At 73.2% G+C, this 57,671-nt stretch carries 43 protein-coding genes and 4 pseudogenes (2 of these 47 cut by a window edge); 25 read left to right on the plus strand and 22 right to left on the minus strand.

Annotated elements, in window-relative coordinates; translation table 11 throughout:
* A protein-coding gene (locus FU792_RS16245) for an SRPBCC family protein (protein ID WP_238706013.1) crosses the window boundary here: on the plus strand, positions 1-819 show its 3' portion. 180 nt of this gene lie to the left of the window's left edge; the window shows 819 of its 999 coding nt (coding positions 181-999); the start codon falls outside the window, past its left edge; the stop codon is at positions 817-819.
* Entirely contained in the window at positions 816-1,931 is a 1,116-nt protein-coding gene (locus FU792_RS16250; protein ID WP_022923524.1) for an FAD-binding oxidoreductase, read from the plus strand. Before FU792_RS16245 ends, FU792_RS16250 begins: the two co-directional genes overlap by 4 nt.
* 357 nt (positions 1,932-2,288) lie before the next feature.
* Here the strand turns inward: FU792_RS16250 and FU792_RS16255 are convergent, their stop codons facing one another.
* The gene (locus FU792_RS16255) at positions 2,289-3,260 is read right to left on the minus strand and encodes a TIGR03557 family F420-dependent LLM class oxidoreductase (RefSeq protein WP_022923523.1); all 972 of its coding nucleotides are present in this window, start codon (positions 3,258-3,260) and stop codon (positions 2,289-2,291) included.
* A 150-nt stretch (positions 3,261-3,410) separates the two neighbouring features.
* Here FU792_RS16255 and FU792_RS16260 point away from each other — a divergent pair, with 150 nt between their 5' ends.
* From FU792_RS16260 to FU792_RS16275, 4 genes are all read left to right on the plus strand, one after another.
* Positions 3,411-3,656 (plus strand): antitoxin, encoded by a 246-nt coding sequence (locus FU792_RS16260; RefSeq protein ID WP_022923522.1) that lies wholly within the window; start codon positions 3,411-3,413, stop codon positions 3,654-3,656.
* 122 nt (positions 3,657-3,778) lie between these two features.
* Positions 3,779-5,974: a catalase gene (locus tag FU792_RS16265; protein ID WP_022923521.1), complete on the plus strand. Its 2,196-nt coding sequence runs from the start codon at positions 3,779-3,781 to the stop codon at positions 5,972-5,974.
* 43 nt (positions 5,975-6,017) lie between these two features.
* Complete coding sequence (locus FU792_RS16270) at positions 6,018-6,878, plus strand: SDR family oxidoreductase (RefSeq protein ID WP_022923520.1); 861 nt, start codon at positions 6,018-6,020, stop codon at positions 6,876-6,878.
* A 94-nt stretch (positions 6,879-6,972) separates the two neighbouring features.
* Positions 6,973-7,494, plus strand: coding sequence for a hypothetical protein (locus FU792_RS16275; protein WP_022923519.1), 522 nt, complete (start codon positions 6,973-6,975; stop codon positions 7,492-7,494).
* 54 nt (positions 7,495-7,548) lie between these two features.
* On the opposite strand, the pseudogene FU792_RS16280 reads toward FU792_RS16275, so the two are convergent.
* From FU792_RS16280 to FU792_RS16290, 3 genes and pseudogenes are all read right to left on the minus strand, one after another.
* A pseudogene (locus FU792_RS16280) lies at positions 7,549-8,586 on the minus strand (alcohol dehydrogenase catalytic domain-containing protein).
* 19 nt (positions 8,587-8,605) lie between these two features.
* A complete protein-coding gene (locus tag FU792_RS16285) occupies positions 8,606-9,601 on the minus strand; it encodes a GTP pyrophosphokinase (RefSeq protein WP_022923518.1) in 996 nt (331 codons plus the stop codon).
* 271 nt (positions 9,602-9,872) lie between these two features.
* The gene (locus FU792_RS16290) at positions 9,873-11,072 is read right to left on the minus strand and encodes an MFS transporter (protein ID WP_022923516.1); all 1,200 of its coding nucleotides are present in this window, start codon (positions 11,070-11,072) and stop codon (positions 9,873-9,875) included.
* A 156-nt stretch (positions 11,073-11,228) separates the two neighbouring features.
* Here FU792_RS16290 and FU792_RS16295 point away from each other — a divergent pair, with 156 nt between their 5' ends.
* Positions 11,229-12,245 (plus strand): zinc-dependent alcohol dehydrogenase family protein, encoded by a 1,017-nt coding sequence (locus FU792_RS16295; protein WP_022923515.1) that lies wholly within the window; start codon positions 11,229-11,231, stop codon positions 12,243-12,245.
* Here FU792_RS16295 and FU792_RS16300 read toward each other — a convergent pair.
* A complete protein-coding gene (locus FU792_RS16300; protein WP_149814903.1) occupies positions 12,223-13,845 on the minus strand; it encodes an FAD-dependent oxidoreductase in 1,623 nt (540 codons plus the stop codon). The genes FU792_RS16295 and FU792_RS16300 overlap by 23 nt on opposite strands.
* Before the next feature lie 75 nt (positions 13,846-13,920).
* Here FU792_RS16300 and FU792_RS16305 point away from each other — a divergent pair, with 75 nt between their 5' ends.
* Positions 13,921-14,478 carry a helix-turn-helix domain-containing protein gene (locus tag FU792_RS16305; RefSeq protein WP_022923513.1) on the plus strand — a complete coding sequence of 186 codons (558 nt, stop codon included), beginning with the start codon at positions 13,921-13,923 and terminating at the stop codon, positions 14,476-14,478.
* Positions 14,479-14,565: 87 nt separating this feature from the next.
* Here the strand turns inward: FU792_RS16305 and FU792_RS16310 are convergent, their stop codons facing one another.
* Together FU792_RS16310 and FU792_RS16315 are read right to left on the minus strand one after the other, a co-directional pair.
* Positions 14,566-15,204 carry a CPBP family intramembrane glutamic endopeptidase gene (locus FU792_RS16310; RefSeq protein WP_161600290.1) on the minus strand — a complete coding sequence of 213 codons (639 nt, stop codon included), beginning with the start codon at positions 15,202-15,204 and terminating at the stop codon, positions 14,566-14,568.
* Between the two features lie 11 nt (positions 15,205-15,215).
* On the minus strand, positions 15,216-15,539 hold the full coding sequence (locus FU792_RS16315) for a hypothetical protein (protein WP_149814905.1): 324 nt from the start codon (positions 15,537-15,539) through the stop codon (positions 15,216-15,218).
* 402 nt (positions 15,540-15,941) lie between these two features.
* Between FU792_RS16315 and FU792_RS16320 the strand changes: the two genes are divergently transcribed.
* On the plus strand, positions 15,942-17,003 hold the full coding sequence (locus FU792_RS16320) for a sensor histidine kinase (RefSeq protein ID WP_149814906.1): 1,062 nt from the start codon (positions 15,942-15,944) through the stop codon (positions 17,001-17,003).
* Positions 16,982-17,626 carry a response regulator gene (locus FU792_RS16325; protein WP_022923510.1) on the plus strand — a complete coding sequence of 215 codons (645 nt, stop codon included), beginning with the start codon at positions 16,982-16,984 and terminating at the stop codon, positions 17,624-17,626. Before FU792_RS16320 ends, FU792_RS16325 begins: the two co-directional genes overlap by 22 nt.
* 23 nt (positions 17,627-17,649) lie before the next feature.
* Here FU792_RS16325 and dnaB read toward each other — a convergent pair whose 3' ends face one another.
* Positions 17,650-19,995 carry a replicative DNA helicase gene (dnaB, locus tag FU792_RS16330; protein ID WP_022923509.1) on the minus strand — a complete coding sequence of 782 codons (2,346 nt, stop codon included), beginning with the start codon at positions 19,993-19,995 and terminating at the stop codon, positions 17,650-17,652.
* A gap of 380 nt (positions 19,996-20,375) precedes the next feature.
* On the opposite strand from dnaB, the pseudogene FU792_RS16335 reads away from it, so the two are divergent.
* The 3 genes and pseudogenes from FU792_RS16335 (at position 20,376) to FU792_RS16345 (ending at position 23,385) form a co-directional block, all read left to right on the plus strand.
* Positions 20,376-20,832: pseudogene (locus FU792_RS16335) on the plus strand (Hsp20/alpha crystallin family protein).
* Positions 20,833-20,863: 31 nt separating this feature from the next.
* Entirely contained in the window at positions 20,864-22,204 is a 1,341-nt protein-coding gene (locus FU792_RS16340) for an MATE family efflux transporter (protein WP_022923507.1), read from the plus strand.
* A gap of 212 nt (positions 22,205-22,416) precedes the next feature.
* A complete protein-coding gene (locus FU792_RS16345) occupies positions 22,417-23,385 on the plus strand; it encodes a hypothetical protein (protein WP_022923506.1) in 969 nt (322 codons plus the stop codon).
* Positions 23,386-23,877: 492 nt separating this feature from the next.
* Here FU792_RS16345 and rplI read toward each other — a convergent pair whose 3' ends face one another.
* The 4 genes from rplI to rpsF all read right to left on the minus strand — a co-directional run bounded on the left by rplI (position 23,878) and on the right by rpsF (position 25,645).
* Positions 23,878-24,327 (minus strand): 50S ribosomal protein L9, encoded by a 450-nt coding sequence (rplI, locus tag FU792_RS16350; protein WP_022923505.1) that lies wholly within the window; start codon positions 24,325-24,327, stop codon positions 23,878-23,880.
* Positions 24,328-24,351: 24 nt separating this feature from the next.
* The gene (gene rpsR / locus FU792_RS16355) at positions 24,352-24,588 is read right to left on the minus strand and encodes a 30S ribosomal protein S18 (protein ID WP_022923504.1); all 237 of its coding nucleotides are present in this window, start codon (positions 24,586-24,588) and stop codon (positions 24,352-24,354) included.
* A gap of 86 nt (positions 24,589-24,674) precedes the next feature.
* The gene (locus tag FU792_RS16360; RefSeq protein WP_022923503.1) at positions 24,675-25,295 is read right to left on the minus strand and encodes a single-stranded DNA-binding protein; all 621 of its coding nucleotides are present in this window, start codon (positions 25,293-25,295) and stop codon (positions 24,675-24,677) included.
* A gap of 62 nt (positions 25,296-25,357) precedes the next feature.
* Positions 25,358-25,645, minus strand: a complete 288-nt coding sequence (gene rpsF / locus FU792_RS16365; RefSeq protein ID WP_022923502.1) for a 30S ribosomal protein S6 — start codon at positions 25,643-25,645, stop codon at positions 25,358-25,360.
* Positions 25,646-25,964: 319 nt separating this feature from the next.
* Between rpsF and FU792_RS16370 the strand changes: the two genes are divergently transcribed.
* Complete coding sequence (locus FU792_RS16370; protein ID WP_022923501.1) at positions 25,965-27,131, plus strand: nucleotide sugar dehydrogenase; 1,167 nt, start codon at positions 25,965-25,967, stop codon at positions 27,129-27,131.
* Positions 27,132-27,176: 45 nt separating this feature from the next.
* Positions 27,177-29,240 (plus strand): acyltransferase family protein, encoded by a 2,064-nt coding sequence (locus FU792_RS16375; protein WP_161600292.1) that lies wholly within the window; start codon positions 27,177-27,179, stop codon positions 29,238-29,240.
* A 20-nt stretch (positions 29,241-29,260) separates the two neighbouring features.
* Here the strand turns inward: FU792_RS16375 and FU792_RS16380 are convergent, their stop codons facing one another.
* Genes FU792_RS16380 through FU792_RS16390 form a run of 3 tightly spaced genes read right to left on the minus strand, consistent with a single transcriptional unit; the run spans position 29,261 to position 33,836 of the window.
* Entirely contained in the window at positions 29,261-30,397 is a 1,137-nt protein-coding gene (locus FU792_RS16380; protein ID WP_022923499.1) for an ATP-grasp domain-containing protein, read from the minus strand.
* On the minus strand, positions 30,394-33,441 hold the full coding sequence (locus tag FU792_RS16385; protein ID WP_022923498.1) for a glycosyltransferase: 3,048 nt from the start codon (positions 33,439-33,441) through the stop codon (positions 30,394-30,396). The genes FU792_RS16380 and FU792_RS16385 overlap by 4 nt, the downstream gene beginning before the upstream one ends.
* Entirely contained in the window at positions 33,438-33,836 is a 399-nt protein-coding gene (locus tag FU792_RS16390; RefSeq protein ID WP_022923497.1) for a hypothetical protein, read from the minus strand. The genes FU792_RS16385 and FU792_RS16390 overlap by 4 nt, the downstream gene beginning before the upstream one ends.
* Positions 33,837-33,967: 131 nt before the next feature.
* On the opposite strand from FU792_RS16390, the gene FU792_RS16395 reads away from it, so the two are divergent.
* Positions 33,968-35,965, plus strand: a complete 1,998-nt coding sequence (locus tag FU792_RS16395) for a glycosyltransferase family 2 protein (protein ID WP_022923496.1) — start codon at positions 33,968-33,970, stop codon at positions 35,963-35,965.
* Between the two features lie 1,579 nt (positions 35,966-37,544).
* A pseudogene (locus FU792_RS19470) lies at positions 37,545-38,978 on the plus strand (glycosyltransferase family 4 protein); the annotation flags it as partial.
* 44 nt (positions 38,979-39,022) lie between these two features.
* Here FU792_RS19470 and FU792_RS19475 read toward each other — a convergent pair.
* Complete coding sequence (locus FU792_RS19475) at positions 39,023-39,736, minus strand: glycosyltransferase (RefSeq protein WP_420876882.1); 714 nt, start codon at positions 39,734-39,736, stop codon at positions 39,023-39,025.
* Here FU792_RS19475 and FU792_RS16405 point away from each other — a divergent pair.
* The gene (locus FU792_RS16405; RefSeq protein ID WP_149814909.1) at positions 39,702-40,124 is read left to right on the plus strand and encodes a hypothetical protein; all 423 of its coding nucleotides are present in this window, start codon (positions 39,702-39,704) and stop codon (positions 40,122-40,124) included. The genes FU792_RS19475 and FU792_RS16405 overlap by 35 nt on opposite strands.
* 34 nt (positions 40,125-40,158) lie before the next feature.
* Here FU792_RS16405 and FU792_RS16410 read toward each other — a convergent pair whose 3' ends face one another.
* Complete coding sequence (locus FU792_RS16410) at positions 40,159-41,994, minus strand: ATP-binding cassette domain-containing protein (protein ID WP_149814910.1); 1,836 nt, start codon at positions 41,992-41,994, stop codon at positions 40,159-40,161.
* Complete coding sequence (locus tag FU792_RS16415) at positions 41,991-43,256, minus strand: nucleotide sugar dehydrogenase (protein WP_022923491.1); 1,266 nt, start codon at positions 43,254-43,256, stop codon at positions 41,991-41,993. The genes FU792_RS16410 and FU792_RS16415 overlap by 4 nt, the downstream gene beginning before the upstream one ends.
* A gap of 81 nt (positions 43,257-43,337) precedes the next feature.
* Here FU792_RS16415 and FU792_RS16420 point away from each other — a divergent pair, with 81 nt between their 5' ends.
* Genes FU792_RS16420 through FU792_RS16440 form a run of 5 tightly spaced genes read left to right on the plus strand, consistent with a single transcriptional unit; the run spans position 43,338 to position 50,038 of the window.
* Positions 43,338-44,402 carry a UDP-N-acetylglucosamine--LPS N-acetylglucosamine transferase gene (locus tag FU792_RS16420; protein WP_022923490.1) on the plus strand — a complete coding sequence of 355 codons (1,065 nt, stop codon included), beginning with the start codon at positions 43,338-43,340 and terminating at the stop codon, positions 44,400-44,402.
* Positions 44,399-45,028, plus strand: coding sequence for a hypothetical protein (locus tag FU792_RS16425; RefSeq protein WP_022923489.1), 630 nt, complete (start codon positions 44,399-44,401; stop codon positions 45,026-45,028). The genes FU792_RS16420 and FU792_RS16425 overlap by 4 nt, the downstream gene beginning before the upstream one ends.
* Positions 45,025-46,134, plus strand: a complete 1,110-nt coding sequence (gene wecB, locus FU792_RS16430) for a non-hydrolyzing UDP-N-acetylglucosamine 2-epimerase (protein ID WP_022923488.1) — start codon at positions 45,025-45,027, stop codon at positions 46,132-46,134. Before FU792_RS16425 ends, wecB begins: the two co-directional genes overlap by 4 nt.
* Positions 46,135-48,822, plus strand: a complete 2,688-nt coding sequence (locus FU792_RS16435; RefSeq protein ID WP_022923487.1) for a hypothetical protein — start codon at positions 46,135-46,137, stop codon at positions 48,820-48,822.
* Entirely contained in the window at positions 48,815-50,038 is a 1,224-nt protein-coding gene (locus tag FU792_RS16440; protein ID WP_022923486.1) for a glycosyltransferase family protein, read from the plus strand. Before FU792_RS16435 ends, FU792_RS16440 begins: the two co-directional genes overlap by 8 nt.
* Before the next feature lie 104 nt (positions 50,039-50,142).
* Here FU792_RS16440 and FU792_RS16445 read toward each other — a convergent pair whose 3' ends face one another.
* The 3 genes and pseudogenes from FU792_RS16445 to FU792_RS16455 form a co-directional block, all read right to left on the minus strand.
* Complete coding sequence (locus FU792_RS16445) at positions 50,143-50,436, minus strand: glycosyltransferase family 4 protein (RefSeq protein ID WP_149814911.1); 294 nt, start codon at positions 50,434-50,436, stop codon at positions 50,143-50,145.
* The gene (locus FU792_RS16450) at positions 50,414-52,273 is read right to left on the minus strand and encodes a glycosyltransferase (RefSeq protein WP_149814912.1); all 1,860 of its coding nucleotides are present in this window, start codon (positions 52,271-52,273) and stop codon (positions 50,414-50,416) included. The genes FU792_RS16445 and FU792_RS16450 overlap by 23 nt, the downstream gene beginning before the upstream one ends.
* A 22-nt stretch (positions 52,274-52,295) precedes the next feature.
* Positions 52,296-53,362, minus strand: a pseudogene (locus FU792_RS16455) (inositol-3-phosphate synthase).
* Between the two features lie 122 nt (positions 53,363-53,484).
* On the opposite strand from FU792_RS16455, the gene FU792_RS16460 reads away from it, so the two are divergent.
* Positions 53,485-55,686 (plus strand): transglycosylase domain-containing protein, encoded by a 2,202-nt coding sequence (locus FU792_RS16460; RefSeq protein ID WP_022923483.1) that lies wholly within the window; start codon positions 53,485-53,487, stop codon positions 55,684-55,686.
* Positions 55,683-57,038, plus strand: a complete 1,356-nt coding sequence (locus FU792_RS16465) for a hypothetical protein (RefSeq protein ID WP_022923482.1) — start codon at positions 55,683-55,685, stop codon at positions 57,036-57,038. The genes FU792_RS16460 and FU792_RS16465 overlap by 4 nt, the downstream gene beginning before the upstream one ends.
* Here FU792_RS16465 and FU792_RS16470 read toward each other — a convergent pair.
* Positions 56,987-57,671 carry the end of an acyltransferase family protein gene (locus tag FU792_RS16470; RefSeq protein WP_022923481.1) on the minus strand. 1,628 nt of this gene lie beyond the right edge of the window, so 685 of the gene's 2,313 nt are visible here — the last part of the coding sequence; its start codon lies off the right edge, out of view; the stop codon is at positions 56,987-56,989. The genes FU792_RS16465 and FU792_RS16470 overlap by 52 nt on opposite strands.

Genomic DNA, 57,671 nt, shown 5'->3' on the forward strand with positions numbered 1-57,671 from the left:
GGGCTCGTCTTCGTCAGCCTCGCCGAGGACCCGCCCGAAGACTGGGAGGAGATGGCGGCGACCGTCGCTCCCTATCTCGACCCGCACCAGCCGCTGCGCACCAAGGTCGCGGCCCAGCACGACCTCATCGAGCACGCCAACTGGAAGCTGGTGATAGAGAACAACCGGGAGTGCTACCACTGCGAGGGTGGGCACCCCGAGCTGACCTGCACCTTCTTCCCGACCTGGGGCTACGACCGCGACAAGATCCCGGCCCGCCTCATGCCCGCCCACGAGCGCTACCTCGCGGCCGAGGCCGCGCTGGAGACCGCTTGCCGCGAGCGGGGCATGGCCTTCGCCGAGGTCGAGGCCCTGGAGGAGGAGCGGTCCACCGCCTTCCGGGTCCAGCGCGAGGCGCTGGACGGCGCCGGGGAGTCCTACACCGTCGACGGGGCCGTCGCCTCCCGCCGCCTCCTGGCCGACTTCGACACGGCGCGGCTGGGGCGGGCCTCGGTGCACACCCAGCCCAACGCGTGGTTCCACTTCCTCTCCGACCACGTCGTCACCTTCGCGGTGCTGCCGCTGGCCCCCGACCGGACCCTGGTGCGCACCACCTGGCTGGTGCACGAGGACGCCGTGGAGGGCGAGCACTACGACCTCGAGCGGCTCACCGAGGTGTGGGACCACACCAACGAGGAGGACGGCGAGTTCTGCGCCCGGGCGCAGCAGGGGGTGGGAGACCCGGCCTACGTGCCCGGGCCCTACTCACCCAGCGAGCGGCAGGTCGAGTCCTTCGTCGCGTGGTACGTCGCGCGGCTGCGCGAGGAGCTGGCGCGATGACCGAGGTCCTGACCCGTGGGACGCGGGCGCCGGCCTACCTGGACCAGGTCGACGCGGAGCTCGTCTGCGTCGGGGTCGAGCAGGTGACCCACGACGTGCGCAGCCTCACCCTGAGCGTCCCGGACGGCGCGGCGCTGCGCTTCCGGCCGGGGCAGTACGTCACCGTCACCGTGGACCTGGACGGACAGTGGCTCAGCCGCTGCTACACCATCGCCTCCTCCCCGCTGCAGATCGGTACGCTCACGCTGACGGTGAAGCGGCAGGGGCCGGTATCGGGGTGGCTGCACGACCGGTTCGAGCCCGGAGGTCGGCTGCGGGTGAGCGGGCCGATGGGGGTCTTCAGCACCGACGAGCACCCGGCGGCCGCGCACCTGCTGCTGTCTGCCGGCAGCGGCATCACGCCGGTGATGTCGATGCTGCGGACGCTCGCGCGGAGCGAGGGCACGCACGACGTCGTCTTCGTGCACAGCGCACGGACTCCGGCAGACATCATCTTCCGCCGCGAGCTCGAGCAGCTGGAGGCGGCGTTGCCCTGGCTGCGCGTCGCCGTGGTCTGCGAGGGCGACAGCGAGGACGAGGTATGGCGTGGTGCCCGTGGTCGACTGACCGCCGGTTTGCTCCGTGAGCTGGTGCCCGACGCCGCCGGCCGGGAGGTCTTCACCTGCGGGCCGGCGCCCTACATGGACGCCGTGCGCGGGCTGCTGGCCGAGCTCGGGTGCGACCCGCTGCGGTGCCACCAGGAGTCCTTCGTCCTCGACACCAGCGGGGGCGTGGTGGCAGGCGACGCACCCGCGCCGGACGTCCCGGCGTCCGACGAGGGCGTGGGCGACGGGGACGCCGCCGGGACGGCGATGCATACCGTCACTCTGACGCGCAGCGGCCGGGAGGTGCCCTGCGCCGCCGGCCAGACGATCCTGGCCGCAGCCGCCCGGGCCGGGTTGAGCCTGCCCTCGTCCTGCGCGGAGGGGGTGTGCGGCACCTGCAAGAGCCAGCTGCTCACCGGCAGCGTCGACATGCGGCACGGCGGTGGCATCCGGCCCCGCGAGATCGCCGCCGACAAGGTGCTGCTGTGCTGCTCCACGCCGTTGGAGGACTGCGTCATCGAGGCATGAGGTCCCGGTCGCGCATGCCGGGGCATGGTGTCTCCCACTCAGCGGCCGGGTCCGGTGAGCCTCGCCGAACGACCGCGCCCGGCGCCGGGCGACGCGGCCGGCGTGGGGCCACCGCGGACGGCGCCGGGCCGCTCGACTGCAGCCTCACGGACCTCAGAGCCACAGGCTGCGGCGATCTGTTCACACGCGCGCGTTATCTCCCGGGAGTGTGCACATATCCCTGCAGCGTGCTTCGCCTGGTGCCCACGTGACGCACGTGGCGGGGACGGTCCGGGAAGTAACGGGCTGCAGATCGGTGCGGTCGCGCCACCCGCCGTCCCGCCCTCGGGCGTCGCCTCGGTGTACCGACCTGTCCGGTCAGGACACCTCGGCCGAGTGGCCCTGCAACCGGGGGAGCAACTCCTCGCTGAAGAACCGCATGAAGCCGTCGACGTCCGGCCCCGCGTTGATGAGCGCCAGGTGGTCGAAGCCCGCGTCGGCAAACTGCCGCACGACCTCCAGGTGGCGCTCCACGTCGGGGCCGCAGGCGAAGACCTCGCGCATCGAGTCCGGGGTGATGAACTGCGTGGCGGCATCGAAGTGGGGCGGGTTGGGGAGCTCGCTGTTGACCCGCCAGCTGCCGAGCCCGAAGCGGAACATCCGGTGCGCCGACTCGGCCGCGGACTGCTCGTCCGGGGCCCAGGCGAGCGGCACCTCGTTGTAGCGCGGCCCGGAGCCACCGGCCTGCTCGAAGGCCTCGATGAGCGAGGCGTCCGGGTCGGTCGCGAAGATGCCGTCGCCCTGCTGGGCGGCCACCCGGGCCGCCTGCGGCCCGCCGATGGCCACGACGATGTCCGGCAGCGTCTCGGGCAGGTCGAAGACCCGGGCGTCCTCGAGGGTGAGGAACTCCCCGCGGTAGGAGTGGTAGCCGCCCTGCCAGAGCAGGCGGATGATCTCGAGGGCCTCGCGCAGCATCTGGTGCCGGTCGCGCACCTCGGGCCAGCCCTGGCCGACGACGTGCTCGTTGAGCCGCTCGCCCGACCCCACCCCGAGGGTGAAACGCCCCCCGGACAGGATCTGCGTGGTCGCCGCGGCCTGGGCGATGATCGCCGGGTGGTAACGGATGGTCGGGCACGTCACCCCGGTCGCCAGCCCGATGCGCTCCGTCGACGCGGCGATCGCGCCGAGCACCGACCAGACGAAGGGCGAGTGCTCGTGCTCGGGCAGCCAGGGGTGGAAGTGGTCGCTGATCTCGACGAAGTCGAAGCCCGCCCGCTCGGCCTCCACGGCCTGCCGCACGAGCTCGGTGGGGGAGAAGTTCTCGGCGAACAGCTTGAATCCGATCTGCATGGCTCCAGCCTAGGAGCCGCGCCCCCGGCCGCGCGGCGTGCCCACGGGCGGCTGGGCCGGGTGCGCGGCGTGGGCGTCGCGCGGAGACATCAGCGGCGCCGGGACATTGAGCCGGTGACAGGACCGCCATACCCGATCAGAGGACGAGACATGCCGTTGCGCAAGATCGCCGCCCTGGGCGCCGCCGCCGACGCGGCCCGCCGCTTCGCCCGCAAGGACCCGGAGAAGACGCGGTCCTACCTCGACAAGGCCGCCGACTTCGCCGACCGGCAGACGACGGGGAAGTACACCAGCCAGATCCGCTCCGTCTGCGACAAAGCCGGTCAGGCGGCCCTGGGCGACGAGGGCCGCCCGCGCCCGCGCGACGAGGACCGGCCGGAGGGCTCGCGCCCCTAGCCCCGTCCGCCCGTGGCGGATGAGCGCGCGGGACCCCACGAGGATGGTTAGCGTCGACGAGGGCCCGCACCCTCGACCGACCGGGCCGTCGGGCGTGCCTACCGACCACCGAGGAGACCGACATGGGCCACAGCGACCACGACGCCACCGTCCCCGCAGCGCACCGCCACGAGCCGGCAGTTCCGTCCTACCCCCCGGCGCCGGAGGTGCCCCGCCCGCCGAGCCCCAGCACCGCGGGCCAGGCCGCCGACAACCCGCTCTACACCGACCGGACCGAGCCGGGGCAGGGCGGTGAGCTGCACCAGCAGCCCGGACCCGACCAGGAGGTCCTGACCACGGCGCAGGGGGTGCCGCTCGCCGACGACCAGAACTCCCTGAAGGTCGGTGACCGCGGCCCGACCCTGCTCGAGGACTTCGCACTGCGCGAGAAGATCTTCCACTTCGACCACGAGCGCATCCCGGAGCGGGTGGTCCACGCCCGCGGGTACGGCGCGCACGGCACCTTCACCGCGGCCGAGGACCTGTCCGACCTGACCTGTGCCTCGCTCTTCGCCGAGGCGGGCAAGCAGACCCCGGTCTTCGTCCGCTTCTCGACCGTCGCCGGCAACCTGGGGTCCTTCGACCTCGCGCGCGACGTGCGAGGCTTCGCCACGAAGTTCTACACCGACGAGGGCAACTGGGACCTCGTCGGCAACAACATCCCCGTCTTCTTCGTCCAGGACGCGGTGAAGTTCCCCGACCTGGTCCACGCCGTCAAGGAGGAGCAGGACCGCGGCTGGCCGCAGGCCCAGTCCGCGCACGACACCTTCTGGGACTTCGCCAGCCTCATGCCCGAGTCCACGCACATGTTGCTGTGGCAGATGTCGGACCGCACCATCCCACGGTCCTTCCGCTTCATGCAGGGCTTCGGCGTGCACACCTTCCGGATGGTGGACGCGGACGGCCGCAGCACCTACGTGAAGTTCCACTGGGTGCCCCGCCAGGGCCTGCAGTCCGTGGTGTGGAACGAGGCCGTGAAGATCAACGGGGCCGACCCCGACTTCCACCGCCGTGACCTGTGGCAGGCCATCAACAACGGCGACCTGCCGGAGTGGGACCTCGCCGTGCAGACCTTCGACGACGAGTTCGCCGACCAGTTCGAGTTCGACGTACTCGACTCGACCAAGATCATCCCCGAGGAGCAGGTGCCGCTGCGCGTCATCGGGACCATGCGCCTGGAGCGGGTGGTCGACAACGTCTTCAGCGAGACCGAGCAGGTCGCCTTCTGCACCCAGAACATCGTGCGTGGCCTCGACTTCACCAACGACCCGCTGCTGCAGGGCCGCAACTTCTCCTACCTGGACACCCAGCTCAAGCGGCTGGGCAGCCCCAACTTCACCCAGCTGCCCATCAACGCGCCCCGGTGCCCGGTGGCGCACTTCCAGCGGGACGGGCACATGCAGACCGGCGCGCAGTCCGGCCGCGCCACCTACGAGCCCAACTCCTTCACCGGGGCGGCGGCCGGCCCGCGGGCCGACGCCGAGCGGGGCTACCGCAGCGTGCCCCGGCACGAGAGCGGCGACACCCGTCGCGTCCGCCCGGAGTCCTTCGCCGACCACTACTCCCAGGCGGGGCAGTTCTGGCGCAGCCAGAGCGCGACCGAGCAGCAGCACATCCGGATGGCCTTCGTCTTCGAGCTCTCCAAGTGCGAGATCCCGCAGATCCGGACCCGCGTGGTGGCCAACCTGCGCAACGTCGACGAGGGACTCGCCGCCGCGGTCGCCGACGGCCTGGGGATGGACCTGCCGGAGGCGACGCCGCCGCACGTGCAGCCGAACCACGACCTGCCCGACTCGCCGGCGCTGAGCATGATGTCGCGGGCACCGCAGAGCTTCGCCGGGCGCAAGCTCGGCATCCTCGTCACCGACGGCGTGGACGCTGAGGTCCTGGACGGCCTGCGCGAGACCTTCGAGCAGGGCGGTGCCCTCGTCGAGACGATCGGCCTCAAGGTCGGCGGGGTCACCCTCGCCGACGGCGAGCGCCGACCGGTGGACCACAAGATCGACGGAGCACCCTCGGTCCTCTTCGACGCCGTGGCGCTGCTCGGCGCGGACGGTGCCGCCGACGAGCTCGCCGGGCACCCCGCCACCCGTGACTTCGTCTCGGACGCCTTCAGCCACTACAAGGTCATCGGCCACCTGCCCGGCGCGCAGGCGCTGCTGCGGGCCGGGGGCATCGACGGCAGCCTCGACGAGGCCTGCCACGACCTGGGGACCGCCACCCCCCAGGACTTCCTCGAGGCCTGCGGCGCGCTGCGCCACTGGGCCCGCGACGTCTGAGCCGACCACCCGTCCGTCAGCACCTCACCGCAAGGAGAGCAGCATGACCAGAGCAGACCTGTCCTCGCTCCCCGGCCAGCACCAGGACTGGCCCGGCACAGTCGCCGACCTCGACCCGCAGCCCGACCACGGCGAGCAGTCCTGGACGGGTCGGGACCGCCTCCCGGGGCGACGTGCGCTCATCACCGGCGGAGACTCCGGGATCGGGCGTGCCGTCGCCCTCACCTTCGCCAAGGAGGGCGCCGCCGTCGCCGTGGCGCACCTGCCGCAGGAGCAGGCGGACGCCGAGCGCACCCGGCAGCTGGTCGAGGAGACCGGGGGCACCTGCCACCTGTTCGCCGTCGACCTGCGGGACCGGGAGACCAACGAGCAGGTCGCCCGGGACGCCGTCGACGCCCTCGGCGGGCTGGACGTGCTGGTCGCCAACGCGGCCTACCAGATGACCCACGACCTGCTCGAGGAGTTCCCTCCCGAGCAGGTCGAGCGGACCTTCGCGACCAACGTCTTCTCGCCGTTCTGGCTGGTGCGGGCGCTGGCCGACGAGCTGAGCCCGGGTGGGTCGGTCATCGTCACGACCTCGATCCAGGCCTACTCGCCCTCGGACCACCTGCTCGACTACGCGGCCACCAAGGCTGCGCTCAACAACCTCGTGGTCAACCTGGCCGCCGAGCTGGGGCAGCGCGGCGTACGGGTGAACGCCGTGGCACCAGGCCCGATCTGGACCCCGCTCATCCCCTCGACGATGGCCGCGGACAAGGTCGAGGGCTTCGGGTCGGACACCCCGCTCGGTCGGGCCGGCCATCCGGTCGAGGTCGCGGCGGCCTATGTCTTCCTGGCCTCCGACGAGGCGAGCTACGTCTCCGGCACCGTGCTCGGGGTGACGGGCGGCAAGCCGGTCTTCTGAGCCCGGCGGCCGCGGTCGCCGGCGCGAGGGGCGTCGATCCCGACCGCCCCTGGATGAGAAGGTGGGGCGACCGGGACACGAAGGAGGCGCAGCGATGGTGGCGGACGGGCTCGACCCAGGAGAGCGCGAGCAGCTGACCTACACCCTCGACTCGCGCCTCGGACCGCACCTGGAGGCAGCCACCGCCGCGGTGCGCGAGGCCGAGCGTGGTCTGACCGACGCCCGGGAGCGGCTGGCCGCCGCCGAGCGGGCGGTGCAGGAGGCGGCCTACACCTCGGACCCGTTGCCGTTCATGCGACAGGGGATGCAGGAGGAGGTCGACGGCCTCGCGCGCAAGACCACGGAGAAGAAGGTGCGGGCGTCCTACCGTTTCCTCGTCGACCGGGCCGTCGACCTGGCGGCGGCGGAGGTCCAGCGCTACCACGACGACCGGTCCGCCGACCGGCGCGAGCGGGAGCAGGGCGTCGAGGCCTGTCGGGAGGCCGAGCGGCGCGCCGTCCTGGCGCTCGAGGCGGCTCGCCAGATGCACGAGCGGGTCCGGCAGGCCGAGCTGGCGGCCCGGCAGGGACTCGACATCATGGTCACCCGGCTGAACGAGCCGCAGCAGGACGGCTGACCACGCACCGTCCTCCGGCAGCGGGCCGAGGGGTCGGCGGGTCAGCGGCGCGGGTCAGCGGCGCGGGTCGACGAGCGTCATCCCGGCGACGACGGCGCGGTCGAACACCGGGAGGAGGTCCGCCGCCTCCTGCAGCCCGACCGTGCGCTCGACGAGCCGCTCGGGCGCGAGCGAGCCCTGCTCGATGAGAGCCAGCATCGCCGGGTAGTCGACGGCCGGCATGCCGTGGCTGCCCAGCAGGTCAGCTCCCACCCGATGACCCGCTCCAGCGGGACCCGAGGGTGGCCGACCGCCCCCGGCAGCAGCCCGACCTGGACGTGGCGCCCGCCGCCGACGCAGCCCGAGCAGGGCGTCGCGGCAGGTCTGCTCGCCGCCGACGGCGTCCACGGCCACGTGGCTGCCGCCGCCGGTCAGGTCGTGGATGGCCGCGGGGACGTCGGTGCCGTCGGCGAGGACGGTGTGCTCGGCCCCCAGCCCGGCGGCGACGGCGAGCGCCTGGGGGTTGCGGTCGACGGCGACCACGCGGGCCCCCCGCGCCCGGGCCACCATCACGACGCTGAGGCCGACACCTCCGGCGCCGACGACGCTCACCCACTCCTCGGGCGCCACCCGGGCCCGGTCGACGACGGCCCGGTATGCCGTGGCGAACCGGCACCCCAGGCTCGCCGCCGTGGTGAGCTCGATCGTCGGTGGGACGGCCACGAGGTTGGTGTCGGCCGCGTGCAGGGCCACCTGCTCGGCGAACGACCCGTCGTGGGTGAACCCAGGCTGCTGCTGGTCCGGGCAGACCTGGGCCTGGCCCGTGCGGCACCAGTGGCACCGGCCGCACCCGCAGACGAAGGGCACCGTGACCCGGTCCCCCTCCCGCCACCGTCGCACCTGCGCACCCACGTCGGTGACGACCCCGGCGAGCTCGTGACCGGGCACATGCGGGAAGGCGATGTCGTCGTGGCCGGCCCAGGCGTGCCAGTCGCTGCGGCACAGCCCGGTCGCGTGCACCTGCACGACGACACCGTCCGGCGGGGGGACCGGCTCCGGGATCTCCCGCACCTCCGGCGTCGCACGGGCCGAGGACAGGACGATGGCGCGCATGCCGCCAGTCTGGCAGCGCTCAACCGGTGAGCCGCGCCAGCCTGGCAGTCAGCAGGTCGTGGCGGTGGGCGTTGCCGTGCAGCCCGACGTATCGCTCCCCGTAGACCGAGAGCAGCGAGTCGTCGAGCCGGCGCACCGCACCCGGGGGGTAGCGGTAGCCCATCCGGGCGTCGATCGCGTTGTCGTCGACGTCGCGGAGCACGTCGCGCAGCTCGGCCAGCGAGGTGACGCCGAGCTCGAGCAGCAGGCCGCTGATCCACGTGTAGTGGTCGGTGCGCGACCACCCGGCCTCGGTGAACTGGCCGGCGAGGAAGGCGGCGAGGTCGGTGGCGCCGATCCGCGGGTCGTCGTCCGCGACGTCCGGGGGCGACGTCAGCTCGCGGCGGTGCCGGTCGCGGATCGCGGAGAACTGCTGGTCGGCGAGCTCCAGCAGCCCGGCCGCGAGGGTGAACCGCCGGTCGAAGTCGTGGGCGTGCTCCTGCGGCACCGACCCCTTGTAGCGGATGTCGTGCTCGAACTCGGCCCAGGCGTGCTGGAGCACGGTGCGGATCTGGACCGACGCCGGCCGCCCCGCGGGTATGCCGGCCGCCCGGGCCCGCTCGTCGTCCAGGGCGACGAGCAGGTGGCGGCTGGCGTAGCCGAAGCGGCCCTCGGCCGCGGTCTCCTGGCCCATGTCACGGTCGTCGCGGACCTCGAGCTGAGCGTCGAGCAGCTGGGCCACCGCGTCGACGTCGTCCTGCACGTAGGTCACCACGCGCACGCCGATCTGGTCGGTGATGTCGGTGAGCGGCTTGGGGAAGGCCAGCCGCCCGGTGCTGGTGCGCCGGGCGGCCTTGCCGGCGAAGGACTCCACCGACTTGGTCCGACCGGTCACCGCCAGGTAGTTGATGCCGGCGTCGTCGAGCAGCTGGGTGACCAGCGAGACGTAGGAGTCGGTGGCGGCGCGCAGGGCCTCGTGCCCCGCGGCATACCGCGTCACAGCCCTGCGGATCCGGACCGACTGGTTGCTCGACACGGGGCCCAGCCTGCCGCATGCGCGGTGCGGACGCCCAGGGGTGGGTGCGACCTGCCGGCTGCGGGGACCCGGTCACACGGACCGTCGGCGGGCTGACGCTGACCCAGACGCTGGTGCAGACGGTGCTGCACGTGGGTCTGCGCCGGGGTGACGCGGCCGCGGTCGACCCGACGCTGGGCCGGCTGCTCGGTCGCCGGCCCCGCACGGTGGCCGACGTCATCGCCGACCACACCCCCTCTGGCGACCGGAGGGCTGACCCGCGACGGGACCCTCAGGCCAGGATGCGGGGTCGTGAACCGTGGCGGCGCTCGCGCGCCATCGCCAGCAACCCCAGGACCGGGAACGGCAGCAGCAGCCACGCGACCGCGGCGCCGAGGCCCGCATACGTGGTGGAGACCAGCAGGATCGACCCGGCGCTGAGGGCGAAGCCGAGGCTGTTCTGGATCGCCAGGGCACTGCCGACGAGGTCCTGCGGGCAGGTGCGGGCGCTGAGCGCCGAGAACTGCGGGGAGTCGGTGATCACCGCGACGCCCCAGAGCAGCAGCACCGCCAGCACCAGCCAGGTCGGTCCGTCCGAGAGCAGCGGGTATGCCGCACACACCAGCCCGGAGGCGGCGAGCGCCGTCGCCGCGACCCGCCCGCTGCCCCAGGTGGACGACAGCCGGCCGCCGACCACGCAGCCGACCGCGCCGACCGCGATGACGGCGAAGGACCAGCCGGGGACGAGGCCGCCGACGGACGACGCGTCGGCCAGCGCGTCGGCGACGAGCAGCGGCACGAGGGTCCAGAAGGCGTAGAGCTCCCACATGTGGCCGAAGTAGCCGAGCGAGGCGAAGCGGTAGTCGGACACCGTGAAGGCGCGCAGCACGGCGCCCCAGCGCAACCCGCCGGGCGCCCCCCGCGGCAGGTGCGGGCCGTCCCCGAGATGCAGGACCAGCGCCGCCGCGACGAGGGCGAGGACCGAGGACGTGAGCATCACCTGGGCCCAGTCCAGGCCCACGCCGGCGGCGCGGATGCCGTGCGGCAGCGCCGTGCCGAGGGTGAGCATCCCGACGAGCCACCCGAGCGTCGCCCCGGCCCGGCCCGGGTCCCAGGAGACGACCATCTTCATCCCGAGCGGGTAGACCCCCGCCAGGGTCACGCCGGTGAGGAAGCGCCACACCATGCCCTCGGTGAGGTCCGAGGCCAGCAGCGCGAACCCGGCGTTGGTCAGGCCGGCCGCCAGCGCCGACACCGCGAAGACCCGGCTGGCGCGGAACCGGTCGGCCAGGCTGGACACCGCCATGAGGATGGTGCCGAGCGCGAACCCCAGCTGCACCGCCAGGGTCAGCCTCCCGATGCCCACCGCGTCCAGGCCCCACTCGACCCGCAGCCCGTCGGCGGCGCTGTTGGCGCTGAACCACACCGAGGTCCCGAGCAGCATCGCCAGGACGATCGTGGCGACGGCGCGCCGTGGGGAGGTGTGGGCCATGGGGCGACCCTAGGTGGTGGCCGGGCACGGTCGCCCCGTGACGGGGGCCCGTCGGACGGCACCGCCGAGGCGTCTGAGGTACGGTCCACCACGGTCGGCCGGCACCCGCCGGACCGCCCGGGACGAGCAGCACGGACCAGCAGCACAGGAGGAAGCATGCGCGGAGCAGTCATCCACGGACCGGGGGACATCCGGGTGGAGGACCGGGAGGACCCCACCGTGACCGAGCCCACCGACGCCGTCGTCCGCACGGTCGCCGCCTGCGTCTGCGGGTCCGACCTGTGGCCCTACCGCGGGATCTCGCAGGTGGCCGAGCCCCGGCCCATCGGCCACGAGTTCGTCGGTGTCGTCGAGGAGACCGGGTCGCAGGTGTCGACCGTGCAGGCGGGGGACTTCGTGGTCGGTGGCTTCCTGCACAGCGACAACACCTGCCCGGTCTGCCGGGTCGGCCAGCACGCCAACTGTCAGAACGGCGGCGGGTATGCCGGGTGCCAGGCCGAGCGCATCCGCATCCCGAACGCCGACGGGACGCTCCTGGCCACCCCCGGTCGGCCCGACGACGACCTGGTCCCGAGCCTGCTGGCCCTCTCCGACGTCATGGGGACCGGCTGGCACGCCGCGGTCTGCGCTGGGGTGCGCGAGGGCGGGAGCGTGGTCGTCGTGGGTGACGGCGCGGTGGGCCTGTGCGGCGTGCTCGCGGCGCGCGTCATGGGCGCCGAGCGGATCATCGCCATGAGCAGGTACGAGGACCGGCAGCGGCTGACCCGGGAGTTCGGGGCCACCGACGTCGTCGCCGAGCGCGGCGACGAGGGGGTGGCCGCCGTCCGCGAGCTGACCGACGGGATCGGCGCTGACGCCGTGCTCGAGTGCGTCGGCACCCAGGACTCGGTCGTGCAGGCGCTGCAGTCCGCGCGGCCGGGCGGGATGGTCGGCTGGGTCGGCGTCCCGCACGTGACCGACATCCCGCAGGAGCACATGTTCTACCGCAACGTGGGGCTGCGCGGCGGCATCGCACCGGTGCGCGCCTACCTCCCCGACCTGCTGCGTCTGGTGCTGGACCGGGAGATCGACCCGGGCCGGGTCTTCGACCTGGAGCTGCCCCTGGAGCAGGCCGCCGAGGGGTATGCCGCGATGGACGAGCGGAGGGCGATCAAGGCGTTGCTGCGGCCCTGACCGCCCGCAGGACCACGTCGTCGACGTGGTGCGTCGACACCGCGCCGGACGGGCGGGGACGGGTCGCGTGCACCTGCACGGTCCACCCGCCCTGCGTCGCGAGCGCTGCGGCGACCTCCTCGACACCGACATAGGCCTCGGGGTCGAACATGCGGGTCTGCTCGGCGGGGTCCACGGGCTCGCGCATCGGGGACAGGTCGTGGCCGACCACGAGGAGCGTCCCGCCCGGGGCGACGGCACCCAGCAGGGTGCGCAGGCCTCGTTGCTCCGGGGTCCGCAGGAACGAGCCGTACTGGAGCGAGACGAGGTCGTAGGTGGCGCCACCGACGGCGTCAGGAGCGTTGACGTCCCGGTGCAGCAGGCTCACCGCGAGCCCACGGCGCTCCGCCTCCGCCCCGACGTGCTCCAGCGCCGCACCGGAGATGTCGGCAGCCGTGACGTCCCACCCCTGCTCGGCCAGCCACAACGAGTCGCCACCCTCACCGGCACCGACGTCGAGAGCCCGGCCGGGCGGCATACCCCTGACCTCGGTGACGAGGGTGCCGTTGGGGTTGCCGCTCCACATCCGCTCCCCGGTGCCGTAGCGCGCGTCCCAGTCACCCTCCTCGCCCGCGGTGCGCTGCGCCGAGCGTATGTCCTCGTCGGCGAGGCTGAAGGCGATGATGGCGCCGACCCGGCTCCCGTGGGCGGCCGACGGCAGCACCTGCAAGGACGGGTCGGTGAGATTGCCCGCGCCGTACACCCCGGGCACCGTGGTCTCCCCGGTCATCGGGTCCACCTGCAGCACCTCACCCAGACCGCTCGGGTGCGCGGTCGCCTCGATCCCGAGCGACGCCAGCGCCTCGACGCGGGCGTGGAAGCGGGTGCCGACGAGGACCGCGTCGGCCTCCAGCAGCGCCCCGTCGACCAGCTCCACGCCGGTCACGGCGCCGTCCGACCCGGTGACCACGCGCCGCACGCCGGTGCGCACGACGGACACGCCGGCGACCTCGAGCGCGGTGAGAACAGCCTCGTCGACGCCCGCCACGTCGTGCAGGACGACCGTGAGCCGGTCGGTCAGGTGGCGGAGCAGCGCGGTCGGGTGCAGGCCATCGTGTGTGACGATCTGGACGAGGCGCTGGTCGCGGACCTCGTAGCCGTGGCAGAACGGGCAATGGATGACGTCCTGCCCCCAGCGGGGCGCGAGCCCCTCGATGTCGGGGAGGTCGTCTCGGATGCCGGTGGCAGCGAGGACCCGCCGGGCCAGGAGGGTATGCCCGCCGCTGAGCTCGACGCGGAAGCGACCGTCCTCCCCTGGTCGGACGGCGAGCACGCGACCGGTGAGGATCTCACCCCCGTAGCCGCGGACCTCCTCGCGACCGACCGCCAGCAGCTCGGAGGGCGCCGCGGCCTCCCGACCGAGGTAGCCGTGCATGTGGGCGGCCGGGGCGTTGCGCGGGGTCCCGTCGTCGACGGCGACCACGGTGCGCCGCTGCCGCGCGAGCTGCAGGGCGGCGGTCAGGCCGGCGGCCGACCCGCCAATGACCGCGACGTCGCACTGACGCTCGACGGGAGGGCGGTCGGCGTGGTCGTGCTGCTCGGGGTGTGCGTGCATCGTCATGACTCCACCGTAGACGCGTCATGCGGCATGCGGGAACCCTTTTGCGGTATTCGCAAGTTCTGACATCATAATTCCATGCCCACCGCCACCGACGTCGAGACCTTGGCCCGCACCCGGCTGCGCAGCCTGCGCAGCACCCTGGGGTACTCGCTCGAGGAGCTGGCGGAGCGCACCCACCTCAGCCCCTCGACCATCAGCCGGATCGAGACCGGCAAACGCACGCTCGGGTTGGACGTGCTCGTGCCGCTGGCTCAGGCGCTCGGCGTCAGCCTGGACGCGCTCTTCGAGACCCCGGGCGACGAGGACGTCGTCATCCGCCCGTCCCCGCACAGCTCCGGCGACCACACGACGTGGCCCCTGAGCCGACCCGACGGACGCACGGTGGCCATCAAGATGCGCCTGGAGCCGACCACGTCTGCGCCGGCCCAGCGGGTGCACCCCGGGCACGACTGGTTCGTGGTCATCGAGGGACGGGTCCGCCTCCTCCTCGGGGAGCGGGAGATCGAGATCGGCACCGGCGAGGCGGCCGAGTTCTCCACGATGACGCCGCACGCGATCCGTGCGATCGGCGGGCCCGCCGAGGTCGTCATGATCTTCGACCGGGAGGGGCAGCGGGCGCACGTGCATCAGTGACGTGCTGCTCGACCACGTCGTGGTCGGTGGGGACCACCCCGGGCGATCTGTGGGCTTGCGTCTTTCCCGGTCGCCCCGTTCTCGCACCTACACACAGGGTGTGACCTCAGATCCGCGGCCTCGGTGTGTCACCCGGTGGTGGTAGGTGATCGCCAGGGCGGTGAAGGCGATGATGATGCCGTTGGAGAACCAGAACGCCGCCACGGAGACCTCGTGCGTCGTGGCGTGCGAGAACCCGATGACGTCACCGATCAGGACCACCAGGTTGTTGACGACGTGCAGCGCGATCGCCGCCTCCAGACCACCTGTGCGCCACACGAGGATGCCCATGGCGAGGGCGAAGACGCCGATGTTGACCTGCCCGTAGAGGTCGTAGGTGTGGCCGAGGACGAAGAACGGGATCGGGATGAGAATGCCCCACCACGGGCTCTTCAGCCACGCTCCGAGTACCTGCTGCGGCAGCCCCCGGAAGACGTACTCCTCGGCTGCGGCCTGAAAGGGGACGACGAGCAGAGCCAGGGTGATCATCAGCAGGGCGCGGTTGGTGATGCTGATGTCGAGGCTGCCCTGGTGCCATTGGACGAGAGCATCGATTGCCACGTACGGGGTGAAGACAAGGGCGGCCAGGCCGAGCATCGGCACCAGCAGCGCACCACGGAGGTGACCGGCCACGGAGGAGAGCCTGCCCAACGACTGCTTCTCGGCCAGTCGCAGGCCGATAGCCACGGCCGGGATCATCAGGGCGAGCATCCCGCAGCCCAGGACCAGACCGAGGGGGTGTCGAGGTCGAACGTGTCCGTTTCCGCCCACACCGTCATGGCGGGCTCCAGGTAGGGGACGAAGTAGATGACGATCATTGTCAGGATGCCGGTTGCGAAAACCAGCACGGCGTAAGCGACCCCCGAGAACACGACGGTCAGCAACGGGCGCCACCAACGAGGGCGGGCGTGGGTCAGTGCCACACGGTGGTACGACAGGTCGTTCTGGGTCGCGTCCCGGTCTTCGTCGGAAACCGATGATGGAGCGTCGGGGGAGGTCGTCGGGAGGATCTGAGTCGTCATTCTTCGATCATGGGATTGTCGTGGTCGTCCCGGTATCAGGCAGGAGTACACCAGCCGGCGCCGATGGGATCAACGAAGTTCATCCCATCGGCTGACACTCGGCAGAGCTCCGGTCGCTTACGTTGAGCGCGTGTCCCAGCCCGAGCATCCTCAGACTCAACCCGGACAGCATCAGTCCCCTCACGGTGACAGCCCGGACTCATGGGCAGCGCCGAGCACTGAACCCGTGATGATGCCGGCACCGCTCATGGGGCAGCTGAACACCCCACACGCTCGTGACGAAGGCGCGCGGCGACGGCTCCTGCTGATGGTCGGGTCGTCGTGGCCGCGCCACTGGCAACCCTCGTGTCGTGGGGAACCGTGATCGACCGAGGACTGTCGGATGACCTGACGGTGCTCTTGATGCTCGTGGACATCGTCCTCGGTGTCGTCGCACTGGTCGTGCTGCCCCGAGTCCTGCACCGCGACAGCGGCCCGCCGCAGTGGCTGCTCGATCCGCGGCGGGAGCGTAGGGCGTTGCGCTGGGGCCTGCTGGTGATCGCCTGCTCGGCCTTCTCGGGGGGAGCGTTCCTGCCAGCCCTCATCGCGGTCAGCTCGCTGTCGGCTCGGCGTCGCCCGACGTGGATCGCCGCAGCCGTCCTGGCCCTGATGGGCGTCCTCGTCGTGGGTCTTCTCCTCGAGAGCCAGGCATATCCACGTGGTGACCTTCTGCTGGTCACCTTCGCCGGGGTGGGACTGGCCACCGTCCTCGTGGTGACCGGCCTCTATCAGGGCAGCCGTCGGGCGTTGCTGCACTCGCTGCGACGTGAGGCGGCGACCGCACGCGCCGGCCAGCAGGCCCGCGCCGAGCAGGCCAGAACGGCAGAGCGAACCAGGATCGCCCGGGAGATGCATGACACGGTCTCCCACCGACTCGCCCTCGTCGCGCTGCATGCGGGTGGGCTGGAGTACCGCGACGATCTGACTCCGGAACAGGTCAGGGTGACCATGGGCACGATCCGCCGAGCAGTCCAGGAGGCCTCGGAGGAGCTGGCCAATACCCTCACGGTCCTGCGCAGCGACGGCGCCGATGCGCTGCCCGCTCCCACCATGGTCGACATCCAGCGAGTGCTCGAGGAGGTCGTCGAGGCCGGAGCCCAGATCGAGACAGACCTCTCCATGCCTGTTCAGGAGCCGCCCGCGACGCTGACGTCCCACCTGCACCGGGTCGTCCAGGAGTGCCTGACGAACGCGCTCAAACATGCACCGGGCCAGCCGATATCGGTGCGCGTCGACGGAGCCGTCGATGACGGCATCCACGTGGTGATCAGCAACCCGCTGCCTGACCGGGACGTTGCGGCGAGGGGATCACGGGTCGGTCTGGTCGGCCTCAACGAACGGGTGGCGTTGGCTGGTGGCAGGTTCCGGGCAGAGGCACAGGGTCGGAGCTTCGTCGTGCGAGCATGGTTGCCGTGGCAGAGTTGAGGGTCCTTCTCGTCGACGATGAGGCGCTCATCCGGGCGGGGCTTCGGCTCGTGCTGGAGGGGTCGCAGGAGATCACCATCGCGGGGGAAGCGCGGGACGGGATCGAGGCAGAGCAGCTGGCACGCGAGTTGCGTCCCGACGTCGTCCTCATGGACGTGCGGATGCCGCGCCGAGACGGGGTGGCGGCGACCGCAGCGGTCCGGGCCCTGCCCGACGCTCCCGCCGTGGTCGTGTTGACAGCTTTCGCGACCGATGAGTTCGTCCTCGGGGCACTGCGCGCGGGAGCCGCCGGCTTCTTGCTCAAACATACGTCCCCCGGGCAACTGGTCAATGCGATCAGGCAGGCCGCTGCAGGGACGATGACCTTCTCGCCCGAAGCGCTCAACCGGTTGCTCTCGGCCGCAGGGTCTCCCGCGCCAGGGACGGAGCGGGTGGCGAGATTGTCCGAGCGGGAAGCTCAGATCGCCGAACGGGTCGCACAGGGCCTGACCAATGCGGACATCGCCGAGCAGCTCCACCTCTCGTTGCCCACGGTGAAGACCCACCTGGCGCGCATCTTCGACAAACTGGCGGTGACCAACCGGGTGCAGGTCGCGCTCCTGGTGCGCGAAGCGGGGCGCTGACCGTCCGTCGCCATGCATGAGGCTCAGAAGTTGCTGGCCATATTCGTGAATCGGCTGTAGTGGCCCTGGAATGCGACAACCACAGTGTCAGTCGGGCCGTTCCTGTGCTTGGCAACAATGACGTCCGCCTCGCCCTCGCGAGGCGACTCCCGCTCGTAGAGCGACTCGCGGTGCAGCAGGATCACGACGTCGGCGTCCTGCTCGATCGAGTTGTGAACCGCGATGCCGTTGGCGACGAAGTTGTGGCCACCGAGCACGGTGGCGTCGTAGACCTCCTCGATGCCCACCAGCTCCACCGACTGGATCTGCCCGAAGAGCACGTCGTTGACGGCTGCGAGGTCCAGCTCCTCCTTGTCCAGCACATCGACCACCGAGCTCAACGAGCCAGCATCCTCACGCCTCATGACCTTGCCCACCTCGGCCCACAGCGGAGAAGGCTCCGACAGCCGAGGCGCGGCGGCGTGGCCTGCACCGTTTCGCACCAGCGCGAGAGCCCCCGCCACGTCTGGCCCCAGGTCGCCATGAGGCGCGACCTCCTGGAGGAAGCGGCGCTGGTCGTCCCGCTCCACAACGCCCAGGACGGCGCCCGCCACTGAACTCCGCTGCTCCGTGCTGATTCCGAAGCGCAGCAACTGTCGGGCGATCTGATCGAGCACCGACGGGTTCCCGGGAAGGGAGATCGTGGGTCGCTCCTCGTGCGGGCTCACACCCACCTGCCCCTCGCGGGACCACATCGCAGCGACGAGCACGGCGATCTGACGCTTAGACATGAACCACGCCTCGTCCGGGAGCCGAGACGCCCGACCCTCGACGAGATCGTCGGCCAGGGAGACCACATCGGCGTCGTCGGCCCACGGCTCATGCCGCTCCGGCGCAGGGACGTGGCGCGGCACGGCGATGCGGTCGCCGGCGTGCAGGTCGCCGAGGGCCTTCCAGCCGTCGTAGGCCAGGAAGGGGTGGTTCTCCGTCGCTGTCAGGGTCTTGCCCGAGGTGAGAGTGAGTCGGAACACCGGCCGCGTCCCGGTGGCGAAGACGTGGGTGAGATGACGCCGGACATACCGCAGGGACTCGTCGAGGGACCACACCGGCACGTCGGTCGCGCCCTGCTCGTGAAGCTCACCGAGCGTGACCTCGGCCCCAGTGTCGGCGCGCAGCACGCGCGTGTCAGCGGTGAGGCAGCCCGACTCACGAAGGTCGCTCATCTGCGGCTTCTTGTCCGTCCGCTGCTCCGGCCCTCGGTTGAGCTGCGACAGCGCGATGACCGGCACCTCGAGCTCCTTGGCCAGCAGCTTGAGCGCGCGGGAGAACTCCGCGACCTCTTGCTGGCGCGACTCGACCCGCTTGCCCGAGCTCATGAGCTGCAGGTAGTCGATGATCACGAGCTTGAGGTTGTTGCGCTGCTTGAGCCGGCGACACTTGGCGCGGATCTCCATGAGCGACATGTTGGGGCTGTCGTCGATGAAGAGCGGGGCGTCGGTGATGCGGCCCTGGGTCTCGGCCAGCCGGGTCCAGTCGCGGTCGCGCATGTTGCCCTTGCGCATGTTCTGCAGCGGGATCTCCGACTCCGCCGACAGCAGGCGCATGGTGATCTCGGTCCGGCTCATCTCCAGGGAGAAGACGACCGTCGCCATCTGATGCTTGATCGCCGCGGCCCGGGCGAAATCCAGGGCGATGGTCGACTTCCCGACAGCAGGCCTGGCCGCGATGATGACCATCTGCCCGGGGTGCAGGCCGTTGGTGAGCTCGTCGAGCTCGGTGAACCCCGTCGGCACACCGGTCATCTCCCCCGAGGACCCGGCCGCGTGCTCGATCTCGTCCATCGTGGGCTCGATGAGCATGCCGAGCGCCTGGTAGTCCTCGCCCCCGCGCTTGTCGGCGACGGCATACACCTCGGCCTGCGCGGCGTTGACGATGTCCTCGACGTCGCCCCCCTGGTAGCCGATCTGCACGATCCGGGTGCCGGCGTCCACGAGCCGCCGCAGCACCGCGCGCTCGGCGACGATCTCGGCGTAGAACGCGGCGTTGGCGGCGGTCGGGACCTCGGCGATGAGCTGGTGCAGGTATGCCGTCCCGCCGATCCGCTGCAGGTCGCCGCGCTTGGTCAGCTCGTCACCGACCGTGATCGCGTCGACCGGCTCGCCGCGGGAGTAGAGGTCCACGCAGGCCTCGAAGATGCCCTCGTGCGCCGGGCGGTAGAAGTCCTGGGCCTTGACCATCTCCGAGCACTCGGCGATGGCGTCCTTGGACAGCATCATGGAGCCCAGCGCGCTGCGCTCGGCGGCGACATCCTGAGGAGGAAGACGGTCCTCCGGGCCGCTCGGCGCACCCTGGTCCGGCGGTCCGTAGACGTCCATCTCGCTCAGCGTCATACCGCCTCCTCGCCCGTCGTCAGCACGTGCTCAACCTGTGCGAGAAGTCCAGCACCCACCGCCGACAGACCCGCAATCGGCCTACCGTACGGCCGAGGTCACCGACCCGCAGCATCCCCGTGTGGACGACCTGGGGACACGGTGTGGAGGCCGTGGGGACAACCCACCCCACGTCCCAGCACGGCGTGTGGACAACACTGTGGAAACTCACGGAACTTTCGTCACATCAGGGCTGTGACCTGCGGCGACGCGGCACCCCGGTTGTGGATCAAAATTGGTGGACCCGCACGCCGCACGGACTTGACGAAACGTCCCGGCGTTAGCACTCTATTACTGAGAGTGCTAACGCACCTCGACAGAACTGGACAAGGGAGGACACAATGACCCGCTTTGACCCGCTGCGCGAGATGGACCGTCTGATGTCCGAGATGCGCACCCCCGCCCACGGCCGCCGCCGCGATGCCGATGGACCTCTACCGCACCGGCGAGCGCTACGTCGCCCGCGTCGACCTGCCCGGAGTCGATCCGTCGTCCATCGACATCGACGTCGAGGACCGGACCCTCACGTTGCGTGCCGAGCGCAGCGAGGAGAGGGACGTCGAGCAGTGGCTCTCGCACGAGCGCCCTGCCGGCACCTTCGCCCGGCAACTAACCCTCGGATACGGCGTCGCCCTCGACCGGATCGAGGCCGACTACAGCGACGGCGTGCTGACCCTGACCTTCCCGGTCGCCGAGGAGGCCAAGCCGCGCAAGATCCAGGTCTCGCACGGCGGACAGCACAGCATCGAGGGCCAGACGGTCGAGCAGGGCGGCCACGACCAGGAGGCAGCGAGCTGACCATCGACCACCGCCTCACGTCCCGGCTCTCGTGACCGAGGACGGGGCGCACGGCGGGCACGGTCAGGCACGGGAGATCCTGCGCCTGGCCGTGCCCGCGTTCCTGGCCCTGGTCGCCGAGCCGCTCTTCCTGCTCGCCGACTCCGCGATCGTCGGCAACCTCGGCACCGCCGCGCTGGCCGGTCTCGGGGTCGCCAGCGCCGTGCTGCTCACTGCGGTCAACATCTTCATCTTCCTCGCCTACGGCACCACCGCGGTCGTCGCCCGCCGGCTCGGTGCCGGAGACGAACGGGGCGCGGTCAGCGCCGGCATCGACGGGGTCTGGCTCGCGCTGCTGCTCGGCGCGGTCGGCGCCGCCTTCACCGCTCTGCTCGCGCAGCCGCTGGTCCAGCTCTTCGGCGCCGGCGATGCGGTCGTGGCCGAGGCGGTGACCTACCTGCGCTGGTCGGCCCTCGGCATACCCTCCATGCTCGTCGTGCTCGCCGCGACCGGGGTGCTGCGAGGGCTGCAGGACACGCGGACCCCGCTCGTGGCCTCCGTCGTCGGCTTCACTGGCAACGCGGCGCTCTCGCTGATGCTCGTGCACGGGGTCGGGTGGGGCATCGCCGGCGCCGCGATCGGGACGGTCGTCGCGCAGACCGGTATGGCGCTCGGTCTCGTCCTCGTCGTCGTCCGCGGGGCCCGGCGGCTGGGGTCGTCCCTGACCTTCCACGGCGCGGGCGTGCTGCGGGCGGCGCGGGGGGGCATACCCCTGCTCGTGCGGACCATCGCGCTGCGCGCGGCGCTGCTGCTCACCACCTGGTCGGCCGCCGGGCTGGGCGACGAGCAGCTGGCGGCGCACCAGGTGGCGCTGACGGTATGGTCCACGCTCGCCTTCGCCCTCGACGCGCTGGCCATCGCCGCCCAGGCGCTCACCGGCAAGACCCTGGGTGCCAGCGACGTCACGGGGACGCGGGAGGCGACAGCACTGATGGTGCGGTGGTCGGTGTGGTTCGGCGTGATCCTGGCCGTGCTCATCGTCGCGCTGCACCGCGTCATCCCGCTCGGCTTCAGCCAGGACGCCGACGTGCGGGCCGCCCTGGCCGCGGCCCTGCTCGTCGTGGCGGTCGGCCAGCCGATCGCCGGGATCGCCTTCATCCTGGATGGTGTGCTCATCGGCGCCGGCGACACCCGGTGGTTGGCGTGGGCGCAGACCGCGGCGACCGTGGCCTACCTCCCGATGGTGCTGGGGGTCCGGCTCAGCGGTGTCGACGGCACGACCGGGCTGATCTGGCTGTGGGTCGCCTTCACCGGGTTCATGACCGTGCGCTCGATGCTCATGTGGCGGCGGGCGCGCGGCGAGGCGTGGATGGTGGTCGGCGCCGAGCGGTGAGCGGCAGGGGGCAGTGCCCCGGCGGGCTTGGCGCCGTTCCTCGAGGCCTAGGCCGACCGTGGAAGTGTCGCCCCGGCGGCGCATCCACGGTCAGCAGCCGCTGTCAGCCCCCAGCCGACCGTGACACTGCTGCCGCGGCGACGCTTCGAGGGTCCAGGAGTGGCCTGTGGATAGGTTCAGCGAGGCGTCGTCGGTGCGTCGCAGACTGGGGTATGCCCACGACGCGCGCCGAGCGCAGGACAACCCAGCGGCTCGAACGTGCCCGGCGGCACCGGCTCGCGCGAGAGCTGGCCGAGCCGCACGACGGGGTGGTCACGAGGCGGATGCTCCTGGAAGCCGGGCTGACACCAGGGCAGATCGCCACGGAGATCGACCACGGCGCGTGGAGTCGGGCGGGAGCGCATACCCTCTGCATCACCTCGGACGTGCCGAGCGGCCGTGCCCTGTGGTGGTGGGCCGTCTGGGAGTCCGGCACCCACAGCGTCCTGGACGGCGCGACGGCGTTGCTGGCTGCCGGGCTGCAGCACTGGGAGGAGCCGGTCATCCACGTCGCCGTGCCCAACAACGCCACGGTCCGCCGACTGGAAGGGGTCCGGCACCACCGCCTGCGCGACCTGGGGCCGCGCATCACCTCGGGTCTTCGGCGCACACCACCCGACGTCGCGGTGGTCCGCGCGGCGCGATGGGCCAGGACCGACCGGCAGGCGGCCACCCTCGTGGCGATGACCGTGCAGCAGCGGCTCGTGGCGCCGGACGCTCTGCTCGTCCGCTGGCAGCAGATGAGGCGGACCTGGGAGACCTCAGTGCTCGACGAGGTCATCAGGGACGTCTGCGACGGGGCTCACTCGCTCAACGAGCTGGACTTCGCCGCCGAGTGCCGTCGCCGCGGTCTTCCCGAGCCGACCCGGCAGGCCGTGCGCACCGGGCGCAACGGCCGGGTCTATCTCGACGTGTTCTGGGATGAGCTCGGCATCCACGTGGAGATCCACGGCGCCCAACACTTCCAGGGCACGGCCGGCATCGACGACGCCCTCCGGCACAACGACCTGCAGGTCCGCGACCGCACGCTGGTCAGCCTGCAGATCCCGGTGCTGGGGCTGCGGACGACCCCGGAACCGTTCTTCCGGCAGCTCGGAGCCGCCCTCGAGGCGGCCCGACGACGGCTCGGACAGGCCGGCTGACCGGGAAAGGTGCGCCCCGGCGAGACTTCCACGGTCGGCACCACGTCAGAGGGCCGGGTGACCGGGGAATGCGCGCCGGGGCAGCACTTCCACGGTCGCACCCGCCCGTCGACCGCTACCCGACCGGGGAAAAGGCGCCATGGCGAGACTTCCACGGTCACCCGCCCCCCCTTGCCGCGCCGGGGCAGCACTTCCACGGTCACAAGCGCTGTCGAGGCAACGCCGACCGGCGAAAGCGCGCCGCGGCAGCATTTCCACGGTCACAACCGCTGTCGAGGGCAACGCCGACCGGCAAAGGCGCGCCGCGGCAGCATTTCCACGGTCGCACCCGCCCGCCGACCGCTACCCGACCGGGGAAAGGCGCCATGGCGAGACTTCCACGGTCACGGGGCGGCGATCAGCGAGCGGCGCCTCGACGGGCGGACGCGGAACGGCCCCGCCTCCCGGGGGAGACGGGGCCGTACGGCGTGTGCTGCGCGTGCAGCCGGCCGCTCAGGCGGAGGCGACGACGCTGACGGTGACGTCGGCGGCGAGGTCTTCGTGCAGGCGGACGTGCACGGCGTGGTCGCCGACGCTGCGGATCGGGGTGCGGACCTCGATCCGGCGCTTGTCGACCTCGGGGCCACCGCTGGCGGCGATCGCCTCGGCGATCTCGCCCGGGGTGACGGCACCGAAGAGGCGGCCACCGGACCCGGCGCGGGCCTCGACGGTGATCTCGGCGCCCTCGAGCCGGGCCTTGGCGGCGGCGGCGTCCTCGGCGCTCTTCACGGCCCGCTTGTCGCGGGCCGCCTTGATCGAGTCGACCTGCTTCTGGCCGCCCTTGGTCCAGGCGGTCGCCACCTTGCGGGGCAGCAGGTAGTTGCGGGCGTAGCCGTCCTTGACGTCGACGACGTCACCGGCGTCACCGAGGCCGGTGACAGGCTGGGTGAGGATGATCTTCATGATGCGCTCCTGATGCGACCGGGCTCAGCGGGCGGAGCTGCTGTAGGGCAGCAGCGCCATCTCGCGGGCATTCTTCACGGCACCGGCGATCCGGCGCTGCTCCTGCACGGAGACGCCGGTCACCCGACGGGCACGGATCTTGCCGCGGTCGGAGATGAACTTGCGCAGCAGCGCGGTGTCCTTGTAGTCGATCGACTCGATCTTGGCGGACTTGAGCGGGTTCGCCTTCTTCTTCGGCTTGCGCATGACGGGCTTGGCCATCGTGGTGCTCTCCCCTTTCGTGAGAGCCCGAGCTCATCGCTCGGGATGGTGGGTGTGTTCGTGGTGGTGCTGTGGAGGGTGGCCGATCAGAACGGCGGCTCGTCGTAGGACGGCGCGCCGCCCCAGCCCGAGCCCCCGCCGGAGTTGCCGGCGTTGCCGCCGGTGCTGCTGGCGCCGCCGGTCGCCCAGGGGTCGTTGGCCGGGGCCTGCTGGCCCCCGGACTGCTGCCCGCCGGCGTTGCCGCCGCCGGAGTAGCCGCCCTGCTGACCACCCTGTCCGCCCTGGCCCTGACCGCCCTGCTGGCCGCCACCCTGCCAGCCGCCGCCGGAGCCACCCTGGCCGCGCTGGGCCTTGGTGACCTGGGCGGTGGCATACCGCATGGACGGACCGACCTCGTCGACCTGCATCTCCATGACCGTGCGGTTCTCGCCCTCCTGGGTCTGCCAGGAGCGGGAGACCAGCCGGCCGGTCGCGATGACGCGGTCGCCGCGGTGCAGCGACTCCGACGCGTGCTCGGCCGCCTCGCGCCACACCGAGCACCGCATGAACAGCGTCTCGCCGTCCTTGAACTCGTTGGTCTGGCGGTCGAACTGCCGCGGGGTGGACGCCACCGTGAAGTTGGCGACGGCCGCACCGCTGGGGGTGAAGCGCAGCTCGGGGTCGGCGGTCAGGTTGCCGACGACGGTGATCGGAGTCTCTCCGGCCATGTCAGGTGCTCCTCGCGTTGCTGTCGGTCAGGTCAGGGGTTCGGGGTGTGCCGGGTCGCGACTCAGGCGTCGCGGCGCAGCAGCTTGGTCCGCAGGACGGACTCGTTGAGGCCCAGCTGGCGGTCTAGCTCCTGGGCGGTGGCGGGCTCGGCGGTGAGGTTGACCACCGCGTAGATGCCCTCGGCCTGCTTCTTGATCTCGTAGGCCAGCCGGCGGCGGCCCATGACGTCGATCTCGTCGACGGAGCCACCGTCCTTGCCGACGACGGCGAGCATCTTCTCCAGCGTGGGCTGGAGCGTGCGCTCGTCGGTCTCGGGGTCGAGGATGATCATGAGTTCGTACTGACGCATGCGGAAGACCCACCTCCTTCGGTCTGTAGCGGTCACGGTCTCTCCGTGACAGGAGGGTCATACGTCGCACCGCTGCCCTGCCAGCATGCCACCGAGCGGTGAGCCGTGCAGGAGTTGTCCACAGCCGCAGGGCTCGCCGAGCGACGCGGACCGCGGTGAACCCGACCACGATACCGGGCGCCGCCGCGCGCCGCCTAATCCGCACCTCGTCTCCTGCCTCGTCCCGGGCGGCTCCTGCGCGACGCCGCACCGGGCGCCGCCTCATCGGCTTCTCACCCGCGCCACGACATACTGTGCCGGACCGAGCAGAGGGAGAAGCATGAAGATCGCGATCGCCGGCACCGGCTACGTGGGGCTCTCGTTGGCCGTCGTCCTGGCCCAGCACCACGAGGTGTGCGCGCTGGACATCGACACCGCCAAGGTGGCCGAGATCAACGCGCGCCGCAGCCCGATCCACGACCCCGAGATCAGTGACTACCTCGCGACGCGCGAGCTGGACCTGCGGGCGACCACCGACCCCGAGGAGGCCTACGCGAGTGCGCAGTGGGTGGTGGTGGCGACCCCCACCGACTACGACACGGTGACCAACTTCTTCGACACCCGCAGCGTCGAGGCGGTCGTCGCGGACGTCCGCCGGATCAACCCCGGCGCCGCGATCGTCATCAAGTCCACGATCCCCGTCGGCTACACCGAGGGCCTCCGCGAGCAGCACCCCGGCGCCACCATCCTGTTCAGCCCGGAGTTCCTGCGCGAGGGCCGCGCGCTGCACGACAACCTGCACCCGTCCCGGATCATCGTCGGCGACACCACCGAGCGCGGTCAGGAGTTCGCCGACCTGCTCCTGGAGGGTTCCCTGCACGACGACGTGCCGGTGCTGCTCACCGGCTCCACCGAGGCCGAGGCGATCAAGCTCTTCGCCAACACCTACCTGGCGATGCGCGTCGCCTACTTCAACGAGCTCGACACGTATGCCGTGACCCGCCAGCTCGACACCCGCCAGATCATCGAGGGCGTGGGTCTGGACCCGCGCATCGGGGCGCACTACAACAACCCGAGCTTCGGCTACGGCGGCTACTGCCTGCCCAAGGACACCCGGCAGCTGCTCGCCAACTACGGCACCGTGCCGCAGACCCTCATCACCGCGGTCGTGGACGCCAACACGACCCGGATGGACTTCATCGCCGCCGACATCCTCGACCGGCACCCGCGACGCGTCGGGATCTACCGCCTCATCATGAAGGCCGGGTCCGACAACTTCCGCGCCTCGAGCGTCCAGGGCGTCATGTCGCGGCTCCAGGCGCGCGGGGTCGAGATCGTCATCTACGAGCCCTCCTTCGAGGGCGAGACCTTCCAGGGCTGCCGCGTGCTGCGCGACCTGCCGGCGTTCACCGAGGCGGCCGACGTCATCATCGCCAACCGGCTGGACGAGCACAGCGACGACTTCGGCGACAAGCTCTACACCCGGGACCTCTACGGCCGGGACTGACCTGCTCGACCTGGACCCCCGGCGGTCCCTGGCACGATGGGCGGCATGCCGCGATCGGGTGGTTCAACGGGCCAGGACCGTCGTCGCGACATCGAGGGGTTGCGGGCGATCGCGGTCCTGGCGGTCCTGCTCTACCACCTGCGCGTGCCCGGCCTCGGCGGCGGCTTCGCCGGGGTCGACGTCTTCTTCGTCATCTCCGGCTTCCTCATCACCGGGCTGCTGCTGCGGGAGGTCGAGCGCACCGGCCGGGTCTCGCTGCGCGAGTTCTACGCCCGGCGCGCGCGCCGCCTCCTCCCGGCCGCCCTGGTGGTCATCGCCCTGACCTTCGCCGCCTCCTGGGTGGTGCTGTCCCCGACCACCCGTCCGGACCTGGTCGCCGACGTCCTCGGCTCCACCCTCTACGTCGTCAACTGGGTCCTGGCCGCCCGGTCCGTCGACTACCTCGCCGAGGGCGCCGGGGTCTCCCCGCTGCAGCACTACTGGTCGCTGGCCGTCGAGGAGCAGTTCTACTTCGTCTGGCCGCTGCTCGTCCTGTTCGGGCTGACGCTCGCCGCACGCAGCCGGTATGCCCCCCGCCGGGTCCTGCTCGCGCTGCTCGCCACCCTGACCGTCGCCTCCCTCGTCTGGTCCGTGGTGGCGACCGCGCAGAGCCCGACGACGGCATACTTCGTCACCCCGACGCGGCTGTGGCAACTGGGTGCCGGGGCGCTGCTCGCCTTCGCCGTCCCCGCGCTGCGCCGGTGGCCGCCCGGGGTGGCCCAGGTGATGGCCCTGCTGGGGCTCGCCCTCGTCGTGACGACCGTCCTCGCGGTGGACAGCTCGACACCCTGGCCGGGCTCGGCCGCCCTCCTCCCGGTGCTCGGCAGCGCCATGGTCCTCGCGGCCGGCTCGACGGGACACCCCACCCTGGTGTCTCGGGTGCTGGGCCTGCCGCCGATGGTGCTGCTCGGCGGCCTGTCCTACAGCATCTACCTCATCCACTGGCCGCTGCTCGTGCTGGTGGAGGAGCAGCGCGGGGCGCTCGGGCCGGTCGGCCTCACCCTCGTCGGCCTCGGCACGATCGGGCTCGCCGCGCTCATGCGGGTGCTGGTGGAGGACCCGGTCCGGTTCGGCTCCGGGCTCGCCGGCCGGCCCGGACGGACCCTCGTGGCCGCCGGCACGGGCATGGCCGTGCTGTCAGTCGCCGCCGGTGTGGCCTGGGCGACCCGGCCCACGCTCGGCGAGACGACGACCGCCGGCCCCGCGGCCCTGGTCGCGGACCCGTGGGACTCGCGGTGGGAGCTGCGTGAGGACCCGCGCTCCGCCTACGACACCGAGGGCCCGCTGCAGCCCGATCCCGCGCTGGCTCGCGAGGACGTGCCCACCTACTACGACCACGGCTGCCAGATCCAGGACGGCGTCGCGATGTTCGACACCAGCTGTGTCTACGGCGACCCCGACGCGGAGACGGTGGTCGCGCTGTGGGGCGACTCCAAGCTCGGGCAGTACGCCTCGGCCCTGGACGCCATCGCGCTGCGGGAGTCGTGGCGGCTGGAGTACTACCTCAAGAGCGCCTGCTCCCCGACGGTCCGCGGTGCGGTCGCCGAGGACTGCAACGCCTTCGGCCGCGCCACGGTCGAGGAGCTGATCGCCGACCCGCCGCACCTGGTCGTCATCGGCTCCGGCGGCTTCGAGGAGCCGGAGCAGGAGGGCATGGTCGAAGGGGTGCGCACCCTGATCGATGCGGGGATCGACGTCGTCGTCGTGGACGACAACCCGCACCCCGACCAGGCGGCCTATGAGTGCGCGGCCGAGCACCCGCGCGACCTGCTGGCGTGCGAGCGCCGGCCGAAGGACACCAGCGGGCGGCCCTTCCTCGCGCTTGTGCACGAGGCCACGGGGGCACCGGTGATCGACCCGAACCCGTGGATCTGCCCCGAGGAGGACACCTGCCCGGTGGCGATCGGCGGGCAGCTGGTCTACCGGCAGGGCAGCCACATCACCGACACCTACGCCCGCTCGCTCACCCCCTTCCTCTACCGCGGGCTCGCCGAGCTGGGCCTCACCGCGGCCTCCGCCCGGGACATCGCGCTCGACGACGTTCCGGCACGGCCGGGGGATGCGCGGTGACCGCCGGCACCGCCACCGCGTCAGCCCCGCCCCGGGCCGCACCACTGCGCGCACGGCACGATGCGCGGCGCCCAGGCACCCGGTTCCGCCGAGCGCGACACGTGCCCCTGCGGGTAGAGCTCGGGCATCGGGTGCTGCCCGTGGAGGATCCCCGGCGGACGGCCGGCCACGAGGTCGAGCTCGAGCCGGTTCGCGGCGTGCTCCCAGCCGCGACCCATCGCGTCGTCATGATGGGGCTTGAAGGGCTGTCGACCGCCAGGTGTCCGGGTCAGCTCGCCCAGCACCACCCCGCGCTCGGTGCCGTAGAGGTCGACCCGCACGAAGGGCAGCCCGACGGCGCGGGAGAGGTGACGCGCGATCCCGACCATCTCGGGCAGGTCGTCGGGCGGCGCAATGCTGTCGTCGGAGTCCCGGCCGATCATCACCGCGCCGAGGTCGGCGCCCTCGGCGTCGACGTAGCGGAACCCCATCGACCGCAGGTGCCCGTGGCGCGGCACGCGGCGCAGCATCACGTGCTGCACCTCGCCGTAGCTGACGTTGATCTTCACGTCGTCCGGGATCGGACCCCCGCCGGGCTGCCGCAGCACCTCCTCGGCGAAGAAGGGGCCGCTGATCCGACCGCGGGAGGCCCGGTCCACGAAGTGCACGCGCACCTCGTCACCGGTCAGGCGCCGGACGCCGTCGATGGTCTCGTAGCGGCCCTCCGCGAGCCGCCGCAGCGGGAGCACGCCGTGGCTGCCGGCCCCGCCGTCGGACTTCAGTACGACCTCCTCCGGCAGCTCGGCGAGGTCGATCTGCGCGGCATCCTCCCAGACCGCGAGGACCTGCGGCACCGGGATGCCGTGGCTGGCCGCAAGTCGGTAGTTGCGCAGCTTGAACGGCAGGTGCCGCAGCGGGTGCCGCCGCTCGGGGTCGAGCTGGCGCAGGTCCTCCGTCATCCTTCGGAGCGTGATGAGGTGCTGCGTGAAGCTCGAGCGCTGCGCCAGCTCGTCCGGGTCGACGAGCTTCGCGGCGCGGTCCCGCTCGTCCGCGAGCTGCTGCTCCAGGGCGTCACGGGTGCGCTCCAGCTCCCGGATGCGGCGGTTGCGGGCGCGCAGCTCGGCGTCCCGCTTCGCCAGGGGTGGGACGCGCTTGACGACCTCGCGGCGCAGGTTCATGGGCTCTCCTCGCGGACGGGTGCCGGGGCGTGGTCGACCGCCCCGTCGGTGTCGGGATGGTCGGCGGTGTGCTGGTCGTCGAGGCCGTCGGGGCGCTGCGCCCAGCGGGGCCGGGCCGTCCAGGTCCAGCCCGGCGGTGGCTCGCCCCAGGCCCGGTATGCCCGGTCCCGGGGGCCTTCGTCCGCCCTCTCCTCGTCGGTGGCGCCGGTGCCTGGGGAGCCGTCGTCGAGGCTCGCGGCACCGCTGCCCGGGTGCCGATCGGGGCTCCCCCGGTCCCGGGTGGCCTCCAGGACGAGACCGCCCTGCTCCAGCCGCACCCGGCGGACCCCGTCCGGAGCCCCGTCGAGGACCCCGGCCGGCGACCAGTCCGGGCCCGGTGGGTCGGGCACCCTCTCGACCAGCCACGCGGCGAGCACGTCGGACGACAGCGCGTCGTGCTCCACCCGGAGCGCGTCGGCACGGGTGGCGTCACCCGCGCTGCGCAGCGGGAGGGTGAGCGGCGAGGGTGCCGCCGGACCGGATGCCGGGGGAGCGTCCTGCAGCAGCGGCCGGATCCGGTCCACGAAGCCCGAGCGGCCGTAGCGCTCCCGCACCAGCGCGAGCGTGCGCTCCACCCGGGCGCGGTAGGCGGCCGGGTCGGCGGCATACCGCGCCACCAGGGCCTGGGCCTCGCCGGGCGCCGCGTAGTCGACGAGGTCGCCGAAGGTGGGCCGGTGCTTGGGGTCGGCGATGGTGAGGACGCCGCTGGCGGCGGCCTCGAGCAGGGTGCGGCCGAAGGCCTCGTGCGCGTCCGGGTTGTCCAGGTAGACGTAGAAGTCGAGGTCGGCCAGGAAGGGGCGCACGTCCTCGGTCGTGGCCGGCAGCACCCGCCACCCCGCGGGCAGCTGCGGCGGCTCGCCCCGGTCGGCCGCCGCCGCACGCAGCGCCTCCACCGTCTGCTCCCCGCCGAGGATGCGGATCTCGTGCCCCGGGCCGAAGGCATACCCCCGCTCCAGCGCGGCCCAGGAGGTGGGGAACTTGATCCGGTCGTCGCGCGAGTGGCGTCCGACGACGACCGTCCCGCCGGCACCGGGTGCCCGGGCGGTCGGTCGGACCGCCCAGGCGTCGGCGTCGATGAGGCCCGGGTTGTCCCAGTCGGTGAGCGGGACCGAGGGGTCCTGCTCACGCAGCACGCGTCGGATGGTCGGGCTCTGCGGCACCCAGGTCACCGGGGCGCCGAAGAGCTCGCGGGCGCGCCCGGTGACGTCCGCGACGACGTAGCGCTGGTCGGTGCCGTCGGGCTCGACCGGTCCCTGGTTGGCCATGACCAGCACCTGGCGGACCCGGGCGACGCGGCTCAGGCGAGGCGGGTACTGCAGGATCGGGGGGTAGCGCACGAGCAGCACGTCGATGTCGACGTCGTCGTCCGGCTGCACCCAGCTCACCGCGCCGGAGCGCACCAGCTCGGTGAACGGCGCGACCAGCGGCTGGTCCTGCGCCGACATGAAGCGCAGCGCCTCCAGGTGCATGACCCCGACCCGCAGCCCCGCGTCGAGGGCGGCCCGGATCTCCTCCATCATCGAGCGCTGCGGTCCGCCGAACTTGCGCCAGTCACCAGCGATCACCAGGTCCAGCGTCTCCGGCGTGGTCCGCAGCAGCGGGTGCGTGGGGCGGCTCCAGCGGTGCGGCTCGGGGAAGCGCCGCGGCTGCTCCGGGTCGAGGTATGCCCGCTGCGCCCCGGCCGTGACGGCCTCGTGCCAGGGGGTGTAGAGCGCCTTGTACTGCTGCCGCGCCGGGTGGCGGTAGCCGTTGGCGAACTCCTCCGAGGACAACGTGCTGCCGCCGCCGCGCAGGATGGTCGTGGTCTCCTCGATGTCCCGGATCACCGGTCCGCAGGCCGCCTCCAGGCGGCGGGCGAACTCGGTGTCGGCGCCCTTGCGGGTCGGGTCGAAGAAGCCGATCCGGGAGAGCACCGGGCGCAGCCGGAAGCACACCGTCGCGGCCGAGGCGAAGCGCGGCTGGTAGCCCGGGCGGGTGAGCACGAGATCGGGGCTGACCCGCACCCCCTGGGCGCGCGTGGCCAGCAGGCCGGGATCGGCGAGCAGCGGCCCCAGGCAGGTCTCCAGCGTCTGCGGGTGCCACCAGTCGTCGGAGTCCACGACGATCGCGAACTCCCCGCGCGCCTGCCGAAGCGCGGTGTTGCGCGCCCGGTAGGTGCCGCCGTTGACGGCCTTGCGGATCACGCGGACGCGCGGGTCGAGGGCCTCGACCTGGGCGAGCAGCGCCGCGTGACCGGGGCTCGGCCCCGAGGCGTCGTCGACGACGAGCAGCTCGAGGTCGGCCCAGGTCTGCGCCAGGACCGAGCGCACCGCGGTGAGCAGCGCCGGGCCGGGGCGGTAGCTGCTCATGAGCACGGTGACCAGGCCGGAGTCGCGCACCGGCTCGGTCCCGCTCACCGCGAGCCGGTCCAGGTCCGGCGCCGATCCCGGAGGGGGCGGGAGGACCGGGGCCAGCCGTCCGCTGCCCAGGGCGGCGGAGAAGGCCCGCGCCCAGTCCTGGCCCCGGTCCGCGGCGGCCGGGTTCAGCCGCGGGTGCAGGGCGTCGGCGCGCACCGAGGAGGCCACGCCAGGGCGGACCCGGCGGTCGGCCACCAGCCGGACGGCCCCCTCCGGGTCGCCGCCGAGCACCCGCAGCTGGGCGAGCATCTCGACGTGCTCACGGCGCAACCCGCCCATGACCGTCGATCCGGGCGCGAACAGCTGCTCCAGCAGCCCCCGGGCGACGGCGACGTCGTCCGCCTCCCCGGTCTGGACCGCCAGCACCCGCGCGTGGTCGGCCACGCCGAGCGGGTCCGCGCCGGGTGGCGGGCCGGCGTCCGAGGGCCGGGTCGCCCAGTCGGCCAGGTCGGCCGGGGTGTGCCCGGGCCAGGCGAGCTCGGCCAGCACCTCCCGGGCGTGGACCGACCGGGTCCGCAGCGCGGTCGCGGCCAGCGCCCGCGAGCGCCGCCGGGCGATCCGCCCGTGGTCGGCCGCCACCCCCTGCGTGGTGGACCGGGGCGAGGTCACCGGGGGTCGTGGTCGTGTGCTGGGCGACCGGCGGCGAGCCGGGCCAGGGCCTCGTCCAGCGTGACCTGCATCCGGTCCAACCGGCCGGTGTACTGCGCCTGCAGCACCTGCACGGCGCCGAGCACGTCGGCCGGTGCGGCCTGCTGGACGGGGACGGGGCTCGCGGCAGACCCCTGCCCGGAGCCGGCCGCCCGACGGATCTCGTCACGCAGGTAGTTGCGCATCGACCGCACCCGGCGCCAGGAGTCCAGCTGGACCGCGAGGATGGCGGCGCCGAGGAGCCCTCCGGCGGCCGCCGCCAGCACCGGCAGCTCCAGCGCCACCCCGAGCACGAGGACCAGAGCCAGGGCGATCCCGGCTGCACTGCCGACGAGAGGGACGAGGCGAGCGGGCACGCGGCCGACCTTCCTGCGCGGGTTGGGGGTGTCGGTGCTCGGGCACCGGTCGAGACGGTGTTCACTGTACCCGGGGCCGGGCGCTGCGGTCCGGCACCACGCACTGCCGTGAGAAAGAGCATCAGACCCTCGTGACCAGCCAGAGCAACGACCCGTCCCAGGCGTGGCTCGCCTGGCAGCTGCGGCACGGCGCAGGGGCGGTCGACCCCGTCCCGCTCTTCCACCAGACGCTGCGCACCCGGTCGGGGGCCGGGCTGGACGCCCTCGCCGAGCTCGCGACCGGCGGCCGGCAGTCCCCGCAGGGCCTGCTCGCGGAGGTGCTCGCCAAGGGTGCTCCTCCGGGGGACTCGCTGCGCCCGGCACGGCGACGCGCGCTGGCAGGGGTCGCCTTCGCCTGGGCCGGGATGCTGCGCACCCCTGAGGAGCTACTGGCCTCCGCCCTGGTCTTCGAGGCGCTCTGGCCCGGCGACGGCCTGACCTGGCTCGGGCCGCAGCTACGGCTCACCGGGCTGCAGACGCTCTTCCTCGCCGGGCGGCACGAGCAGCTCGCGGCGCTGCTCCCCGCGGTGCGGGACCTCCACCCGGACGCGGAGCACTACCTGCGGGTGGACCTCGCCAACCCGCACGGTCCGGCCACGGCCACCGCCGACGAGCAGCGGTGGGACGAGCTGCTCGCGCAGCGCTTCACCGAGCGCGGGCTGGCCGCCCCCAGCCTCCAGGCCGACGGCCAGGCCGCGGGAGCGGAGGCCCGCAGCCCGTTCGACCGGCTCGAGGCCCCGGGGGCACGACCGGGGACCGCGAGTGGGGAGCTCGTGACCGTCATCATGCCGAGCTGGCGGCCGGACGAGGGCCTGGTCACCGCGGTCCGGTCCATCTGCGCGCAGACGTATGCCGACCTCGAGATCGTCGTCGTGGACGACTGCTCGGGTCCCGAGCACGCCGAGACCTACGCCCGGGTCGCCGCCCTCGACCCCCGGGTCCGGGTGCTGACGATGGACCGCAACGGCGGCTCCTACCTCGGTCGTGCGGCGGCGATCGAGGCCTCCCGCGGCAGCCTCATCACCTTCCAGGACGCCGACGACTGGTCCCACCCGTCCCGCGTCGAGCTCCAGGTGGCGGCGCTGGAGGAGGCCGGACCGGACACCCCGATGACCCGTAGCCGCGCGGTGCGCGCCAAGGACGACCTCACCCACCAGTGGCTCGGCTACCGCGCGGTCCGCGAGAACGCCTCCTCGCTGCTGCTGCGCCGCAGCATCCTGGCTCGCACCGGCGGCTTCGCGCCGATCCGCAAGGGCGCGGACTCGGAGTTCGCGGAGCGGGTCGCCCGGCTGCACGGGGCGATCGTCGACGTCCGGGAGCCGCTGGCGGTGACGCGGCTGCGCTCGGGTTCGCTCTCCCGGGGTGACTTCACCTTCTCCTGGACCGCACCGGAGCGCCGTGCCTTCCGCTCCAGCTTCATGGCCTGGCACCGGCGGCTCGCCCGGCGCCGCCGGCAGGAGCCCGGCGAGCTGCGGGTGCAGGACGCCGAGCTGGCCACCCTGCCCTTCCCCGTCCCGGCCGCGTGGGTGCGGGATCTCCCTGCCGCCGACCACGTCCCCGACCGGCTGGGCACCGCCTACCTCGGCTCCTTCTCCCAGCCGCACGGCAGCCGCGGCGGGGACTGGCTGATGCGGGCCTTGCGCGAGGGGGCCCCCGGTGCCCCCGCCGGGGTGTGGCACCAGGACCTGCGCGCCACGACCGAGCTGCGCCGGCCCGAGCTCGACCGCGCCCTCGACGACCCGCTGCTCGACGGGCAGGCCTGGCTTGTCTCGCGACTGGACCGGATCACTGCCGGACGGCTGGTTGTGCTCGATCCCTCGGTGCTCTCCCTCATGCGCGACCAGGAGGTCCGGGTGCGCGCCGATGACGTCGAGGTCTGGCTCGCACCGGAGGACGTCACCCCGGGCTCCGCAGGGCTGCCGGAGGATCTCCTCGGGGCCTCCGACCTGCTCTCGTCGTGGTTCGGCCTCCGTCCCCGCTGGGTGCTGGCCCCGTGGCTGGACGAGCGGGAGCAGACGATGGTCCGGGAGGCGCTGCCCGGGCTCGACGTGATGGCGGCGCAGGCCGGTGAGGTCACCGGTGCCCGCTGACCCGGCGACCGACGGTCGCGACGTCAGCTCGGCCCTGGTGCTCGTCACCGGCCGGCCCAGCCCCGGGACGCGCGAGGCCCTGGACCTGCTGCGGGGTCTGCTGCCGGGAGCCGTGCTGCTGCGGACCGGGCCGGCCGCCCCCGACCTGGTGGAGGGTCACGAGCTGCGTGCCAGCCGCACGCGTTCGTCGTGGCGGCGCCCGCTGCTGGCCGGCGCCGAGCGCGTGGTCCCGCGCGGGCTCCGGGCCGGCCTCGCCACCCGCTTCGACCCCCGCTTCCGCGAAGGTCTCCGGGAGACCGACGTCCTCGTCGTGCTGGGTCCCGGCGGGCGCGCCGTCGCCCGGACCGCGCACCAGTTCGCGGCCGAGGTCCCGGTCCTCGAGGGCACGCCCGCTCTCCGGAGGCTGTGCACCGAGCTGGCGCTGGGCACCCTGCCGCAGCTCGGTGCCGCGCCACGACCGGTGCTGCCGACCGGGACGCTCGACCGGCTGATGACCGCGATCGCGGTGCTCGCGGGGCCCGCCCGGCCCCAGGGGCCGGTGCGGCAGCGGTTGCGGGCGACCCCGTGGCTGACCCGCGACACCGACCAGCGCGACGCGCTGCTCAGCGTCCTGGCGCCGGCGCTCGGCGCGGAGGACCCGGTGCTGCGGGCGTGGACCCTGCACCGGGAGGTCCTGGCGGGAGGCGGGGAGGTGCCTGCCGACGCCCAGCGGCTCGCGGCCGCGGCCGACCTGCTCCTGGCGGCCGACCAGGTGCTGGACGCCGAGCCGCAGACCGCCGCGCGGTGGGCCGCGCTGGCGCTGCGCCTGCGACCCCCCGGTCACGACGCCTCCGTCGGCACACCCGAGGAGCACCCCGCCCCGACGGGCAGCCGCACCTGGAGCCTCCTCACCGACCCGCCCCCCTGCGTCGCGACCTCGCCCGAGGCCGGGACGACCCCGACCGACGCAGGGTCGGACGGCGAGGAGCGGGCGCAGGGCCGGGGCGCGGCCCGCCGCGTGCTGCTGCTGCCCGCCGGGGCATCGGGCCCGTCCCTGCGGGCGCTCCTCAACCTGTCCCCCGCGGTCCGCGTGCTGTCGCCGAGCAGCGGTGACATCCCCTCCTCGCTGCGCGGTGACACCGTCCCGGACGCCCTGGTCGAGGCGCGGCTGCGCGCCGGGCTGGGCCTGCCCTGGACCGGCTACCCCGGTCCCACCGCGGCGCTGCGGGACCAGGACCCGGAGGTCGCGCTCGTCGACGGTGCCGACCAGCGGGCGGTGCTGGCCTCGCTCGCCCTGCCCCGCTCCTGCCGCCTGGTCGCCCTCGTGCGGCCCGCCGACCTCGACGCGCCGTGGCTCGACCTGCTCGATGCGAGACGCTGGCACGCGCTGCTGGTCGAGGACGACGACACGGGCGCCCGGGTCCGGAACCGCCTCGAGCGGCACGACGCACAGCTCCCGCCGGTGAGGGTCGTGCCCGGACTGGGCAGCCTGCGCACCGAGGCCCCGGACGCGTCGGCGCGCGAGGCCCTGCGGTCCACCGTCCTCGGGGACCTCGGTCGCCTCGGGGAGCTGAGCGCGACCGGCCGGCACGACGGGGCGATGTCCCTCGTGCGGCACGCCCTGGACGAGGCGGAGAGCTCCGGGCGCCCCGATGCCGCCCTGCTCCAGCAGGCGGCCCTGACCACCACCCGCGCCGGGGAGCCCACGCTGCGGCTGGAGGTGCTGCGACGATGGGCCGCGATCGACCCCCGTCCGCACGTGCGTGCCCTGGTCACCGAGCAGGAGGGGAGGCTGCGCGAGTTCTCTCCCGGCTGGCTGCCCGGCGACCTGCCCCCCACCCCCGTGGATCCCGAGCCCGGCCGGGTGCTGCACCTGCTCAAGGTGTCCCTGCCCCAGCGCACGAGTGGCTATGCCGTGCGCTCGGCCTACCTGCTGGGCGAGCGCGCCCGGGGCGGCGAGGACGTCCTCGCCGCGACCGCGCTGGACTTCCCAGGCGAGCCGGCGCCCCCGGTGGAGACCGTGGCGGGGGTCCGGCACCTGCGGCTCACCCGGGAGGAGGTCCCGGCCCGCGAGGGCGCGGACGCCTACCTGGACGCCTTCGCGCGACGGCTGCTGGCGGAGGTCGTGCGGCACCGCCCCGCGCTCCTGCACGCGCACTCCGGCCACCGGGGCTACGAGCTGGCGCTCGTGGCGCTCGCCGTCGGCCGGGCCACCGGCATACCCGTCGTCTACGAGGTGCGGGGGCTGTTCGAGGGGGTGTGGACCTCGGACGTCGAGCGTGCCACCGACAGCGAGCTCTACCGGTTACGGCGTGCGCTGGAGACGAGGGTCCTCGGCGAGGCGGCAGCGGTGGTCACGCTCAGCGAGTCGATGCGCCAGGACATCCTCGACCGCCCGGGGCAGGGCGGGCGGATCGACCCGGCGCGGGTCGTGGTGGTGCCCAACGGCGTCGACGACCAGGCCATCGCCCCCCGGACGCCGCGGGCCGACCTGCGCCGACGGCTCGGGCTCGACGACGCCTTCGTGGTCGGCTACGTCAGCAACCTGGACCACCCGCGGGAGGGCCAGGAGGTGCTGGTCGAGGCGGTCGCGCAGCTGCGCCGGCGGGGCATCCCGGTGACCGCCGTGCTGGTCGGCGGGGGTGAGCGAGCGGAGTCCCTGCGGCAGCGCGCCGCGGACCTCGGGGTCGCCGAGCACGTCGTGCTCACCGGGCAGGTGCCGCACGCGGAGGTCGGTGACTACTACGCGCTGCTCGACGTCTTCGTCGTGCCGCGCATCGACGAACGGGCGGCCCGCCTCGTGACCCCGCTCAAGCCCTACGAGGCGATGGCGATGGGGCTGCCGGTGGTGGTCTCCGCGCTGCCCGCGCTGCTGGAGATCGTCGGCGACGCCGAGCGGGGCGTGGCCTTCCCCGCAGGCGACGCCGCCGCCCTGGCCGAGGTGCTCGACCGGCTCCGGCAGGATCCCGCGCGGCGTGCCGAGCTCGCCGCCGCGGGCCGCTCGTGGGTGCGCGAGCACCGCACCTGGCGGGCGCTGGCGGCCCGCTACGACGAGGCGTACGCCCTCGCGACCGAGGGTCAGCGGGAGGCGCCAGCGAGCCGCTCCATGGCGGTGACGAACTCCGCTGAGTGGACCCCCCAGTCGAGCTCGCGGCGTGCGAGGTCGTGCCCGCGCCGTCCGAGCTCCGCCGCGGCCGCCGGGTCCGCCACCCAGGCCAGCAGCTGCTCGACGGTCTGCTCGACGTCGTGGAAGGGGACGACCGTGCCGGCACCGCTGCGGTCGACGAGGTCCACCGCCCGGGGCAGCGGGGTGCTGATGACCGGGACGGCGTGCGCGAGGTACTCCACCACCTTGGTCGGCATGCTCGGCCGGAAGTTCTCCACGTCGTGGAGCAGCGAGAGCCCGGCGAGCGCCCCGTCGAGCCGGTCCAGGGCCCGGTCGGCAGGCAGGAACCCGGACCACTCCAGATGGCCCGCGCGTTGCGCCGCCTGCAGCTGCTCGGTGGTGGCCGACCCGTGCGCCGGACCGACGATCTCCAGCACCGCGCGGCCCTCGGTGCGGGCGGCCAGCTGCTCACCCACCCGCACGAGCTCACCCACGCCGCGCTCCCGCGTCAGGCTGCCGAGGTAGACCACGCGCAGCCGCCCCTGCTCGTCCGGCGTCCCGGCAGGCGGGGGGTCAGGGGGCACCGGGGTGGTGTTGGGCACCACCAGGTGCGGCTGGGCGAAGCGCTGGGCGTAGTCCTCGTCGGCGAGGATGAGGACCATCCGACGCTCGGCGCTGCGCTCCATCGTCGAGGCCAGCGAGCGCAGCGGCCCGCGCAGCCGGGCCGGCACCCAGGACCGCAGGTCGACCACCGCCGCGGTGTCCTCGTGCACGTCCCACACCGTGAGCGGCAGCGAGATGCCGAGGGTGCTCGGCACGAGCTCGGGGTCGTGCAGCAGCACCACGTCGTGCCGGGGGCCGTGCTCGCGCATCACCCGGCGGGCATCCCGCTGCGCGGCGAACCGTCGGCGTCCGCTGGAGCGCGTCAGGTCGAGCGCCGTCAGCCCCGGCACCGTCCCGTCGTCGGGGGGCTGCGCGCCGTGCCCGGCCCAGGGCGCCGCGAAGGTGACCTCCCACCCCGCGGCGAGGAGGCTGGCGATCTGGCGGTGCCGGATGCGTGCGTCCTCCGGGTGATGGACGACGGTGACGACGAGGATCCGGCGGGAGGTCACCAGTTGCCCTCCGGCTCCCACTTGCGCAGCAGGTCCCGGGCGGCGTCGGCCCCCTGCTCCTGCATGACCCGGTTGATCTCCTCGTAACGCTCGCGCCACACCTGGCGGTGCTTGCCGTACTTACGACCGTACAGGCCGTTGATCACCGACGGCCGGCCGTCGCCGAGCAGCCGCCCGTCGTCCATCCACAGGACCCGGGTGCAGAGCTGGTTGATGCGACGTCGGCTGTGGGCCACGAGGAAGACGGTGCCCGCCTGCTCCCGGATCTGCTCGATCCGCTCGGTGGCCCGGGCGCGGAAGTGCTCGTCGCCGGTGGCCAGCGCCTCGTCCACGATGAGGATGTCGGGCACGACAGCGGTGGAGATGGCGAAGCGCAACCGGGCCGCCATCCCGCTGGAGTAGCTGCTCATCGGGAGGTCGATGAAGTCGCCGATGTCGGCGAACTCGATGATGTCGTCCATCCGGCGTCGCACCTGGGCCGGGGTGAGACCGAGCGCCTGGGCACCGATCCAGATGTTGTCGCGGCCGCTGAGCTTGCGCTGCAGGACGGCGTTGACCCCGAGCAGCGCCGCCTTGCCACCCAACCAGATCGTGCCGTTGGTCGGAGGCACCAGCCCGGCGACCGCGCGCAGCAGGGTCGACTTGCCTGACCCGTTGCGCCCGATGATGCCGATCGACTCCCCGCGGTAGGCGACGAAGGACACGTCCTTGACCGCATGCACCTCCTGGACGCCCAGGCCGGGGGTGCTGCGGCTGAACAGCCGCCGCAGGGCGGACTCCGCCTCGTCCTCGGGCTGGTCCTGCTTCTTCGGGCTGCCGTAGATGCGGTACTTGATGTCGACGTGCGAGACGACGACCGAGGGGATCCGCTCTCCCTCGACGGACACCTGCTCGGCCCCGCCGGGCGGCTGCCTCTGCTCAGGCGCGGCCATACGTGCCCTCCCCCCCCAGAAGACGACGAAGCCGACGCCGAGGAGCAGCACCGCCCAGGCCCCGGCGACCGCCCACGTCTCCCACCGGACCGGGAAGCCCTCCATGAGCGTCTCGCGCACCAGCGTCAGGCTCACCGCGACGGGTTGGTAGGCGAGCACCGCCCCGACCCAGTCGGGGACGCCGTCGAGGTCGCCGAAGCGGGCGTCGATCGAGAAGAAGACCCCGGAGACGTAGCGCATGAGCCGGACGACGAGGGGGACCATGTTGCTGAGGTCGCGCACGGCGTGCACCAGCCGGGAGATGAGCATGGCCAGCCCCAGGCCCATCATCACCACCACCAGCAGGGCCACCGGGAAGAGCAACCACTCCCACGTGATCGGCTCACCGCTGATGAGCGCGATGACCACGAGCACGAGGAAGGCGGGGATGTTGTTGACGAACTCGGAGACCACGACGACCACCGGCAGCAGCACCCGGGGGAAGGCCAGCGAGCGCATCATGCCCACCTTGCCCATGAGCGCCCGGGCGCCGGAGGTGAGCGTCGCCGAGATGAAGGTGAAGGTGAACAGCCCGATGGTGAGGAAGCTGACGAAGTTGTCGACGTCCCGCTCCAGGCCGAGCAGCTTGCCGAAGATGAGGTAGTAGGCGACGCCCAGCATGATCGGGTTGATGACCGACCAGAGGATGCCCAGGTAGTTGTCCCGGTGCTGGCTGATCACCTCGCCCTTGGCCAGCGACCACATGAGGTGCCGGTAGCGCCAGATCTCGCCGACGTACTCCCGCAGCGTGGGCCGGGTGGCGACCTGCTCCATGCCGTGGCGGCGCGCGAGGTCGGCCGCGGCGTCGTGATCCAGCGCGAGCGGCTGGTGGTGCGGCTCGGGCCCGAGGTCGGCGCTCACAGCCGGACGACCTTCTCTCCCCCGGCGGCGGCGCCGCGGGTGTCGAAGAAGGCCTGCGAGGCGGCGGCGAGGGCGTCCACGTCGTAGCCCCGGTGGTTCTGCACCAGGATCGTCAGGTCCGCCTCGCCGGCCGCGGTCGCCGGGTCCTCGACCCGACCGGACACCGAGTCGCCCGCCGCGTGCCACTCCTGCACGTGCGGGTCGTGGTAGAGCACGGAGGCGCCCTTGGCGGCCAGCAGCCGGGCCAGCGGCACCGCCGGCGACTCGCGCTGGTCGGCGATGTTCGGCTTGTAGGTCACGCCGAGCAGGAGCACGGTCGAGCCGTTGAGCGGCTTGCCCGCGGAGTTGAGGATGTCCTGGGCCCGCCCGACGACGTAGGCCGGCATACCTGCGTTGATCTCCTGGGCCAGCTCGACGAAGCGGAACGGGTAGCCCAGCCGGGCCCGGACGTTGTGGGAGAGGTAGTTGGGGTCGATCGGGATGCAGTGCCCCCCGACGCCCGGACCGGGGTAGAACGCCTGGAAGCCGAACGGCTTGGAGCTGGCGGCCCCGATGACGTCCCAGAGGTCGATGCCGAGCTCGTGGCAGAACCGGGTCATCTCGTTGACCAGCGCGATGTTGATGTGCCGGTAGGTGTTCTCCAGCAGCTTGGCGGTCTCCGCCTCCCGGGTGCCCTTGGTCCGGACCACGGTGTCGACGAAGCGGCCGTAGAAGTCGGCCGCCGCGTCGCTGCAGGACGGCGTGTGCCCGCCGACCACCTTCGGGGTGTTCTTGGCACCGAAGCGCTCGTTGCCGGGGTCGATCCGCTCCGGCGAGAAGGCCAGGTGGAAGTCCTCGCCCGCGACCAGCCCGCCGGCCTCCAGGACGGGCCGCACCACCTCGTCGGTCGTGCCGGGGTAGGTCGTGGACTCCAGGATCACGAGCATGCCGGGAGCCAGGTTGCGGGCCACGGCGGCGACCGCCGACTCCACCGCCCGCAGGTCCGGACCGCCCTCCGGCGACAGCGGCGTCGGCACGCAGATGACGGCGGTCCCCGCCTCCGCGATCCGCGCCTCGTCCGTCGTGGCCTCGAAGCCCCCGTCACGCATCTGCGCGATGTCGTCGTCGGCGAGGTCGTCGACGTGCGACCGGCCCTCGTTGAGGGCGTCCACCACCCCCTGGTGGATGTCGAATCCCAGCACGCGCATCCCCGCCCGCGTCGCTTCCTGCGCCAGCGGGAGGCCGACGTATCCCAGGCCGATGATGACAGCGTCGACAGCCACGGTGGCAGGACTCCTTCGAGACGGGGGTGGGGTGCGAACGCGCGCGCCCTGAGCATATCGCGCTGTGCCATGATCGCCGGTATGTCGTCGGTGCTCCTGCTGTCCAGCAACGGCGCGGGGATGGGGCACCTGACTCGACTGCTGGCGTACGGCCGACGGATGCCCGACGACGTCCACCGTCACGTCGTGTCGCTGTCGCAGGCGGTGCCGGTCGTCAGCGCCGAGGGGCTGCCCTGGGAGTACCTCGTCTCGCAGGGGTCCTCCGGGCTCCGACCGGCCGCCTGGCGCCGGCTCTTCGCCGACCAGCTCGCCGAGATCCTGGACCGGGTCGACCCCGACGTGCTGGTCTTCGACGGGACCCACCCCTACTCCGGGCTGGACGCGGCCCTGGCGAGCCATCCGCGCACCCGCGCCGTCTGGTCGCGGCGCGGGATGTGGCGGCCCGGGCGCAACACCGACCAGCTGGAGAAGGGCGCCTGGTTCGACGCGGTCCTCGAGCCCGGCGACCTGTGCGCGGCGGCCGACCGCGGCGCGACCGCGCAGGTGCCGGACACCGAGGTGGTCCGGGTGCCGCCGGTGACGCTCGTCGACGCCCACCAGCTGCAGGAGCGCGATGCCGCGCGGGCCGCGCTGGGGCTACCGGAACACGGCCCGCTGGCGCTGGTCTCGCTCGGCGCCGGCAACATCAACGACACCGGTGACGAGGTCGGGGCGGCGGCCGCGGCGCTGACCGAGCGCGGGATCGGGGTCTGCGTCACCGCCCCCGCCATCGCCGAGAACGCCTACTCCGGGGACGTGCACCTCGTGCGGCACTTCCCGCTCTCCGAGCACTACCGCGCCTTCGACCTGGTCATCGCTGCGGCGGGCTACAACTCGGTCCACGAGTCGCTGCGGCTCGGCGTGCCGACGATCCTCGTCCCGAACCGCCACACCTCGCTGGACGACCAGGAGGGGCGTGCGGACGAGGCGGCCCGCCGCGGCTGGGCCCTGAGCGCCCCGACGCTCACCGGCGGCCGAGCGGGCGCACTGGTCGGCGAGCTCCTGGACCACGGGACGGAGCTGGCAAAGGCCGCGAGGGCGGCCGATCCCGGCAACGGTGCGGCGGCCGCGGCGGCGGCCATCCTCGACGTGGCGAGCGCGGCATGACCGCGGCGACGGACGCGCAGCGTCGGCAGCAGCAGCGCATGGCCCGGTTGGCGGGCCTGCTCCGACGCGCCCCCGGCTACCGACTGGCGCTGGAGGAGGTGCTGCCCCGGGTGCGGCGCAGCCCGACGCTCACCGACCTCGCGTGGCGCGTCTTCGCCCCCCGGCACGGCGCCGGGCACGTCGACGTCCCGCTGCGGGGCGGCCGGCACGTCACGGGTCCCGACGTCTCGCGGCTGCCCGTGGTCGGGGTGCTGGCGACCGGTCTGGAGGAGGCCGAGGCGGAGGGGCTGATCGAGCGGGTCGCCGCGCTGCAGGCCGAGCTGGCGACCTTCCGGCCGCTGTTCGTCCTCGACCGGCCGGTCTTCGCCGCGGCGCGGCGTCACGACGTCGTCCTCGAGCTGCTCGTGCCGCGCGCCGCCTTCGCGGGTGGTGGCCACGGCGGGCCGGCGGGCTGGGAGGATCACGTCGCCCGGCGGGTCGCGGGCATCGTCGACCATTACCAGCTGTGGCACCTCGCGCGGGCGGGGGCAGACGGATTGGACCCGCTCGACGAGCGCCTGGTGCGCGCCATCGGTGCCCGGCTGCCGGAGGACCTCCGGGCGGGACCGGTCGGGGAGCACCGGTGAGCACGAGCCGGCCGCGGCCGCTCGTCGTCCACGTCACCGGCGCGCGACCGAACTTCCCCAAGGCGGCGCCGGTGATCGAGGGGCTCGGCGCACACGACGTCGACCAGCTCCTGGTGCATACCGGTCAGCACTACGACGACCGGATGAGCACGGTCTTCTTCACCGAGCTCGGCCTGCCCCGCCCGGACGTCGACCTCGGGGTGGGGTCCGGACCTCACGGTGCCCAGACCGCCGCCGCCATGGTGGGCCTGGAGCAGGTGCTGACGCAGCGGCGTCCCGACCTCGTGGTCGTCTACGGCGACGTCAACTCCACGGTGGCCGCCGCGCTCGTAGCCACCAAGCTGCACGTCCCCGTCGCCCACGTCGAGGCGGGTCTGCGCTCCTTCGACCGGCGCATGCCGGAGGAGATCAACCGGATGGTCACCGACCGGATCAGCGATCTGCTCCTCGTGACCTGCCAGGACGCCGCGGACAACCTGGCGGCCGAGGGCGTGGACGCCGCCGCGGTCCACCTCGTGGGCAACCCCATGATCGACACCCTGCTGCGTCACCGGCACCGGCTCGACCCCGCCCGGGTCGCCGACGCGATCGGCCTGGACGCGTCGTCCTACGTCGCCGCGACCCTGCACCGTCCGGGGAACGTGGACGAGGAGGCCTACGCCCGCACCGTCGTGGCGTCGCTGCACGCTGTGGCCGACCAGTGCCCGGTCGTGCTCCCGCTGCACCCTCGCAGCCGTCCCAAGCTGGCCGCCGCCGGGCTGACCGACCACCCCGCGGTGCGGGCCGTGGACCCGTTGGGCTACCTCGACTTCCTCTCGCTCGTGCAGGGCTCCGCGGTCGTCGTGACCGACTCCGGGGGGGTCCAGGAGGAGACCACGGTGCTCGGCGTGCCCTGCCTGACCCTGCGCCCCAACACCGAGCGACCGGTGACGATCACCCACGGCACCAACACGTTGACCACCCACGACGAGCTGCCCGCCGCGGTCGCGGGCACCCTGGCGGCCGGCCGACCGGCGCCCGGGTCCACGCCCGTGCCGCCGCTCTGGGACGGTCAGGCGGGGCCGCGCATCGCCGCCGTCCTCGCCCGTTCCCTGGAGCTGGCCTGAGTGGACGTCGACCCTGCCGCGGTCCTCGCGGGCACCCACCCGCACGGCTACCTGCTCCTCGTCGGAGCCGGCCGGGACGGTGCGCCGAGCGAGGTCGAGAGATGGCGCCGCGACACCGTGAGCCTGCCTGGAGCGACGCTCTGGCTGCAGCCCCGGACCGTCGCGGCGAGCGCGTCCTCGCACCGCGGGCACCTCATCCTCCTCGGCCACCCGGTCGACGTCGCCCGCGGCACGCACGACGGCCCCACCGTCGCGCGCCGGCTCGCCGACACCTGGGCGACCGGCGGCGAGCAGGCCCTGGTGCGGGAGACGGCATACCTCGGGGGCAGGTTCACCCTCGTGGCGCGGACCGCGGACCGCACCGGCGAGGAGGCGGTCGCGGGGCGCGGGCCGGACCCGGAGCTCCTCGTCGTCCCGGACACCATGGCGAGCCAGCCCGTCCTCGTCGGACGGACCGCCGACCGGGCCGCCGTCGGCAGCTCTCCCGTGCTGGTCGCCGATGCTCTCCGCTTCGAGGTGGATCCGGAGGCCGAGGCCCTGCTCGCCACGCTGCGGGAACGGATGGCGGGCCGGGTGAGCTATCTGCCGGGAGTCCGGACCGCCTACCGGGGAGTCCGGGCGGTGCTGCCCAACACGATGCTCCGGCTACGGGTGGGCGCGGACGGGCCGGTCACCGGCTACGAGCGCTTCTGGCCGTGGCAGCCCCGGGTGGAGAACCCGGACGTGGAGACGGTCCACGCCGAGTTCCGGGAGCGCCTCACCGCGCACCTCCGGCTGCTCGCCGACCTGGGTCGCCCCGCGGTCAGCCTCACCGGTGGGCTGGACAGCAGGGTGAGCGCCGCGGCAGCGGCACCGGCACTGCGCGCGCGGGACGGGTTCGCCTTCACCTACGTCAACCCTCGCGAGGCGGTCGGCAGCGACTCCGCCGTGCAGGACGTGCTGGGCGCCCGCGACGTCGCCGGGCAGCTCCGGCTGCCGCACCGCGTGCTGCGCTGGCGGCAGCCGCCGCGCGGGGGCACCTTCGACGTCGTGAGCCGGCGCACCTACGCCCCACGGATCACCTCTCGGGGCGCCGCCCACGCGATGTGGGCGGACCTGCCCGCCGACCTCGTGCAGCTGCAGAGCAACGGCGCCGAGATCGCCACGACCTACACGAAGGCGGTGACCCGCCCGCCGCACGAGCTGGACGCCCGGTGGCTCACGCGGATCTTCGCCGGTGGGCGACCAGGGGCGCACGACGACCTTGCCGAGCAGCTCTACGGGGACTACCTGGAGCAGGCGCCGCTGTCGGAGGCCGACCTGCTCGGCCACGACGCCTACGACCTCGTCTACTGGGAGCAGCGGATGGGCCGCTGGGGATGGCAGAAGTTCTGCGACGGCGACTTCGGGCACCGGGTGCTGCTCCCCTTCAACGACCGGCGGCTGCTGGAGACGATGCTCTCGCTGCCCTACCCGCTGCGTCGCGACAAGGTGCTCTTCCACCGGCTCCTGGACGACCTGGGTGTCCGCGAGCCCGCCCGAGGACCGGCGGCCCCGCAGCGCGCCTCGCCAGCCCGGCCGGGAGTGGCAGCCCCGACACCTCCGGGACCGACCCGGCTGCGACGCCTCACCGACCTGCTGCCGTGGCGCCGGACGCCGCGCCCAGCCGACCCGGCAGGGCCGCACGACGCCGACCCGACACCGCAGGGCCCCGGCCTGCCCTGGGGATACGCCCTCGTCGCCCGGAGATCGCCCAGCACCAGCATCCCGGACGGCTTCCTGCACACCGAGCTGCCCGGATCACTCGGCCTGCACCGGCATCCGTCGCTCCCGGCGGCGCTCTCGGGCCGACAGGGCAGGTTCGCCCTGGTCCTGGGTGAGCCGTGCGACCTGCCGGACGGACGGGACGGACCGGCACCGGTCGCCGACCTCCTGCACCAGCTCGTCGTCGAGGACCCCTCGCTCGACCGCGCCGCCACGCGGGCCGCAGCCCTCACCGGTGCCTGGGCCGTGGTCCTGGGCGGACCTGACGGGTCCCTCGTGCTCGGCGACCCGGTGGGTGCGCTCGGCCCCTGGTTAAGCACGGACGGGACGACCCTGGCGAGCGGTGCCGCCCTCCTGCCGGACGGACCGTCGCCGCCCGAGACGCTGGGCGCGCGCTCGGCCCTGCTCTCCTCCGGGTCGGGCGGGCGCCGGACGTGGCGGCCTGGGCCGCTGCCCGAGCTCGACGCGTATGCGGAGCGGCTCGGCACCACCGCGCCGGAGCGCCTCCGCCGGCAGGTGGAGCTGCTGCTCCGCCGCGGTCCGGCGGTCCTGTGCGCCGGCCCGGAGGCCAGCCTGCTCGGCCCGGAGCCCGTGCCGGACAGCGCACCAGCGGTGACGTGCTGGGACCCCTCCACCCAGGCCGGCACCCTGACGATGCTGCACGCCACGGACCGGGCCTTCGCCGCACGGCGCGAGCTGCGGCTGCTCAGCCGCGCCGCAGGAGCGGACTGGAGCACCACGCTGGACCAGGAGATCGACCCGGGGGCCGTCCTGTGGCTCGGGCTGGGGTCCTCGCCGGATCCCGACCGGGAGGAGCCCGGCGCGCTGGACCTCGTCGCGGGGGTCCGCCCGGTGGCGCTGCCGTGGAGCGACCGCGTGCTCGACCTGCTGGGCGGCCCGGCCGCGGCGCTCGCGGACGCCAGTAGAGTGCGGGGCGATGGCTGAGACGACCCCCGCGGCGCCCGACCCCGCCGACGAGCACCCCTCGTCGGGCCCCGCCGAGGACCTGGTCGTCTCCTACTGCTTCCCGCCCTACGTCGACACCTCGGCGATCGTCGCCGCCAAGCGGGTCCGCGAGGCGGGGCGGTCGGTCGACGTGCTGCAGAACAAGATGTCCAGCCAGCGCAGCACCGACCCCGGGCTGGCGAGCATCGCCGACCACCTCGTGGTCCGCCGCCACCAGCTGCCGTCCCCCACGCTGTTCTCCTCCTGGCGCGGCATCACCGGCTTCACCCAGCGCGGCCTCCAACGGGCCCTGCAGTGGGACCGGGAGGGTGCCGGGTACGCCCGCCTCTACAGCCGCGCGCACTTCACCGCCAGCCACGTCCTCGCCGCGCGACTGGCGCTGCTCCGCCCGGGGATGCGCTGGACAGCGGAGTTCTCCGACCCGTTGTCCCGGGACGTCACCGGGGCGGTGCGGCACGCGCCCGCGCAGGACGGGCCGCTGCTGGAGGTGCTCGGCGGGGGCATCTCGCGCGCCGGCTTCCGGCCACCGACGACCGGCAACTCCTTCCAGTGGGCCGAGCAGCTCGCCTTCGCCCTCGCCGACACACTCGTCTTCACCAACGAGCACCAGCGCGAGCTGATGCTCGAGACGGTCGAGGACGACCAGCTCGTGGAACGGGTCCGGGGGCGCAGCGAGGTCTCACCGCACCCGACGCTGCCCCCGTCGTTCTACACGATGGCCGACCCCGACTACCCGCTCGACCCGGACCGTCGGCACCTGGGCTACTTCGGCAACTTCTACGCCACCCGCGGGATGGGCAGCGTGCTCGCCGCGCTGGAGGCGCTGCCGGGCCGGCTCCGGTCGCAGGTCTGCCTGCACGTCTTCGCCGGGCGGCGCGAGGAGGTCGAGCGGGAGGTGGAGCGCCGCGGTCTCGGCGACTGCGTGCGCGTCGGGCCGTTCGTGGGCTACCTCGACTTCCTCGCCCTCTGCACCCGGATGGACGTGCTCCTCGTCAGCGACGCGGTGACCGACGGGCTGCTCGCGACCAACCCCTTCCTGCCGAGCAAGTGGAGCGACTACCGCGGCAGCGGCACCTCCGTGTGGGGCATGGTGGAGCCCGGCTCCGTGCTCGACGCCCAGCCGCTGCAGCACCGCTCGCCGGTGGAGCACACCTCGGCCGCGGTGCAGGTGCTGGCCGAGATCGCCCGCGGCTGACCACCGACCGGCGACGTCAGGCCCCGGCACGACTTTCTACGGTCGGTGACCAGCACCCGAGCAGCACCGACCGGGGAAGTCCCGCCCCGGCGCGATCTCCCCGGTCAGGAGCCCAGGATCAGGTCGACGAGCTCGGAGCCGGCCGCTCCTGCCGTGAAGCGTCGCTCGACGAGTGCGCGGGCCTGCTCCGAGGCCGCGGACCACCCCGGCTCCTCGGCGACCGACCGGATCCGGGCGACGGCCTCGTCGACGGTGTCGACGACCCAGTCGCCGAACAGCCCCCGGGCCCCGCCCAGCGGGGCGAAGACCGGCCAGTCGCGGACGACCGGCACGGCGCCGGAGGCGGCACCCTCGACCAGCGCCAGGCCGAAGGACTCACGCCGGCTCGTCGACAGCACGACACCCGACGCCGCCAGGTGCGGCGCCAGATCCCGGGTGCGAGCCGACGAAGCGCACCGCGCCGCGCACGTCCTCGTGGGTGATCCGGTCGCGGAACGCCCGGGCATACTCCTGCTGCGAGGCGATCGTGCCGTCCGGGAAGTCGGTGCCGACGAGCGTCAGCGTCCACGCGGGGTCGTCCTCCCGGAGCCGGGCCAGGACCTCCAGGGCCCAGAGCGGATCCTTGACCCGCTGGGCCCAGCCGACCATGAGGAGCCGGCGGCGATGGCCCTCGACCTTCTCGGTGGGGATGCGCGCCGGGTCCAGGAGGTTGGGCAAGACCCGCACCTGCGTGTCCCGCAACCGCTCGCCGAGGAGGGTCTGCACCATCCGCCGCAGGTGGTCGCTGACGAGGACCAGGACATCGACCCTGCTCCAGTCGAGCAGGTGGATCCACGGGGAGAAGGCGTCCATGCTGTGGATGCGCAGGGTCACCCGGACCCCGGCGGGCGCGCTCATGACCGCCGCCATCGACCCGCGGTCGGCCCAGTCGACGAAGAGGGCGTGGGCCGCCTCCAGCTCCTCCAGCAGCTCGTAGTCCGGCACCCACTCCTCCCCCAGGGCCTGGCCCAGCCGGGCGCGGACCAGCTCACGGCGCGTGCCCAGCCCCCGCAGCTGGTCCCGGGTCCGCAGCTCGGTGAGATGCACCTGCGCGCGGTCCTCCAGGGCGCGGCGGACCGGGACGGCGAACTGCGGGTACGAACCGGGCACCACCACCACCCGCGGCCCGACCCTGAAGGAGTCCCGGGTCGCCGCGGTCCGTCCGGCGGCCCGGTGCAGGACCGGGGCCCGGGGGACCGGGGCGGCCAGGAGCCGGCCGACGCGCGAGGCGCGCCAGTCGGCGAGGTAGGCGTCCGGCTCGGTCACCAGCGCGGAGGAGACCCCGTCGGCGTGCAGCTCGCGGTGGAAGAGCAGCTGCAGCGCCAGGCCGGCCAGCCGCGCGACGGTCTCGACGTCCGGTGACGCGGTGCTCAGCTCCTCGTCGGCGGCCGCGAGCAGCGACCGGACGGCGTCGGCCGTGCCGGGCTGGTCCCGCCCGGAGCGGGAGATCTCGACCAGCTGCCGCAGACCACGGCGCACCGACTCCTCCGAGGGATCACCGCCGGGCGCGGCCTCGGGCAGGAAGCCGACGACCCGGTGGGCGAGCGCATACTCCCCGGTTGCGTGCAGGGCCTCCACGAGCGGGACGAGCAGCGGCTGGTGCCGTGCCGGCACGCGACCACCCGTGCGCCCGACGTGGTCGAGCAGCTCGGTCGCCAGCTCGGGGTCCAGGCGGTGGGCCCCCGCGCGGACCCGCCGCCGGAGCCCCACCCAGACCTCGTCCTGCCGCTTCGTGGCCTCCAGCTCGGCGTGCGTGAGGAGCGTGACCGGCGCGGCACCGGGCCGACCGAAGAGGCGGAGTGCCTCTGCCCCCACGGGCAGCAAAAGGTCGGCGTCGTGCAGGGTGCGTCGGGCGCGCAGGTCGCCGCGCAGCCGCCGGGCCAGGACCCCGCGGTCACGCCACCACGCAGCCGGAGCGGGTCGCAGCACACGGCGCAACGCCTGTCGCGCACCGCCTGCGTCGGCCGCGCCGACGCGCACCCGGCCGCGGAAGGAACGCAACGACGGTCCCGGCTCCCCCTCGGCCCACACCAGCACGACCCGGTGCCCGTGGTCGGTCAGGGAACGCAGCCGGGACGCCGCCTCGTCCAGCTCGGCGGCATACCGGGCGACGGCGACGATGCGACGTGGACCCGCGTGCGGTCCGGTCAGCACGCCGGGCGGGCTGGAGCGGGGATCGGGCGGCTCGGCGGGCACTCCCCGACCCTACCCACGTCCATCAGCCGCGGATGAAGGCCTCGACCTCGGCCCGGCCCTGGTCGTCGGGCAGCTGCACCGGCGGGCTCTTCATGAGGTAGGCGGAGGCGCCGACGACCGGGCCCCCCTCCCCGCGGTCCAGGGCGATCTTGGCCGCCCGGATCGCGTCGATGATGATGCCTGCCGAGTTCGGGCTGTCCCAGACCTCGAGCTTGTACTCCAGGTTGAGGGGGACGTCACCGAAGGCACGGCCCTCGAGCCGGACGTAGGCCCACTTGCGGTCGTCCAGCCACTGGACGTAGTCGGACGGGCCGATGTGCACGTCCCGGTCCGCGAGCGCGGTGGAGATGTTGGAGGTCACCGCCTGGGTCTTGGAGACCTTCTTGCTCTCCAGCCGCTCCCGCTCCAGCATGTTCTTGAAGTCCATGTTGCCGCCGACGTTGAGCTGGTAGGTCCGGTCCAGCGCCACCCCGCGCTCCTCGAACAGCCGGGCGAGGACCCGGTGGGTGATCGTGGCCCCCACCTGGCTCTTGATGTCGTCCCCCACGATGGGGACCCCCGCCTCGGTGAACTTCGCCGCCCACTCCGGGTCGCTCGCGATGAAGACGGGCAGCGCGTTGACGAAGGCCACCCCGGCGTCGAGGGCGCACTGGGCGTAGAACTTGTCCGCCTCCTCACTGCCGACCGGGAGGTAGGACACGAGCACGTCGGCCCGTGCGTCGCGCAGCGCCTGCACGACGTCCACCGGCTCCTCCAGCGACTCCTCGACCGTGAGGGCGTAGTACTTGCCCAGGCCGTCAGCGTCGGACCCCGCTGCACCATGACCCCGGTGTCCGGGACCTGCGCGAAGGTGACCGTGTTGTTCTCCCCGGCCTGGATCGCCTTGGACAGCTCCTGACCCACCTTGGCGGCGTCGACGTCGAAGGCGGCGACGAACTCCAGGTCACCGACGTGGTAGTCGCCGAAGCGCACGTGCATCAGGCCGGGCACGGAGGCGTCCGGGTCGGCGTCCCGGTAGTACTCCACTCCCTGCACGAGCGAGCTGGCGCAGTTGCCCACGCCCACGACCGCCACTCTCACCGACGACATGAGGACTCCTTGCTGACACGGCACGGGCGGCCCACCTGGGCCACCCCTTCTCGTGACCTGCCAACGCCGCCGACCGCACGGGCATTCCGGGGCGGCCGCAGGCACCGGGGCACAATGGGGGCGTGAGCAGCTCCAGCACCACACCCCGTTCCCGCCGCCCGTCCGGCACCCGGAAGCGCCGCGCGGGTCGCCGTGGCGTGCTCCGCCGCGTCCTGCTGTGGATCACCGGCCTGGGTCTGCTGGCGATCCTGCTGGCGGTGGGGGTCTTCGCGTGGGCGTATGCCCGGACCGACGTCCCCGAGCCCAACGACTTCGCCGAGGCGCAGAGCTCGATCCTCTACTACGCGGACGGCGAGACCGAGCTGGCGCGGTTCACCGGGGGCTACGACCGCGAGTCGGTCCCGCTGTCCGAGGTGCCCGAGCACGTGCGCTACGCCATGCTGTCGGCCGAGGACCGTTCCTTCTACGAGAACGAGGGGGTCTCGATCACCGGTACCGCACGGGGGGCCTGGCGCACGCTGACCGGCGACGGCCTGCAGGGCGGCTCGACGATCACCCAGCAGTACGTCAAGAACTACTACCTCACCGCGGACCAGACGCTGCAGCGCAAGTTCACCGAGATGATCATCGCGATCAAGATCGACAACGAGCTGGCCAAGGACGAGGTCCTGGAGAACTACCTCAACACGATCTACTTCGGGCGGGGCGCCTACGGCATCCAGACCGCGAGCCGCGCCTACTTCGACAAGGACGTGTCCGAGCTCGACGTGGAGGAGGGTGCCTTCCTCACCGGGGTCACCAACGCGCCGTCGCTGTTCGACCCGGACTACGCCGAGGGCAACGACGAGCGCGCGCAGGAGCGGGTGGCCTACGTCCTGGACGGGATGGTCGAGGAGGGCTGGCTGGACGCCTCGGAGCGCGACGGGCTGGGCCTGCCCGAGATCCAGGAGCCGCAGCCCTCGACCGCGGCCCAGGGCGTCGAGGGCTACATCGCCCAGGAGGCGCGTGACGAGCTCAAGGAGGTGCTGGGCGTCGACGACGCCGAGATCGACGGTGGCGGGCTCCGGGTGACGACCACCATCGAGCAGGACCACCAGGAGGCGGCCGCGGAGGCGGTAGAGCTCTACCGCCCCACCGGTGAGGGCACCGACGACATCACCGTCGCGCTGACGTCGGTCCGCCCCGGGGACGGTGCCGTCACCGCGATGTACGGCGGCGAGGACTACCAGGAGACGCAGCTCAACTCCGCGACCGACGCCCAGGTCCAGGCCGGCTCGCTGTTCAAGCCGGTCACGCTGCTGGCCGCCGTGCAGGAGGGCGTGGACACGCTCCAGACCTTCGAGGGGCCGACGCCGATGTCCTTCGGCGACACCGGCGACCTCGAGGTCAACAACTTCCGCGACCTCAGCTTCGGCGTGATCGACCTGCGGATCGCCCTGGCGGAGTCGGTCAACACGATCTACGTGCAGCTCAACGAGCAGATCGGCCCGGAGGCGACCCGGCAGGCAGCGGTCGACCTCGGGCTGCCGGAGGACACCCCGGGGCTGGACACCGACCTGACCAACGTGCTCGGCACGGCCTCACCGACACTCCTGCAGATGACGAACGCCTACGCCACCCTCGCCGCCGAGGGAGAGCGGGCCACGCCCTACCTCGTCTCCCGGGTGGAGACCGTCGCCGGCGACACGACCTACGAGGCCGAGCCGGAGACCACCAAGGCCGTCGACCGTGACGCCGCGGTCGACGTCACCGACGCCATGACCTACGTGGTCAAGCAAGGCTCGGGCATGTCGGCCGGTGATCTCGGCCGGCCGGCCGCCGGCAAGTCCGGCACCAGCGAGCGCAACGTGTCGGCCTGGTTCGACGGCTTCGTCCCGCAGCTGGCGGCCGGGGTCGTGATGTACAAGGGCGACGGCACGGTGCCGATGCAGGACGTGGCCGGGATCGACCAGATCACCGGTGGCACCTTCCCCGCCCAGGTCTGGGGCGAGTTCATGCGCCAGGCCATGGAGGGCGAGGAGATCCAGGAGTTCTCCCCGCGGGTGGGGACCAGCGGACCGACCGGCACCCCCGCCCCCACCACGCAGGCACCGGCCCCGGAGCCGACGACCTCCGAGGAGACGACCGAGCCCACCGAGACGACGTCGGAGGAGCCGACCGAGACGACCTCGGAGGAGCCGACCGAGACGACCTCGGAGGAGCCGACGACCACCGAGCCGACCGAGTCGAGCCCGGCGCCGACCACCCCCGCACCCACCAGCCCGGCGCCCACCCCCACGAGCCCCGACCCGACCGAGGGGTCGTCCCCCTCGCCGACCGGGTGAGCGACCGCTCGCCCTTCCCGGACCGCCGCCACGTCGATCCACCCTGGGACGTCCCGTCCTGGTCGGACCCGGTGGTCGCGCGGGCCACCGGGGCGCTGGGGGGCCCGCTCGGCCGGTTCGCCGTCGTGGGCGGAGCAGGTCTGGCCGGGGTGGCCGCCGCCCTGGTGGCGCTGGGGACGATCGCGCTGTCGCTCGGCGTGTGGCGATCCGGTCACTGCCTGATGAAGGGCTGGAACACGCCGGACCAGTTCTGGCGCGCCTGCTACTCCGACCTGCCGGTCGTGCACGTCAGCTCCCCGCTCGCCGAGCGCGCCCTGCCCTGGGTCGGCGAGGGGGCCGCGACCGGCACCGCCCCGCTCGCCGGGGCCGTCATGTGGCTCCTCGCCCGTGTCTCGCCCGTCGCCGGCGACGGCGTCGCCGCGCAGCAGTGGATCTTCACCCTCTGGGCACTCGTCTGCGTGCCGCTGGTGGCCGCGGCCGTCCTGGCCCTGGTGAGCCTGTCCCCCGGAGCGCCGTGGCGGGCGGCGCACCTGGCGGCGAGCCCGGTGCTGGTGCTCCTGGCGCACGTGTCGACGGACCTGCTCGGGGTCACCCTCATGGTCCTCGGGCTGTGGGCCTGGCGACGGGACCGCCCCTGGGTCTGCGGCCTGCTGCTGGGGGCGGCGCTGCTCGTCCGTCCCTTCCCGCTGCTGCTGCTGGCGGCCATCCTGCTGGTCGGGGTGCGCCGCGGGCAGACCCTGCCCGCCCTCCAGGCACTCGTCGGGACGGTGCTGGGGGCGTTGGTCGTGCTGCTCCCCCTCGTCACCCTGCAGCCCGAGTCGCTCTCCGCCGCCCAGCTGTGGTGGGGCCAGCCCGCCGGGTACGGCGCGCTGCAGATGATCCCCCGGCTGCTCGGGTCCACCGTCCCCACCTGGGTGACGACAGCCGTGGCGGTGACGGGGTGGGTGGTCGCCCTGGTCGTAGGCTTCCGTGCGTCCCGGCGGCCCGAGCTCGACGTCGAGCAGGTCACCGCCCTGATGCTCCTCGTGGTAGCCCTGACCGCGGCCTCGGTGTCGGTCCAGAGCGGGCTGTGGGTGCTGCCCTTCCTCGCGACGGCCGCGATCCGGTGGGCCGAGCACCTCCTCTGGGCGCTCGCGGAGGGCCTGGTCTTCCTCACCACCTGGCTGCACATCGCCTTCGCGAGCGACCCCGGACGTGGCCTCCCGGGGGACGCCTACGCCCTGACCGTCGTGCTGCGCGCGGCGGCCTGGGCCTGGATCCTGTGGCGGGTGGGCTCGCGTCCGGCGCCGCAGGTCGCTGCTCAGCGCCCGGTGCCGACCTCGACGCCGGCGCGGACCGTCTCCCCGAGCTGATCGGTGCGCACGACCGGCATCACCTGCTCCTCCACGACGTCGCGCAGCGAGCGGACGTAGGTGGCCGAGAGGTGGTTGCTGTCGCGCCAGACCACGACCTCCCCCACGATCGGGCTGCAGGTGCGGCCCGGGCACACGGCAGCGGTGAGGTCCAGGACCGGTAGCCCGGGGCGCTGCTCGGCGAGCAGCTCGTGCCCGGTGCCGGAGGCGTCCAGACCGTCCTGCCGGTCGAAGGAGCACTGCGGCACGTCCTCCTGGTTCTCCAGCAAGCAGGCCGGCACGTCGAAGGGCGCGCGGGGGACGTCCCGGATGAGCGCCGCGCGCATCCCGGCCTCGTCCAGCATGTCGATCCGCCGACCCAGACCGGCAGCCACCTTCTCCGCCCCGGTGGTGCCGTAGGACGCGCTGGAGAGCAGCACGACATCCGGTGACTGCTCCAGGAGCACCTCGTCGAGGTTGTCCTGCCACGTGCTGCACTGCCGGTAGTCCCCGGCCTGCCCGGTGCGCTCGATGGTCAGCCCGCGCGCCGGGGGGCAGGACGACTTGGTCATGGCGATGACGCGCCAGCCGCGGTCGCGCCCGATCTGGTCCAGCGCCGTCATCCACATGCTCGCGTGGCTGTCACCGATGAGG

Origin of the sequence: Serinicoccus marinus DSM 15273 (assembly GCF_008386315.1) — a bacterium.
Lineage (GTDB): Bacteria > Actinomycetota > Actinomycetes > Actinomycetales > Dermatophilaceae > Ornithinicoccus > Ornithinicoccus marinus.

Bases quoted from the DNA above. Each gene is read 5' to 3' on its own strand.
- FU792_RS16250 (WP_022923524.1), top strand. From the start codon at position 816: ATGACCGAGGTCCTGACCCGTGGGACGCGGGCGCCGGCCTACCTGGAC.
- FU792_RS16255 (WP_022923523.1), bottom strand. From the start codon at position 3,260: ATGCAGATCGGATTCAAGCTGTTCGCCGAGAACTTCTCCCCCACCGAG.
- FU792_RS16260 (WP_022923522.1), top strand. From the start codon at position 3,411: ATGCCGTTGCGCAAGATCGCCGCCCTGGGCGCCGCCGCCGACGCGGCC.
- FU792_RS16265 (WP_022923521.1), top strand. From the start codon at position 3,779: ATGGGCCACAGCGACCACGACGCCACCGTCCCCGCAGCGCACCGCCAC.
- FU792_RS16270 (WP_022923520.1), top strand. From the start codon at position 6,018: ATGACCAGAGCAGACCTGTCCTCGCTCCCCGGCCAGCACCAGGACTGG.
- FU792_RS16275 (WP_022923519.1), top strand. From the start codon at position 6,973: ATGGTGGCGGACGGGCTCGACCCAGGAGAGCGCGAGCAGCTGACCTAC.
- FU792_RS16290 (WP_022923516.1), bottom strand. From the start codon at position 11,072: ATGGCCCACACCTCCCCACGGCGCGCCGTCGCCACGATCGTCCTGGCG.
- FU792_RS16295 (WP_022923515.1), top strand. From the start codon at position 11,229: ATGCGCGGAGCAGTCATCCACGGACCGGGGGACATCCGGGTGGAGGAC.
- FU792_RS16300 (WP_149814903.1), bottom strand. From the start codon at position 13,845: ATGACGATGCACGCACACCCCGAGCAGCACGACCACGCCGACCGCCCT.
- FU792_RS16305 (WP_022923513.1), top strand. From the start codon at position 13,921: ATGCCCACCGCCACCGACGTCGAGACCTTGGCCCGCACCCGGCTGCGC.
- FU792_RS16315 (WP_149814905.1), bottom strand. From the start codon at position 15,539: ATGACGACTCAGATCCTCCCGACGACCTCCCCCGACGCTCCATCATCG.
- FU792_RS16320 (WP_149814906.1), top strand. From the start codon at position 15,942: ATGCTCGTGGACATCGTCCTCGGTGTCGTCGCACTGGTCGTGCTGCCC.
- FU792_RS16325 (WP_022923510.1), top strand. From the start codon at position 16,982: ATGGTTGCCGTGGCAGAGTTGAGGGTCCTTCTCGTCGACGATGAGGCG.
- dnaB (WP_022923509.1), bottom strand. From the start codon at position 19,995: ATGACGCTGAGCGAGATGGACGTCTACGGACCGCCGGACCAGGGTGCG.
- FU792_RS16345 (WP_022923506.1), top strand. From the start codon at position 22,417: ATGCCCACGACGCGCGCCGAGCGCAGGACAACCCAGCGGCTCGAACGT.
- rplI (WP_022923505.1), bottom strand. From the start codon at position 24,327: ATGAAGATCATCCTCACCCAGCCTGTCACCGGCCTCGGTGACGCCGGT.
- rpsR (WP_022923504.1), bottom strand. From the start codon at position 24,588: ATGGCCAAGCCCGTCATGCGCAAGCCGAAGAAGAAGGCGAACCCGCTC.
- FU792_RS16360 (WP_022923503.1), bottom strand. From the start codon at position 25,295: ATGGCCGGAGAGACTCCGATCACCGTCGTCGGCAACCTGACCGCCGAC.
- rpsF (WP_022923502.1), bottom strand. From the start codon at position 25,645: ATGCGTCAGTACGAACTCATGATCATCCTCGACCCCGAGACCGACGAG.
- FU792_RS16370 (WP_022923501.1), top strand. From the start codon at position 25,965: ATGAAGATCGCGATCGCCGGCACCGGCTACGTGGGGCTCTCGTTGGCC.
- FU792_RS16375 (WP_161600292.1), top strand. From the start codon at position 27,177: ATGCCGCGATCGGGTGGTTCAACGGGCCAGGACCGTCGTCGCGACATC.
- FU792_RS16380 (WP_022923499.1), bottom strand. From the start codon at position 30,397: ATGAACCTGCGCCGCGAGGTCGTCAAGCGCGTCCCACCCCTGGCGAAG.
- FU792_RS16405 (WP_149814909.1), top strand. From the start codon at position 39,702: ATGAGGACCATCCGACGCTCGGCGCTGCGCTCCATCGTCGAGGCCAGC.
- FU792_RS19475 (WP_420876882.1), bottom strand. From the start codon at position 39,736: ATGGAGCGCAGCGCCGAGCGTCGGATGGTCCTCATCCTCGCCGACGAG.
- FU792_RS16420 (WP_022923490.1), top strand. From the start codon at position 43,338: ATGTCGTCGGTGCTCCTGCTGTCCAGCAACGGCGCGGGGATGGGGCAC.
- FU792_RS16425 (WP_022923489.1), top strand. From the start codon at position 44,399: ATGACCGCGGCGACGGACGCGCAGCGTCGGCAGCAGCAGCGCATGGCC.
- FU792_RS16440 (WP_022923486.1), top strand. From the start codon at position 48,815: ATGGCTGAGACGACCCCCGCGGCGCCCGACCCCGCCGACGAGCACCCC.